This window comes from Streptomyces atriruber, assembly GCF_001418325.1.
Lineage (GTDB): Bacteria > Actinomycetota > Actinomycetes > Streptomycetales > Streptomycetaceae > Streptomyces > Streptomyces atriruber.
The window spans coordinates 618-57007 of the sequence record NZ_LIPN01000171.1; the positions used below are offsets into that span (position 1 = coordinate 618).

Annotated in this window: 52 protein-coding genes; 22 read left to right on the forward strand and 30 right to left on the reverse strand. The window is 72.0% G+C overall.

The annotated features are described in order from the left end of the window. Positions 1-39: 39 nt before the first annotated feature. From AOK03_RS19270 to AOK03_RS19310, 9 genes are all read right to left on the reverse strand, one after another. Positions 40-708 (reverse strand): ABC transporter ATP-binding protein, encoded by a 669-nt coding sequence (locus AOK03_RS19270; protein WP_055566543.1) that lies wholly within the window; start codon positions 706-708, stop codon positions 40-42. Beyond that, positions 701-1630 carry an ABC transporter ATP-binding protein gene (locus AOK03_RS19275; protein ID WP_063792526.1) on the reverse strand — a complete coding sequence of 310 codons (930 nt, stop codon included), beginning with the start codon at positions 1628-1630 and terminating at the stop codon, positions 701-703. The genes AOK03_RS19270 and AOK03_RS19275 overlap by 8 nt, the downstream gene beginning before the upstream one ends. Positions 1631-1674: 44 nt before the next feature. Next, complete coding sequence (locus tag AOK03_RS19280) at positions 1675-2541, reverse strand: ABC transporter permease (RefSeq protein ID WP_055566545.1); 867 nt, start codon at positions 2539-2541, stop codon at positions 1675-1677. Positions 2542-2569: 28 nt separating this feature from the next. Continuing rightward, the gene (locus tag AOK03_RS19285; RefSeq protein ID WP_055566546.1) at positions 2570-3535 is read right to left on the reverse strand and encodes an ABC transporter permease; all 966 of its coding nucleotides are present in this window, start codon (positions 3533-3535) and stop codon (positions 2570-2572) included. A 59-nt stretch (positions 3536-3594) separates the two neighbouring features. Further along, complete coding sequence (locus AOK03_RS19290; protein ID WP_055566547.1) at positions 3595-5184, reverse strand: ABC transporter substrate-binding protein; 1590 nt, start codon at positions 5182-5184, stop codon at positions 3595-3597. A 161-nt stretch (positions 5185-5345) separates the two neighbouring features. Further along, entirely contained in the window at positions 5346-6455 is a 1110-nt protein-coding gene (locus AOK03_RS19295) for an acyl-CoA dehydrogenase family protein (protein ID WP_055566548.1), read from the reverse strand. After that, a complete protein-coding gene (locus AOK03_RS19300; protein ID WP_055566549.1) occupies positions 6452-7639 on the reverse strand; it encodes an acyl-CoA dehydrogenase family protein in 1188 nt (395 codons plus the stop codon). The genes AOK03_RS19295 and AOK03_RS19300 overlap by 4 nt, the downstream gene beginning before the upstream one ends. Beyond that, a complete protein-coding gene (locus tag AOK03_RS19305) occupies positions 7636-8604 on the reverse strand; it encodes an NADPH:quinone oxidoreductase family protein (RefSeq protein WP_055566550.1) in 969 nt (322 codons plus the stop codon). Before AOK03_RS19305 ends, AOK03_RS19300 begins: the two co-directional genes overlap by 4 nt. A gap of 86 nt (positions 8605-8690) precedes the next feature. Next, positions 8691-9323, reverse strand: a complete 633-nt coding sequence (locus AOK03_RS19310; protein ID WP_244177666.1) for a helix-turn-helix domain-containing protein — start codon at positions 9321-9323, stop codon at positions 8691-8693. Between the two features lie 123 nt (positions 9324-9446). Between AOK03_RS19310 and AOK03_RS19315 the strand changes: the two genes are divergently transcribed. Beyond that, positions 9447-10469 (forward strand): NAD(P)/FAD-dependent oxidoreductase, encoded by a 1023-nt coding sequence (locus AOK03_RS19315; RefSeq protein WP_055566551.1) that lies wholly within the window; start codon positions 9447-9449, stop codon positions 10467-10469. On the opposite strand, the gene AOK03_RS19320 is transcribed toward AOK03_RS19315, so the two are convergent. Continuing rightward, a complete protein-coding gene (locus AOK03_RS19320) occupies positions 10466-11023 on the reverse strand; it encodes a GNAT family N-acetyltransferase (protein ID WP_055566552.1) in 558 nt (185 codons plus the stop codon). The genes AOK03_RS19315 and AOK03_RS19320 overlap by 4 nt on opposite strands. A 37-nt stretch (positions 11024-11060) precedes the next feature. Further along, the gene (locus AOK03_RS19325; RefSeq protein WP_055566592.1) at positions 11061-11969 is read right to left on the reverse strand and encodes a GlxA family transcriptional regulator; all 909 of its coding nucleotides are present in this window, start codon (positions 11967-11969) and stop codon (positions 11061-11063) included. 139 nt (positions 11970-12108) lie between these two features. On the opposite strand from AOK03_RS19325, the gene AOK03_RS19330 reads away from it, so the two are divergent. The 4 genes from AOK03_RS19330 (at position 12109) to AOK03_RS19345 (ending at position 17432) form a co-directional block, all read left to right on the forward strand. Next, on the forward strand, positions 12109-12702 hold the full coding sequence (locus AOK03_RS19330) for an MBL fold metallo-hydrolase (protein WP_055566553.1): 594 nt from the start codon (positions 12109-12111) through the stop codon (positions 12700-12702). 176 nt (positions 12703-12878) lie between these two features. After that, a complete protein-coding gene (locus AOK03_RS19335) occupies positions 12879-14345 on the forward strand; it encodes an aldehyde dehydrogenase family protein (RefSeq protein WP_055566554.1) in 1467 nt (488 codons plus the stop codon). Positions 14346-14394: 49 nt separating this feature from the next. Continuing rightward, positions 14395-15963, forward strand: a complete 1569-nt coding sequence (locus AOK03_RS19340; RefSeq protein ID WP_055566555.1) for a GMC family oxidoreductase — start codon at positions 14395-14397, stop codon at positions 15961-15963. Then, a complete protein-coding gene (locus AOK03_RS19345; RefSeq protein WP_244177667.1) occupies positions 15960-17432 on the forward strand; it encodes an APC family permease in 1473 nt (490 codons plus the stop codon). Before AOK03_RS19340 ends, AOK03_RS19345 begins: the two co-directional genes overlap by 4 nt. A gap of 24 nt (positions 17433-17456) precedes the next feature. Here AOK03_RS19345 and AOK03_RS19350 read toward each other — a convergent pair whose 3' ends face one another. Continuing rightward, entirely contained in the window at positions 17457-18221 is a 765-nt protein-coding gene (locus tag AOK03_RS19350; protein WP_244177668.1) for an NAD(P)-binding domain-containing protein, read from the reverse strand. Between the two features lie 110 nt (positions 18222-18331). Between AOK03_RS19350 and AOK03_RS19355 the strand changes: the two genes are divergently transcribed. Continuing rightward, complete coding sequence (locus AOK03_RS19355; protein WP_208609558.1) at positions 18332-19363, forward strand: SDR family oxidoreductase; 1032 nt, start codon at positions 18332-18334, stop codon at positions 19361-19363. Here AOK03_RS19355 and AOK03_RS19360 read toward each other — a convergent pair. The 8 genes from AOK03_RS19360 to AOK03_RS19395 all read right to left on the reverse strand — a co-directional run bounded on the left by AOK03_RS19360 (position 19290) and on the right by AOK03_RS19395 (position 27493). After that, positions 19290-20123, reverse strand: coding sequence for an enoyl-CoA hydratase/isomerase family protein (locus AOK03_RS19360; protein ID WP_055566556.1), 834 nt, complete (start codon positions 20121-20123; stop codon positions 19290-19292). The two genes, AOK03_RS19355 and AOK03_RS19360, sit on opposite strands and share 74 nt — an antisense overlap. A 76-nt stretch (positions 20124-20199) precedes the next feature. Beyond that, the gene (locus AOK03_RS19365) at positions 20200-20961 is read right to left on the reverse strand and encodes a PIG-L deacetylase family protein (RefSeq protein ID WP_055566557.1); all 762 of its coding nucleotides are present in this window, start codon (positions 20959-20961) and stop codon (positions 20200-20202) included. 81 nt (positions 20962-21042) lie between these two features. Beyond that, complete coding sequence (locus AOK03_RS19370; RefSeq protein ID WP_055566558.1) at positions 21043-22344, reverse strand: alpha/beta fold hydrolase; 1302 nt, start codon at positions 22342-22344, stop codon at positions 21043-21045. A 172-nt stretch (positions 22345-22516) separates the two neighbouring features. Continuing rightward, positions 22517-23014 carry an FBP domain-containing protein gene (locus AOK03_RS19375; protein WP_055566559.1) on the reverse strand — a complete coding sequence of 166 codons (498 nt, stop codon included), beginning with the start codon at positions 23012-23014 and terminating at the stop codon, positions 22517-22519. Between the two features lie 50 nt (positions 23015-23064). After that, positions 23065-24621: an MFS transporter gene (locus AOK03_RS19380; RefSeq protein ID WP_208609559.1), complete on the reverse strand. Its 1557-nt coding sequence runs from the start codon at positions 24619-24621 to the stop codon at positions 23065-23067. Positions 24622-25348: 727 nt separating this feature from the next. Further along, entirely contained in the window at positions 25349-25528 is a 180-nt protein-coding gene (locus AOK03_RS19385) for a hypothetical protein (protein WP_055566560.1), read from the reverse strand. 25 nt (positions 25529-25553) lie between these two features. Further along, entirely contained in the window at positions 25554-26945 is a 1392-nt protein-coding gene (locus AOK03_RS19390) for a CoA transferase (RefSeq protein WP_055566561.1), read from the reverse strand. Positions 26946-26989: 44 nt separating this feature from the next. Then, positions 26990-27493 carry a MarR family winged helix-turn-helix transcriptional regulator gene (locus AOK03_RS19395; RefSeq protein WP_055566562.1) on the reverse strand — a complete coding sequence of 168 codons (504 nt, stop codon included), beginning with the start codon at positions 27491-27493 and terminating at the stop codon, positions 26990-26992. Between the two features lie 30 nt (positions 27494-27523). Between AOK03_RS19395 and AOK03_RS19400 the strand changes: the two genes are divergently transcribed. The 4 genes from AOK03_RS19400 to AOK03_RS19410 all read left to right on the forward strand — a co-directional run bounded on the left by AOK03_RS19400 (position 27524) and on the right by AOK03_RS19410 (position 30342). Continuing rightward, on the forward strand, positions 27524-28579 hold the full coding sequence (locus tag AOK03_RS19400) for a bifunctional NAD(P)H-dependent oxidoreductase/GNAT family N-acetyltransferase (RefSeq protein ID WP_055566563.1): 1056 nt from the start codon (positions 27524-27526) through the stop codon (positions 28577-28579). Between the two features lie 409 nt (positions 28580-28988). Beyond that, positions 28989-29408, forward strand: a complete 420-nt coding sequence (locus tag AOK03_RS42655) for a hypothetical protein (protein WP_157869001.1) — start codon at positions 28989-28991, stop codon at positions 29406-29408. A gap of 72 nt (positions 29409-29480) precedes the next feature. Beyond that, positions 29481-29633, forward strand: a complete 153-nt coding sequence (locus AOK03_RS42660; protein WP_157869002.1) for a hypothetical protein — start codon at positions 29481-29483, stop codon at positions 29631-29633. A gap of 43 nt (positions 29634-29676) precedes the next feature. Then, positions 29677-30342, forward strand: a complete 666-nt coding sequence (locus AOK03_RS19410; protein WP_244177669.1) for a hypothetical protein — start codon at positions 29677-29679, stop codon at positions 30340-30342. 154 nt (positions 30343-30496) lie between these two features. Here AOK03_RS19410 and AOK03_RS19415 read toward each other — a convergent pair whose 3' ends face one another. The 5 genes from AOK03_RS19415 to AOK03_RS19435 all read right to left on the reverse strand — a co-directional run bounded on the left by AOK03_RS19415 (position 30497) and on the right by AOK03_RS19435 (position 36297). Next, a complete protein-coding gene (locus AOK03_RS19415; RefSeq protein WP_055566597.1) occupies positions 30497-31519 on the reverse strand; it encodes a LacI family DNA-binding transcriptional regulator in 1023 nt (340 codons plus the stop codon). A 56-nt stretch (positions 31520-31575) separates the two neighbouring features. Next, positions 31576-32673, reverse strand: a complete 1098-nt coding sequence (gene rhaS, locus AOK03_RS19420; protein ID WP_055566565.1) for a rhamnose ABC transporter substrate-binding protein — start codon at positions 32671-32673, stop codon at positions 31576-31578. 63 nt (positions 32674-32736) lie between these two features. Beyond that, positions 32737-33726 (reverse strand): ABC transporter permease, encoded by a 990-nt coding sequence (locus AOK03_RS19425; RefSeq protein ID WP_055566566.1) that lies wholly within the window; start codon positions 33724-33726, stop codon positions 32737-32739. Then, positions 33719-34804: an ABC transporter permease gene (locus AOK03_RS19430; protein ID WP_055566567.1), complete on the reverse strand. Its 1086-nt coding sequence runs from the start codon at positions 34802-34804 to the stop codon at positions 33719-33721. The genes AOK03_RS19425 and AOK03_RS19430 overlap by 8 nt, the downstream gene beginning before the upstream one ends. Further along, positions 34801-36297, reverse strand: coding sequence for a sugar ABC transporter ATP-binding protein (locus tag AOK03_RS19435; RefSeq protein ID WP_055566568.1), 1497 nt, complete (start codon positions 36295-36297; stop codon positions 34801-34803). Before AOK03_RS19435 ends, AOK03_RS19430 begins: the two co-directional genes overlap by 4 nt. Before the next feature lie 240 nt (positions 36298-36537). Between AOK03_RS19435 and AOK03_RS19440 the strand changes: the two genes are divergently transcribed. From AOK03_RS19440 to AOK03_RS19475, 8 genes are all read left to right on the forward strand, one after another. Further along, entirely contained in the window at positions 36538-39744 is a 3207-nt protein-coding gene (locus tag AOK03_RS19440; protein WP_055566569.1) for an alpha-L-rhamnosidase, read from the forward strand. Between the two features lie 33 nt (positions 39745-39777). After that, entirely contained in the window at positions 39778-41010 is a 1233-nt protein-coding gene (gene rhaI / locus AOK03_RS19445) for an L-rhamnose isomerase (RefSeq protein WP_055566570.1), read from the forward strand. 5 nt (positions 41011-41015) lie between these two features. Beyond that, the gene (locus AOK03_RS19450; protein WP_055566571.1) at positions 41016-43055 is read left to right on the forward strand and encodes a bifunctional rhamnulose-1-phosphate aldolase/short-chain dehydrogenase; all 2040 of its coding nucleotides are present in this window, start codon (positions 41016-41018) and stop codon (positions 43053-43055) included. Between the two features lie 81 nt (positions 43056-43136). Further along, complete coding sequence (locus AOK03_RS19455; RefSeq protein ID WP_055566572.1) at positions 43137-44600, forward strand: rhamnulokinase; 1464 nt, start codon at positions 43137-43139, stop codon at positions 44598-44600. 64 nt (positions 44601-44664) lie between these two features. Further along, positions 44665-45426: a (Fe-S)-binding protein gene (locus tag AOK03_RS19460; protein WP_055566573.1), complete on the forward strand. Its 762-nt coding sequence runs from the start codon at positions 44665-44667 to the stop codon at positions 45424-45426. Then, complete coding sequence (locus AOK03_RS19465; protein ID WP_055566574.1) at positions 45423-46931, forward strand: LutB/LldF family L-lactate oxidation iron-sulfur protein; 1509 nt, start codon at positions 45423-45425, stop codon at positions 46929-46931. The genes AOK03_RS19460 and AOK03_RS19465 overlap by 4 nt, the downstream gene beginning before the upstream one ends. Next, on the forward strand, positions 46928-47575 hold the full coding sequence (locus AOK03_RS19470) for a LutC/YkgG family protein (protein ID WP_055566575.1): 648 nt from the start codon (positions 46928-46930) through the stop codon (positions 47573-47575). Before AOK03_RS19465 ends, AOK03_RS19470 begins: the two co-directional genes overlap by 4 nt. Positions 47576-47597: 22 nt before the next feature. Beyond that, positions 47598-48761: an ABC transporter ATP-binding protein gene (locus AOK03_RS19475; protein WP_055566576.1), complete on the forward strand. Its 1164-nt coding sequence runs from the start codon at positions 47598-47600 to the stop codon at positions 48759-48761. A gap of 78 nt (positions 48762-48839) precedes the next feature. Here AOK03_RS19475 and AOK03_RS19480 read toward each other — a convergent pair whose 3' ends face one another. From AOK03_RS19480 to AOK03_RS19490, 3 genes are read right to left on the reverse strand one after another with little or no spacing between them, the layout of a single operon-like run. Next, positions 48840-49778, reverse strand: coding sequence for an ABC transporter substrate-binding protein (locus AOK03_RS19480; RefSeq protein ID WP_055566577.1), 939 nt, complete (start codon positions 49776-49778; stop codon positions 48840-48842). Then, positions 49775-50455, reverse strand: coding sequence for an ABC transporter permease (locus AOK03_RS19485; protein WP_055566578.1), 681 nt, complete (start codon positions 50453-50455; stop codon positions 49775-49777). The genes AOK03_RS19480 and AOK03_RS19485 overlap by 4 nt, the downstream gene beginning before the upstream one ends. Then, positions 50452-51141 carry an ABC transporter permease gene (locus tag AOK03_RS19490; RefSeq protein WP_055566579.1) on the reverse strand — a complete coding sequence of 230 codons (690 nt, stop codon included), beginning with the start codon at positions 51139-51141 and terminating at the stop codon, positions 50452-50454. Before AOK03_RS19490 ends, AOK03_RS19485 begins: the two co-directional genes overlap by 4 nt. A 164-nt stretch (positions 51142-51305) precedes the next feature. Between AOK03_RS19490 and AOK03_RS19495 the strand changes: the two genes are divergently transcribed. Next, entirely contained in the window at positions 51306-51683 is a 378-nt protein-coding gene (locus AOK03_RS19495) for an ArsR/SmtB family transcription factor (RefSeq protein ID WP_055566580.1), read from the forward strand. Continuing rightward, positions 51680-51988 carry a hypothetical protein gene (locus AOK03_RS19500; protein ID WP_055566581.1) on the forward strand — a complete coding sequence of 103 codons (309 nt, stop codon included), beginning with the start codon at positions 51680-51682 and terminating at the stop codon, positions 51986-51988. The genes AOK03_RS19495 and AOK03_RS19500 overlap by 4 nt, the downstream gene beginning before the upstream one ends. A gap of 236 nt (positions 51989-52224) precedes the next feature. Here the strand turns inward: AOK03_RS19500 and AOK03_RS19505 are convergent, their stop codons facing one another. Both AOK03_RS19505 and AOK03_RS19510 read right to left on the reverse strand, forming a co-directional pair. Beyond that, positions 52225-53124 (reverse strand): serine hydrolase, encoded by a 900-nt coding sequence (locus tag AOK03_RS19505; protein WP_055566582.1) that lies wholly within the window; start codon positions 53122-53124, stop codon positions 52225-52227. Beyond that, a complete protein-coding gene (locus AOK03_RS19510; RefSeq protein WP_055566583.1) occupies positions 53121-54059 on the reverse strand; it encodes a LysR family transcriptional regulator in 939 nt (312 codons plus the stop codon). The genes AOK03_RS19505 and AOK03_RS19510 overlap by 4 nt, the downstream gene beginning before the upstream one ends. Before the next feature lie 115 nt (positions 54060-54174). Between AOK03_RS19510 and AOK03_RS19515 the strand changes: the two genes are divergently transcribed. Continuing rightward, positions 54175-55647 (forward strand): peptidoglycan D,D-transpeptidase FtsI family protein, encoded by a 1473-nt coding sequence (locus AOK03_RS19515; RefSeq protein WP_055566584.1) that lies wholly within the window; start codon positions 54175-54177, stop codon positions 55645-55647. 128 nt (positions 55648-55775) lie between these two features. Next, positions 55776-56357: a hypothetical protein gene (locus AOK03_RS19520; RefSeq protein WP_157869003.1), complete on the forward strand. Its 582-nt coding sequence runs from the start codon at positions 55776-55778 to the stop codon at positions 56355-56357. Positions 56358-56390 lie beyond the last annotated feature (33 nt).

A 56390-nucleotide genomic window follows, 5' to 3' on the forward strand; every position in this document is an offset into this window, starting at 1 on the left:
CGGGGTCATGACACAGGCTCTGAGGCCTCCGCCGAGACCTCAGCGGGGAACCCGGCCCGCCAGCTCGTCCCAGTGCACCGTGCGGTCGCACCACCGCTCCAGGAGTACGCGGTCGTGGCCGACGGCGAGCAGTCCGGCGCCGCGCTCGGCCCGGTACTCCTCGACGACGTGGACGAGCGCCGCCGTCGTCGAGGCGTCGAGCATCGCCGTCATCTCGTCGCAGATCAGCCATCGCGGACGGAGCACCAGCGCACGGGCCAGACAGGCCCGTTGCAGCTGGCCGTCGCTGACCTCGTGCGGGCGGCGGCCCAGGAGGTCCTTGCCGAGGCCGACCCGGGCGGCCAGCTCCGGGACCGTGGCGGCCGCTTCGCTGCCGCGCCCGACGGCCCGCAGCGGTTCCGCGATCAGGGCGGTCAGGGGCAGGCGGGGGTCCGCGGAGAGCCGCGGCTGCTGGAAGACGACCCCGAAGGCGGTGCGCAGCTCGCGGGGCGCCCGGTGCCGCCAGCCGCGTGCGGTCTCGCCGTCGATGACGACCTGGCCCGCATCGGGCCGGTGCAGGAGCGCGGCGACCCGCGCCAGGGTGGACTTGCCGCAGCCGCTGGGCCCGAGCAGGCCCACGGACTCGCCGGGCGCGAGGGTGAGGCCGACGTCCCGGACGACGGGGGCGCGGCGGTCGTACCCGGCGGTGATGGAGCGCAGTTCAAGCACGGGGTGCCTCCAGCACGTCCGCGTGGGGGTGGTGGCAGGCCGTGCCGCCGGTGAGCGCGGGCAGCGCCTCGCAGGCCCCGTCGGCCCGGTCGCAGCGCGCCGCGAAGGCGCATCCCTCGGGGAGGGCGGACAGTTCGGGCGGCATGCCGGGGACCGGGATGAAGGCGCGCTCCGGCAGGGCGTTCAGGAGCCCGCGGGCATAGGGATGCCGGGGTCCGGGCGTACCGAAGAACTCGTCCGCGTCGGCGAGTTCGACGACACGGCTCGCGTACATCACGGCGACCCGGTCGGCGATGCGCTCGGCGGCGGCGAGGTCATGGGTGATCAGGAGCAGCGCGCGGTCGTCGCCGACGTGTCGGCGCAGCTCGTCGACGGTGCGGTCCACCAGGTCCCGGTCGAGGCCGGTCGTGGGCTCGTCGGCGAGGAGCAGCGGCGCGTCGCCGATCAGGGCGAGCGCGGTGGCGGCGCGCTGGGCGAGGCCGCCGGACAGCTCGTGCGGATAGCGGTCGAGGTGGCCGAGGGGGAACGCGGCGCGCTCGGCGGCCGCCTCGGCCGCGGCCCTGAGCTGAGGCTTCCGCACGCCCGAGAGCTCGCGCAGCGTCTCCTCCAGCTGGGAGCGGACGGTGCGGACCGGTGTCAGGTGGGCGGCGGGGCTCTGCGGTACGAGGCCGACGCGGCGGCCGCGCACGGTGCGGGCCAGCGTCCGCTCGTCGGCGGTCAGCAGGTCGACGCGGCCCGCGCCTCCGGCGTCGCCGATCAGCGCGGATCCGGCGGTCTCCGCGTTCTGCGGGAGCAGTCCGAGCAGCGCGGAGGCGAGCACGGACTTGCCGCAGCCGCTCTCGCCGACCAGGGCGAGGCACTCCCCCGCCGCGAGGTCGAAGGTGGCGTCGGTGACGGCGGACACGTGGCTGCCGCCGCGCATGCGGAACCGCACGGAGAGACCGCGGACGGAAAGGACGGGGACCGTCACAGCATGAGCTCCGATCGGCGCCGAGGGTTGATCCGTTCCCGCCAGGCGCCCGCGAGGCCCGCGATCGCCAGGGTGGGCACGATAATGAACAGGCCGGGGAACAGCGTGGGCCACCAGTCGCCCGCGAGGAGGGAGCCGCGCGCGCTCTGCACGAGCGTGCCGAGGCTGGCCTGGTGGGAGGGGAGTCCGAGGCCGAGGAAGGACAGCGCGGACTCGTGCCAGATGGCGTGCGGCACCATCAGGACGGCGGCGAGTCCGGCCTGCGGCAGGACACCGGGCAGCAGGTGCCGCACCGCGACGCGCAGCCGCGAGGCACCGCCGGAGACCGCCGCGTCGACGTAGGGCCGCGAGCGCAGCGACAGGACCTCGGCGCGCACGATGCGGGCGGTGGACAGCCAGTGCGTGAGCGCCACGGAGACGACGACCGGCCAGACGCCGGGCCGGAACATCGCGACGATGAAGATACCGAGCAGCAGGTGCGGCACGGAGGCGAAGACGTCCACGAGGCGCATCACGAGCCGGTCCACCCAGCCGCCCGACGCGGCGGCGAGCGCGCCCACCGCCGTGCCGATGACGGTGGCGACGACGGCCGCGACGACACCCACCAACAACGAGACCCGCAGCCCGTACACGCAGCGCAGCAGCAGGTCGCGGCCGACGTCGTCGGTGCCGAAGGGATGGGCGAGCGACGGCGGCCGCAGCTTCGCGGCCAGGTCGACGGCCTGCTCGTCGAGGTGGACGAGCGGCGGTACGAGGAGGACGGCGAGGACGACCGCGGCGACGAGCACCGCGGAGGTGCGCACCCGCCACGTGCGCGTGGAGCGGCGCACGCCGCCCCGGTCGCGCCACACGATGTCAGCCATCCCGGCCTTCTCAGCCCTGTCAGCCTTCTCAGCCATCGAATCCCACCCTCGGATCGGCGAGGCCGTACAGGAGATCGGCCACGAGGTTGCCCAGGAGGACCGCGACCGTGGCGAGCGCGGTCAGCGCGGCGAGCAGCGGGAAGTCCACGGACGTCGCGGCCTGCACGGTGGCCGCGGCGATGCCCGGCCAGCTGAAGACGGTCTCCACCAGAAGCGCTCCGGTGATGAGTTCGGGCACGCGCGAGCCGATGAGCGTGAGGACGGGCAGCATGCCGGAGCGCAGCGCGTGGCCGAGGAGGACGGTCCGCTCGGCGAGGCCACGCGCGCGTGCGCCGCGCACGGGGTCGTCGCCCAGGGCGTCGCCGACCCCCTGACGCACGTACAGCACGAACCAGGGCAGCTGGGAGACCGCGAGCACACCGGCGGGCAGCACCAGATGGCTCACGACCTGTCCGGCCGTCACGGTCGAGCTGGCCGTGTCGGTCAGTCCGCCGGAGGGCAGGACGCCGAGCTTCAGCGCGAAGAACCAGACGGCGAGGAGGCCGAGCCAGAACGGCGGCGCGGCTTCGAGGGTGTACGCGAGGGACGTGACGGCACGGTCGAGCCAGCCGCCGGGCCTGCGGGCGGCGAGCACGCCGAGCGCGGTGCCGAGGAGGATGGCGACGACGAACGCGGTCGCGGCGAGCAGCACGGACCAGCCGATGCGTTCGCCGATGGCGTCCGCGACGGGCTGCCTGAGTGTGCTGGAGTCCCCGAAGTCACCGGTGAGGGCCGAGGTCAGCCAGTCCCACCAGCGGGCGGTCAGCGGCCGGTCGACGCCGAGGTTGGCGCGCAGCTGGTCGAGGTTCTCCTGCGAGGCGGTGAGTCCGGCCGTGCCCGCGTACGCCTTGACGGGGTCGAAGGGCGACGCGGCGGCGATGGCGAAGACCCCGAAGGTGACGAGCAGCAGCACGGGGACGGCGAACAGCGCCCGCCGGGCCACGAGCCGGGCCATCGGCCCCCAGGGGAGGCGACGGCGCGTCGCCTCCCCCGGAGTCCTTGTTGTCGCAGAGGTCACTTCTTCGGCTGCCAGTCCTCGACGTTCCACCAGGGACCGGAGGCCAGACCGTGGTCGTGCGGCTCGACCTGCGTGCTCAGGTCGCCGAACTTCTTGTCGACGACGTAGAGGTGGTCGATGTGCGTGAGGAACGTGTAGCCCGGGTTCTTCACCAGCTCGCGCTGGATCGTGTCGTAGGCGGCCTGGCGCTCGGCGTGGTCGCCGCTCTTGCGGGCGTCCTCCAGGGCCTTGTCGACCTTGGCGTTGTCGTAGTGCGCCATGTTGTTGAAGCCGTCACCGGCCAGGGAGGACTTCAGGAGCGTGTACTGGTCGAAGTCCGGGTCGGCCGGGGAGCCGCCGCCTGCGAGGACCGCGTCCTTGGGCATACGGGGCTCGATGACCTCCCACGTGCCGGACTGCACCTCCACCTTGACGCCGATCTTCTTGGCGTCGGAGGCGTAGGCGAGGGCGTGGTCCTGGCGGAGCTTGTCGCCGGAGAGGTACCAGAGCGGGAACTTCGCCCGGACGCCGTCCTTCTCGCGGATGCCGTCCTTGCCCGGCTTCCATCCGGCGTCGTCGAGGATCTTCTTGGCCTTGTCGGCGTCGAACTTGCGCTCGGTGCCCTTGGTGAACCACGGGCTGTCGGTCGGGACGGGCCCGTAGGCCTCCTTGCCCTCGCCGTACAGGATCGAGTCGACCATGGCCTTGCGGTTCACGCCGATGTCGAGGGCGCGCCGGATGTCGGTGTCACCGGCGACCTTGTTGCCGGAGGGCAGGGTGACGACGCGGTAGTCGAAGGTCTTGGCTGCGTAGGTGTTCTTGCCGCTGTCGCTCTTGTACTTCTTGGCGAGGTTGGGCGGCAGGATCGCGCCGTCGAGCTCACCGGCGTCGAGCCGGGTGGCGCGGACGTCGTCGTCCTTGATGATCGCCATGGTGAAGTTCTTGACCTTCGGCGCGCCGCCCCAGTAGCCGGGGTTGGCCTTGAAGGTCAGCTTCTCGCCCTTGGACCACTTGACCAGCTCGTACGGTCCCGTGCCGATCGGCTTGGTGGTGAAGGCGCCGGTGTTCACGTCCTGCTTGCCCGCGACGTGCTCGGGCGCGATGGGCAGGACGGTGCGCTCGGCGAACGGCGCGTAGGGGTACTTGAGGTGGAAGACGACGGTGTCGTCCCCCTTCGCCTCGACGCTCTTGACGGCGTCCAGCTCGGTCTTGGACGCGTTGTTGGTCTTCTTGTCGAGGATCGTCTCGTACGTGAAGACGACGTCCTTGGCCGAGAAGGGCTTGCCGTCGCTGAACTTGACGCCCTTGCGCAGCTTGTACGTGTAGGTCCTGCCGTCGTCGGCGACCTCGGGCAGCTCGGCCGCGAGAGCGGGCTTGAGCTTCATGTCGGCGTCGTGCGTGAGCAGGCCGTCGAAGATCTTCGAGTTGCCGTCCTTGCCGTAGCCGAGGAGCGGGCTGAGGGTCTCGGGCTCGTACGCGATGCCGACGACCGCGGAGTCCTTGGCGCCGCCGTCGCCGTCACCCGGCGCCGAGCACGCGGAGGCGGCGACCGCCGTTGCGGCCGCCATCGCCACCGCGCCTGCGCCCCGTATCGATCGGGCCCTCATGCTCCACACCCCTACTGAAGATCAGATGTTATTGCGAACGGGTCGCAATTATGCCGTACGTAATGGTGGCGTAAAACACGCAGCCCACACCTGGTAGGTGTGGGCTGCAGGAAAATACCGGGGTGGGGTGTCCGGGGAGCGCCGGACGTAACCGGGGAGGGTCAGGGGGCCTGGAGGTCGACCAGCCCCGCCAGCGCCTCGCGGTGCCGGCCCGCCGTGCCGTAGGCGATCGAGTCCGCCTTGGCGCGCTTCAGATAGAGGTGGACGGGGTGCTCCCAGGTCATGCCGATGCCGCCGTGCAGCTGCAGCGCCTCCTCGGCGGCGTGCACCGTCACGGAGCCCGCGTAGGCCTGGGCGAGGGCGGCTGCCACGTCCGCGTCGGCGCTGTCCGTGGCGAGGGCGTCGGCGGCGTTGCGCGCCGCGGCACGGGTGTTCACGACCTCCAGCCACAGCTGCGCGAGCCGGTGCTTGAGCGCCTGGAAGGACCCCACGGGCCGGTTGAACTGGTGCCGCTCCTTGGTGTACCGGACGGTCTCCGTCAGGCACCACTCTGCGACACCGAGCTGCTCCGACGCCAGCAGCGCGGCACCGGCCCGCAGGCCTCGTCGGACCGCCGCGTCGGCGTCCCGCGTCAGTTCGCGTGCCGCGGCCGCGTCGAAGGTCACCGTGGCGAGCGGCCGGGTGAGGTCGAGGGAGGTCTGCGCCGTGACGGTGACGCCGTCCTGCGCCGTGTGGACCGCGAAGAGGCCGCCGTCGGCGGGGACGAGCAGCACATCGGCGCCGACCGCGTCCGCGATGCCGGTCAACTCGCCGTGCAGCGCCCCCGCTTCATGGCGTACGCCCTGGAAAGGAGCGCCGGGCGCCACCGCGAGACCCACCGCGAGCGCGCCCACCGTGCGCCCGGCGGCGAGCGCGGCGAGCAGCTCGGAGGCCTCGCCCGCTTCGCTCCCGACGCAGGCAAGCAGTGTCTCCGTGGCGACGACGGCGCTGGTGAGATACGGCACCGGCGCGACCACGCGGCCCAACTCCTCCAGGACGACGGCGGCTTCGCGGTGGGTGGCGCCCTGACCGCCCAGGTCCTCGGGCACGAGGAGCCCGGCGAGACCCATGCCTTCGGCGAGCGCCTTCCACAGCTCGCGGTCGTGCGGTCCGGCGGCCGCCGGGGATTCGGCGCGGGCCAGCACGGTGGCGGCATCGCACCGGTCGGCGAGCAGGCCCCGCACGGCCGAGCGCAGTGCCTCTTCCTCTTCGGAGTAGAGCAGGTCACTCATCGCGCGAGGTCCTTCCAGGCGACGTCCTTGTCGGTGCGCGGCTCGGCGGGCAGGCCCAGGACGCGCTCGGCGACGATGTTCAGCAGGACCTCGCTGGTCCCGCCCTCGATGCTGTTGCCCTTGGACCGCAGATAGCGGTAGCCCGCGTCACGGCCCGTGAAGTCGACCAGCTCGGGCCTGCGCATCGTCCAGTCGTCGTACAACAGCCCCTCCTCGCCGAGGAGTTCCACCTCCAGGCCGCTGATCTCCTGGTTGAGGCGGGCGAAGCCGAGCTTCATGCCGGAGCCCTCGGGGCCCGGCTGTCCCGCGACGAGCTGCTGGCGCAGCCGCTCCCCGGTGAGCCGGGCCACCTCCGCGTCGACCCAGAGCTTCAGCAGGCGCTGGTGGAGGTCGTGGGTGCGCAGGTCGGGGCGGTCGCGCCAGGCCGCGGCGACCGGGCCGATCATGCCGCCCTCGCGCGGGATGCGCATGCCGCCGATGGAGACGCGCTCGTTCATGAGCGTGGTCTGGGTGACCTTCCAGCCGTCGCCGACCTCGCCGAGGCGGTGCGCGTCGGGGATGCGCACATCGGTCAGGAACACCTCGTTGAACTCGGCCTCGCCGGTGATCTGGCGCAGTGGCCGCACCTCGACGCCGGGGTCGGTCATGTCGCACACGAAGTACGTGATGCCGCGGTGCTTGGGCAGGTCCGGATCGGTGCGGGCGATGAGGATGGCCCAGCGCGCGGTGTGGGCGCTGGACGTCCACACCTTCTGGCCGTTCACCACCCAGTCGCCGCTCTCCCCGTCGCGGACGGCGCGCGTGCCGAGCGCCGCGAGGTCGGAGCCCGCGCCCGGCTCACTGAAGAGCTGGCACCACACTTCCTCGCCGGTCCACAGCGGGCGCAGGAAGCGGCGCTTCTGCTCCTCGGTCCCGAAGCCGAGGACGGTGGGCGCCGCCATGCCGAGGCCGATGCCGATGCGGCGCGGGTCGTTGTCCGGCGCGCCCGCGGCCTCCAGTTCGGCGTCCACGACGGCCTGCAGGGAGCGCGGCGCGCCCAGGCCGCCGAGGCCCTCGGGGTAGTGCACCCAGGCGAGACCGGCGTCGAAGCGGGCCTCCAGGAAGGCCGCGCGGTCCACCGCGGCGGGCGGGTGCGCGGCGAGCAGCGCGCGGGTGCGGGTGCGCAGTTCGTCGGCGTCGGTCATGCGGCACCTCCGTGCGGCAGGACGACCACGCGGCCGGTCGTGACGCCGTCGGCGACACGCTGCACGGCGGAAGCGGCGTCCGCCATCGGCACCCGCTCGCTCACCAGCGGCTTGATGGCACCCTTGGCCGCCAGCCCGGCCAGCTCCTCGTGACAGCGCAGGATGGAGCGCGGGTCCTTGGTCTTGTACAGGCCCCAGTGCAGGCCCACGATCGAGTAGTTCTTCACGAGCGCGTGGTTGAGCGCGGGGGTGGGGATGGTGCCGCCGGCGAACCCGATGACGATGATCCGCCCCTCGAAGGCCACGCACTTCGCGGACTGGGCGTAGGCGTCGCCGCCCACCGGGTCGTAGATCACGTCGGCGCCACGACCGCCGGTCGCTTCCTTGACGGCGCCGATCACGTCGTCCGCATGCCGGTCGAGGACGAGGTCACAGCCGAGGTCGCGCGCGACCCGCACCTTGTCCTCGCCGCCGACGACACCGATGACCCTGGCGCCCGCCGCCTTGCCGAGCTGCACCGCGGCGCTGCCCACGCCACCGGCGGCCGCGTGCACCAGGAGCGTCTCGCCCGCCTGGAGGTGCGCGCGGCGGTGCAGGGCGAACCAGCCGGTCTGATAGCCGATGTGGAGCGCGGCGGCCTCCGCGTCGTCGAGCGCGTCGGGGGCGGGCAGCAGCCCGGCGGTGTCCGCGACGGCGTACTCGGCGAGACCTCCGTGCGGCAGCACTGAGTTGGCGATCACGCGCCGTCCGTCCTCCGTCTCGCCGCAGATCTCCACGCCCGGCGTGAACGGCAGCGGGGGCCTGACCTGGTACTGCCCGCGGCAGAGCAGCGCGTCCGGGAAGTTGATGTTCGCGGCGCGGACCTTCAGCAGCACCTGCCCCTCGTCGAGCGGAGGGCGTTCCACCTCGGCGAGGCGCATCACCTCGCCCGGCTCGCCGTTCTCGTGCACTTGCCATGCCTGCATGCGGGGCCTCCACGGGGCTGTCGTAGACCGTGCTCGTCCGCATACTAAGCGGTCGCTTGCCCCTAAGGGAACAGTCCCGGGAGCCGTCAGTCCGCGTGACCCTTGCGGGTGGGCCGCGCCCTTACGTGCATGCGCTCCCCCTGCGGCCCGAAGAGGCTGATGAACTCCGCGCCGCCCTCGCTCGTGGCCCCGAACCAGTGCGGAACCCGGGTGTCGAACTCCGCCGCCTCCCCCGGCCCGAGCACCACGTCGTGGTCCCCGAGGATCAGGCGCAGCCTGCCCGAGAGCACGTACAGCCACTCGTACCCCTCATGGGTCTGCGGGTCCGGGGCGGGTGAGGTGCGGGCGGGCTCGATCACCTTGTACGCCTGGAGGCCGCCGGGCTGGCGGGTGAGCGGCAGCATGGTGCGGCCGTGCCGCACGATGGGCTTGGCCCGCACGCGCGGATCGCCCACCGGCGGGGCGCCGACCAGCTCGTCCAGGGGGACCTGGTGGGCGCGGGCGATCGGCAGGAGTAGTTCGAGGCTGGGCTTGCGGTGACCGGACTCCAGGCGGGACAGCGTGCTGACCGAGATGCCCGTGGCCGCGGAGAGGCCCGCAAGGGTGGCGCCGCGCTCCTTGCGGATGCGGCGCAGCCGGGGTCCCACCTCGGTGAGGACCTGATCCATCGCCTCCGGCTCCGCGCTCTCGCCGCCGCTGCCGACCGTCTCTTCTCTCATACCCTCCATCATGCCAGTTGTTGCGGTATCAGCAAAGGCGCTTGTCGATACCGCATCTTCGGGAGCATGGTGCGAGTGGAGGTGATCCCCATGAACGGGAGCGCGAACGAGAGGCGGAACGCAATGGGCAACGGGATGGCGTACGACGCGGTGGTCGTCGGCGGAGGCACGGCGGGGCTGAGCGCGGCGCTCGTGCTCGGCCGTTCCCGCCGACGGGTCCTCGTGGTCGACGCGGGCGAGCCGCGCAACGCGCCCGCCGCGCACATGCAGGGCTACCTGTCGCGGGACGGCATGCCGCCCGCCGAGTTCCTCGCCGAGGGACGACGGGAGCTGGAGCGGTACGGCGTGCAGGTCGTGCGCGACCGCGCCTCGGCCGTGACGCCGGACGGCACCGGGGAGTTCGAGGTCGCGCTGGCGGCCGGCGGGGCGGTGCACGCGCGCCGGATCGTCATGGCGACGGGCCTCGTGGACGAGCTGCCCGCCGTGCCGGGGCTACCCGAGCGCTGGGGCCGTGACGTGCTGCACTGCCCTTACTGCCACGGCTGGGAGGTACGGGACGAGTCCTTCGGCGTCCTCGCCGGGGACCCCTTCAGCAGTCACCAGGCGCTGCTCGTCACCCAGTGGTCCAAGGACGTGACCCTGTTCCTGCACACCGTGCGGGACCTGCCGGACGCGGAGTGGGAGCGGCTCGCGGCCGCCGGGGTCCAGGTCGTGGAGGGCGAGGTCGCGGGTCTGGCGGTCGAGGACGACCGGCTGACGGGGGTGCGGCTCGCCGACGGCCGGGTCTTCCCCCGCTCGGTGCTGTTCGTCGCCGCGAAGCCGCTGCCCCGCGACGGTCTCCTGACCGGGCTCGGCGCCGAGTTCGGGGACACCCCCGTCGGGGCGTATCCGAAGGTGGACGAGACGGGCCGCACCAGCGTGCCGGGCGTCTGGGCCGTGGGCAACGCGGCGAGCCCCGTGGAGCAGGTGATCAACGCGGCGAGCGCGGGCTACCGGGCCGGTCTGACGATCAACGCCGATCTCGTCATGGCGGACGTCGAGGCGGAGGTGGCCCGGCGCCGGGCGGGGGTCTTCACTCCTCGGGCGGAGGCGGAGGTCTCACGCGTGTCGGCCGGTGCCCGCACCCACGAACTCGCCGCGGGCTAGGGGCTGTCAGAAGGCCCCTGGGGCCATCGGCCATCCGACTCCGTGTCCAGCAGGATCCACTGGTCGTCCGGCACGTCCGCCGGGGCCGGGGCAGGGGCCGGGCGGGACTCCTCGCGCCAGGCGGATCCCACGGCCGCCGTGGCGATCCGCCGCCAGAACCGGGCCGCGCCCGCATTGGCGGGCTGGAACGCGATCCCCCACGCGCCGGGCCGGGAGCGCAGCAGCTCAAGGGCGGCCGCCCGGCCGACGCCGCGTCTGCGCAGCGCCCGTACGACGAAGAAGGCGGAGATCGAGGTCGCGCCCTCGGGCATCGGGCGCGTGAGCACGAAACCGGCGGGCGCCGACCCGTACTGGATCAGCAGGGCCGACCGCTCCGGCTCGTCGAAGAACAGCGGCAGCCTGCTGAACCCGAAGGTCCCGTCGGCGGCCGGGAGGTGACCGAGGAACTCCGACATGTCGTGGCGGTACAGCTGGGCCAACCGCTCGATCACGGGCCGCAGTTCGGCATCGGCCGGCCGAAGGACGGTTCGTACGTGTTCTTCCGCGCAGGTCATCCGGGGATTCTCGCACCGTACGCGAACTGCGGCCCCGTCAGGGCGCGTTCGTGAAGGAGCGGCGGTACGAGCGGGGCGGCACCCCTCGGCGGCGCACGAACTGTTCGCGCAGGACTGCCGCGCTTCCGTAGCCGACACGGCGGGCGATCTCCTCGACCGGCAGGTCCGTGGTCTCCAGGAGTTCCTCCGCGCCGCTCAGCCGCAGGCTCCGCAGCCAGGCGTGCGGCGTGGTGCCGGTCGCGGCGGTGAAGCGGCGGGCGAAGGAGCGTTTGCTCATCACGGCGCGCCGGGCCAGCTCCGCGACGGGAAGCGGCTCGTGGAGGTTCTCGCGGGCCCAGGCGAGCACTTCGGACAGCCGGTCGTCGTGGCAGTCCTCGGGAACGGGGGCGGCCAGGTACTGCGCCTGCCCTCCGTCGCGGTGCGAGGGCAGCACCACGTCCCGGGCGACGGCGTTGGCCAGCGCGGCACCGTGCTCCCGCCGCAGCAGGTGCAGGCAGAGGTCGAAGCCCGCCGCGGCCCCCGCGCCCGTGATGACGCGCCCTTCGTCGATGTAGAGGGCGTCGGGTTCGACGGTGACGTCCGGATGGCGACGGGCGAGCAGGTCGGCGAAGCGCCAGTGCGTGGTGGCCCGCCGCCCGTCGAGCAGTCCGGCGGCGGCGAGCGCGAAGGCGCCGACGCAGTGGGCCGCGACGAGGGCGCCGCGCTCGTGCGCCGCCGACAGCGCGTCGAGCACCGCGGGGGCGGGCGGGGTACGGAAGTCGGCCCAGGGCAGGGCGATCACGAGGTCGGCGCGCGCCAGCCGGTCCAGGCCGTGCGTGATGGTGAGCGGCACGCCGACGTCGGTGGGGACCGGCCCCGGCCGGTCGGTGCACAGGGCGAGGTCGAAGCCGGGCACCGCCTCGCCGTGCGGGCCGAAGACCTCGGTGACGATGCCGACGGCGAGCATGCCGACCCCCGGCGGGGTGTAGGCGGCGACTGTCGTGAAGGGAGGCACGCGCGCAGTGTGGCACGGTTGGCAGCAATCCTGCGATCAGCGGCACTTGTGCCACTCGTGGGCCGACCCGCCGCCCGGAAGGATGACGGCCATGACGAACGCACCGCTCGGCCGCAGCGCCGCATACACGGTCCTGACCACCGGTTACGTCGGCTCCACCGGCCCCGGAGTCGCCGCCACCGTCTCCTACGTCACCGACGGCGACCGGCACGTGATCTTCGACCCGGGCATGGTGGCGAGCCGCGACCGCATCCTCGCCCCGCTCGCGGAGCTGGGGCTCGGCCCCGACGACATCACCGACGTGGTGCTCAGCCACCACCACCCGGACAACACCGTGAACGTGGGCCTGTTCGGGCAGGCCACCGTGCACGACCACAAGGTGGAGTACCTCGGCGACCAGTGGCGGAACCGGGATGCGGAGGGGTACGAACTCACCCCGTCGCTCCGGCTGATCCGCACCCCGGGCCACAGCACGGAGGACATCACCCTGCTCGCGGGCACGGACTCGGGCGTGGTCGCCTTCGCCGGTGACCTGTGGTGGCACGCGAACGGCCCGGCGGACGACCCGGTGGCCCCCGACCGCGCGGTGCTGCGCGACTCCCGGATCCGGGTGACGGAGGCCGCGGACCTGATCGTCCCCGGCCACGGCGCCCCGTTCGCGCCGGACGCGACCACGCCTCTCTGAGGGCCGCCCCGCGGGGCCGCCGCTCTCTAGCCCAACCAGGTCACATCTGCGCCCAACCCTCCCCCCGTCGGTGCGTCCCCACGACCGGTGCGCGCCGCTCGGACGATGTTGGTGCCGGTGTGCGCACCGGTGGCGGTTTCGGCACCGGACAGGGAGTCGGAGCGAGGGAGCCCACGATGCCGGAACTGTTCGTCGACGGGCAGTGGACAGGGGCCGTCGAAGGCGGACGACGGGACGTGGTCAATCCGTTCGACGCGTCCGTCGTGCGGCAGGTCGACGATGCCGGGGAGGCGGACGTCGACCTGGCCGTGCGGGCCGCCCGGCACGCCTTCGACCGCGGCGACTGGTCGGCGGCGCCCACCCGGGAGCGGGCCGACGTGCTGCTGCGGGTGTCGCGGTTCCTGCTGCGCGACCAGGAGGAGATCGCCCACGTCGAATCCCTCGACACGGGCAAGACGCTCGCCGAGGCGCGGATCGACGTCGAGGACGTCTCGAACGCGTTCCGCTACTTCGCGGAGATCGCCGACAAGGACGGCGGCCGCGTCGTGGACGTCGGCCCCGACGTACTCAGCCGGGTCACCTACCACCCCATCGGTGTCTGCGCTCTCATCGCGCCGTGGAACTACCCGCTGCTGCAGGCCTCCTGGAAGGTCGCCCCCGCCCTGGCCGCGGGCAACACCTTCGTGCTCAAGCCCAGTGAGGTCACGCCGCTCTCCACCCTCCACATGATCCGGCTCATCGCCGAGGCGGGCGCCCCCGCCGGGGTCGCGAACCTGGTGCTCGGCCCGGGCGGCACCGTGGGCGCCGCGATGTCCTCGCACCCCGACGTGGACCTGGTCTCCTTCACCGGCGGCCTGGCCACCGGGCGGCGGATCATGGAGGCGTGCGCGCCGGGCGTGAAGAACCTCGCCCTTGAGCTCGGCGGCAAGAACCCCAACGTGGTGTTCGCCGACTGCGACTTCGAGGCGGCGGTCGACCACACCCTGGAAGCATCGTTCCTGCACTCGGGGCAGGTCTGCTCGGCGGGTTCCCGGCTGCTCGTGGAGGACTCCCTGCACGACCGGTTCGTGGAGCGGCTCGCCGCGCGTGCCCGAACCGTCCGCCTGGGCAACGGCCTCGACCCGGCGACCGAGAGCGGTCCACTGAGCTCGGCGGAGCACCGGGCGAAGGTCGAGGGCTATCTGGAGGTGGCCCGGCAGGAGGGCGCCCGCCTCGTGTGCGGCGGCGGCCGGCCGGACGACCCCGAGCTGTCGCGCGGCTTCTTCCTGCTGCCCACGATCTACGCCGACTGCGACCGCTCCATGCGGATCGTGCAGGAGGAGGTCTTCGGTCCGGTCGTCACGGTGGAGCGCTTCCGCTCCGAGGACGAGGCCGTGGAACTGGCCAACGACACGCGCTACGGCCTGGCGGGCGGCGTCTGGACGAACGACGCGAGCCGCGCCCAGCGGGTAGCCGCCCGGCTGCGGCACGGCACCGTCTGGATCAACGACTTCCACCCCTATGTGCCGCAGGCGGAGTGGGGCGGCTTCGGCCTCTCCGGTTTCGGCCGGGAGCTCGGGCCGACCGGCCTGCGCGAGTACCAGGAGGCCAAGCACATCTACCAGAACCTCAGACCGGGACCCTCCGGCTGGTTCAAGGGCTGAACGGACAGAGCTCGGCAGGGCGAGGCAGGGCGCGACGGAAGGCGGCGGCATGGCCGACGAGACGACGACTTACGACTACCTGATCATCGGCGGCGGTACGGCGGGGTCCGTACTGGCCGCCCGGCTGAGCGAGGACCCGGCCTGCCGGGTCTGTGTGGTGGAGGGCGGGCCCAGCGACGTCGGCGACGACCGGATCCTGAAGCTCCGCAACTGGATCAATCTGCTCGGCTCCGAGTTCGACTACGGCTACACCACCGAGGAACAGCCGCGCGGCAACTCCCACATCCTGCACTCCAGGGCCCGGGTGCTCGGCGGCTGCTCCTCGCACAACACCCTGATCAGCTTCCTGCCGTTCCCGCAGGACCTCGACGAGTGGGTGGCGAGCGGCTGCGAGGGCTGGGGTCCCGAGACGATCCTGCCGTACCGGTCACGGCTGCAGAACACGATCGTTCCCGTCGGCGCCGCCGACCGCAACGCCATCGCGAAGGACTTCGTCACGGCGGCCACCACCCGCCTCGGCGTCCCGGTCGTCGAGGACTTCAACGCCCGCCCCTTCACCGACGGCGCCGGCTTCTTCTCCCTCGCCTACGACCCGGCGACCAACAACCGCTCCTCCGCGTCGGTCGCGTATCTGCACCCCGTCATGGACCGCCCGAACCTGACGCTCCGTCTGGAGACCTGGGCGTACCGGCTGCTCCCCGACGACGAGGGCCGCTTCACGCGCGTGCAGGTCCGCAACCCCGACGGCTCGGTGTCGACGCTGGAGGCCGAGGCGGAGGTCCTGCTGTGCGCCGGGGCCATCGACACGCCCCGGCTGCTGATGCTCTCCGGGATCGGGCCGGCCGACCAGCTGCGCGACCTGGGCATCGAGGTCCGCGCCGATCTGCCGGGGATCGGGGAGAACCTCCTCGACCACCCCGAGTCGGTGATGGTGTGGGAGACGAGCGGGCCGCTGCCGCCGAACTCGGCCATGGACTCCGACGCCGGGCTCTTCCTGCGCCGCGACGCGGCGGGCGGCCCGCGCCCCGACCTGATGTTCCACTTCTACCAAGTGCCGTTCACCGTCAACACGGAACGCCTCGGCTATCCCGTCCCCGAGCACGGCGTCTGCATGACCCCGAACGTGCCGCGGGCCCGCTCCATCGGCCGCATGTGGCTGCGCAGCGCCGACCCGTCCGTCAAACCGGCCCTGGACTTCCGTTACTTCACCGATCCGGAGGGGCACGACGAGCGCACCATCGTCGACGGCCTGCGCATCGCCCGTGAGGTCGCCGCCACCGCCCCGCTCAGCGACTGGCTGCTGCGCGAGGTCGCCCCGGGCCCTGACGTGCAGTCCGACGCGGATCTGTCGGAGTACGGACGACGCGCGGCCCATACCGTCTACCACCCGGCGGGGACCTGCCGGATGGGCGCCGAGGACGATCCGATGGCCGTGGTCGATCCGCAGCTGCGGCTGCGCGGGCACGACGGACTGCGGATCGTGGACGCGTCCGTCTTCCCGACCATGCCGACCATCAACCCGATGGTGACGGTGTTGCTCGCCGCCGAACGCGCGGCGGACCTCATCATGGCCCGGCCGGCCCCCGGGGCCGCCGTTGCGGAAGGGGCACACCAGTGACCGCAGGCACGCCGGACAGCACCGCGGACGCGGTCCCCGGGGAAGAGAATTCGGAGTTCCGCAAGGAGATGGGACCGTGGGCGAACTTCGCCCTCGGGTTCACCTATCTCTCGCCGGTGGTGAGCACGTACACCCTCTTCGGCACGGCCCTCGCCGACGGCGGCCCGCCGATGATCTGGGCGTTCGTCATGGCGGGGTGCGGGCAGTTCCTCGTCGCGCTGGTCTTCGGCGAGGTCGTCGCGCAGTACCCGGTCGCGGGCGGCGTCTACCCGTGGGCGCGGCGTCTGTGGGGCAAGCGCTGGGCGTGGATGACCGGCTGGGTCTACATGTGGGCGCTGCTCGTCACCATCACCAGCGTCGCGTACGGCGCGGGACCCTACATCGCGATCCTGCTCGGCTTCCGCCCCACCGTGCACACCACCGTGCTGTGCACGATCGCGCTGATCGTGATCTCCGTGCTCATCAACTACGCGGGCACGAAGGCGCTTTCGTGGGCGGCGCTGATCGGTTTCAGCGCGGAGCTGCTCGGCGCGCTGGTCGTCGGCATCATCCTGCTGACCACACACCGCTTCCACGGCCTCGGCGTCCTCTTCGACGACTACGGCGCGTCCGGTGACGGCTCCTATCTGCCCGTCTTCCTCGGCGCCGCGATCATCGGCTTCTACCAGTACTACGGTTTCGAGGCCTGCGGGGACGTCGCCGAAGAGGTCAAGCACCCCGGCAAGGTCATCCCCAAGGCGATGCGCCGCACCATCTACGTGGGCGGGGCCGCGGCGACGTTCACCTGTCTGACGCTGCTCCTCGCGGTCGTCGACTACCGGGCCGTGATCTCCGGGAAGGACACCGACCCGGTGGTCAGGGTCCTCTTCGACGCCCTGGGCGAGGCGGGCGCCCGGACGGTGATGGCCGTCGTACTCATCTCCTTCCTGTCCTGCACGATCAGTCTGCAGGCCGCGGCCGGGCGGCTGATCTACTCCTACGCCCGCGACGAGATGATCATCGGCCACCGGCTGCTGCGGCAGTTCTCGTCGGCGCGCGCCGTCCCTCCGTACGCGCTGCTCGTCTCGGCGGTCCTGCCCGCGCTGATCGCCGTCGGTTCGCTCATCTCGGAGGACGCCCTCACGAAGATCGTGTCCTTCGCGATCCTCGGCATCTACGCCTCCTTCCAGATGGTCGTCCTGGCGGCGCTGCGGGCCCGACTCAAGGGGTGGAAGCCGAGCGGCGAGTACCGGCTCGGCCGCTGGGGGCTGCTGGTCAACGTCGGGGCGCTCGCGTACGGGATCTTCGCCATCGTCAACATCGCCTGGCCCCGCACTCCCGAAGTCCCCTGGTACGACAACTGGATCGTGCTGCTGAGCGGCGGCACCGTGGTGGGCGCGGGCCTGGTGTACATGTTCACGACGCACCACTACGGACGCGGCGACGCGCCCTCGGGGAACGCGGTGCCCGACGAGGCGGACACCGCGTGACTCCGCGGGCCGGCGGGCCCGCGGCTAGGTGAGGTCGGCGAGGAGCGTGTCGAGCGACTTGGTGAGGGACTCGGCGTTGGCCGTGTCGAACCACGTGGTGCGGATGCGTTCGTTGCTCCCGCCGGGTGTCTCGTGGTCGCCCGCGAGCTGCGCGGGCGACCGCGTGTCGTCGTCAAGGGCACGCCCGACGGCCTGGAAGAGGCTGCGGACGTAACGGTCCGCGGCCTCGGCCGGAATGCCCTGCCGGGCGGCCCAGGCGGTGAGTGTCGCCAGGTACGCGTAGTGGGCGCTCAGCGTGCCCGTCAACGTGGAGAAGACGCCGAAGGCCGCTTCGTCCGCGACGGGGAGCGCGCCGCCGAGTCCGTCGAAGAAGGCGTCGACGACCGGGTGGGACGGGAACGTCACGGTGACGCAGCGGCGCTCGCGCACGGCGGGCAGCGGGATGGCACGCACCACGGGAGCGGTGGTGCCGAGCAGTTCGCGCAGCTCGTCGATGCCGACACCGGCCATGACGCTGAGCACGACCTTGTCGCCGCCGACCCGGAGTCCGTCGAGGGCCTCGGCACGGTCCTGGGGGCGAACGGCCAGGATCACCAGCTCCGAGCGGTCGGCGACGTCCTGGTTGTCCGCGCACACCCGCACGTTCGGATACCGCTCGGACAGCTCGGCGGCCGTCCGGGCTCCACGTGGCGAGAGGTGGATCTCCGGTGCCTCCTGGGCTCCGTCGCACAAGCCGTCCACCATGGCCCGGCCGATCTCGCCCACGCCTATGATCCCGATGCGGTTCACCACTGTTGGCCCCTGTCCTGTCGGCAGCTGTGCCCGAAGCATCTCGTGCCGTCCCGCGCCGCTGTGCACGGGCCTGGAGGTTTGGTCCCGCACGGGGTATCGATGCGCGCATGACGAACCACGACACGGAGGACGGGGCACTGCCCGGGTTGCCGTCGCCTCCCCCGCTGGGCGCGACGGCACTGCCCCCGGGCACGTACGACGGCACGGCCGTCCTCGTCACGGGTGGCGGGACGGGACTCGGCAAGGCCGTCGCCGCCGAGTTCGCGCGGCTCGGCGCCGACCTGGTGATCGCGAGCCGCAAGGAGGACCGTCTGGGGGCGGCCCGGGACGAACTGGCCGCGCTGGGCGGGCGCGTGACCGCGGCGGTCTGCGACATCCGGGACGCCGAGCGCGTCGCCGAGGTCTTCGACGCGGCGCAGGAGGCGTACGGGCTGCCGGGGGTCCTGGTGAACAACGCGGCCGCCAACTTCCCCGTGCCGGCCGAGGACATGTCACCCAACGCCTGGCGTTCGGTCGTGGACATCACGCTCACCGGCACGTTCCTGATGACGCGCGAGTTCGGCCGCCGTCACCTCGCCGCGGGCACCCCCGGCTCGGTCATCGACATCGGGGCCTCGTACGCCTGGACCGGCGGCCCCGGCTTCGCGCACAGCGCGGCGGCCAAGGCCGGGGTGAAGAGCCTGGTGGAGACCCTCGCGGTGGAGTGGGGGCCGTACGGGATCCAGGTCAACGGCCTGGTGCCGGGGCTGATGCCGCACGACGACATGACCGACGACATCCGCGCCAATCTGGACCCGGCGCCGGACAACGACTCCCGCCAGCCCGCCCTCCGCGTCGGCCTGCCCCGCGAACTGGGCTGGGCCGCCACGTTCCTCGCCTCCCCCTACGCCCGCTTCATCACGGGCCACACCCTGGTGGTCGACGGCGCGAACTGGCAGCGCCGGGGGCTGGTCAGCCCGCACGTGGTGACGGTGCGGGAACAGATGGGGAGAGCGGCGTTCGACGGCCGCGCCCCCTCCGACCGGCGCCCCGGCTCTGACAGGCGCTCCCCCTCGGACCGGCGCCCTACTTCCCCCCGAACGCCGCCGTCCGGCCCGCCGCCTTCGCCCCGTACCCCTCCCGGGAGTCCTCCGAGGTGAGCGTGATCGCCGCGTTCATGGCGACGCGGTCCAGCGCCCCCGCCATCCCCGAGTCCGCGTACGCGTCGATGCCGCGCTTGATGCCCTGCACCGCGAGCGGCGCGTTCGCGGCGATCTCGGCCGCCAGCGCCCGGGACGCCTTGCCCAACTCCTCGACCGGGACCACCTGCTGGAGGAGCCGCAGGCGCTCGGCCGTGACCGCGTCGATCCGGCGGCCGGTGAGTGCGAGCAGCTTCGCCCAGCCCGCGCCTGCCTCGCGCGCGATGCGCAGGTCGCCGCCCGCGTCCACGGCGAGGCCGAGCTGCGCCTCGGGAAGGGCGAAGACCGCGTCGTCCGCGGCGATCCGCACGTCCGCCATGAGCGCCAGCTCGAAGCCGAAGCCCAGGCAGTACCCCTGGACGGCCGCGACGACCGGCTGCGGGAGCCGTGCGAAGGCGCTGAAGCGCTCGTGGGCCCAGCGCAGCCCCTCGTAGTAGCCCCTGGTGCGCTCGGCGCCGGAGCGGCCCGTGATCGCGCCGCCCGGCGCCGTGATGTCGATGCCCGCGCAGAACGCCCGGCCCTCGGCACGCAGGAGCACCGCCCTGATGGAGTCGTCGAAGCGGATCCGGTCGGCGAACAGGCCCAGTTGGCGGGTGGCCTCCCAGCTCCACGCGTTGAGCTTGCGCGGGCGGCAGAGGGTGAGGATGCCGAGACCGTCCTCGACGTCGAGGCGCAGCCGCTCCTCGCCCTCCGGGATGTCCGTGCCGATGGTGTCGATCATCCGCGCCCCGCTCCTCCCGACCGCCCGGCCCACTCTCCTGATGGTTCGTCAGGTCAAGCAGCCTAGAGGCGCGGGCTCACCGGCTGAAGACCTCGAACGGCACCGCGGGCTTCCCGCCGAAACGCGACGCCATCGACTGCATGTTGCCCGTCAGGAACGTACGGCAGTACTTCTCGGGGTCCTCGTCCGTCAACGCCTCGATGTACGTGCGGTGTTCGAGGAGCGAGGCGACCGCGCGCTCCAGGCCCGCCGTCGCGTCCGCGGCGTGGGTGGGCGTCGACGAACCGGCGACGGCGACCCACCGCACGCCGTTCCAGGGCTCCAGGCCCTGCTCCTCGATCAGCTCCGGGAAGATCCAGCGGTTGCCCGCGTCCGCCGCGGCGTCCAGCGTGGCACGGCCGACGGCCACGTGGTCGGGGGTGTTCCAGGCGACGCCGCCCCAGGTGTCGCGGTGGTTGAGCGTGATGACCAGCTCGGGGCGGTGCCTGCGGATCGCGGCGGCGATGTCGCGGCGCAGTGCCGTGCCGTACTCGACGACGCCGTCCTTGTGGTCGAGGAACTCCACGGCCTCGACGCCGACGACGGCCGCGCTCGCGCGCTGCTCCCGCTCGCGCAGCGGCCCGCAGGTGGCGGGGTCGATCGTGTCGATGCCTGCCTCGCCGCGGGTGGCCAGGACGTACGTGACCTCGCGGCCGCCGTCCGTCCAGCCCGCTATGGCCGCCGCGCACCCGTACTCCAGGTCGTCCGGGTGAGCGACGACGGCCAGTGCGCGCCGCCAGTCCTCGGGCATGGGGGTGAGCTGGTCGGCGGGGGCGGTTGAACTCTGCGGCTCAGTCATGATTCTCAGCCTAGCGCCGGGGTCCGACAATGGGTCGGCCCCCGGCGGGCCGCCGCGGCGGGCCGCGGGACCGTGCGGCTCTCAGGCCTCGCCGCGTGCCAGCGCGAGCAGCCGGTCGAGCACCCGCGGTCCGCTCACGCGCAGCCCGTCGTGCTCGAACTCGTCCGTGACCCAGGTGCGCAGGCCGCGAATCGTGCGGGCGGTGCGCAGGGCGTGCTCCGTGTCGACGTACATGTCGTCGTGGTAGACCGCCGCGGCCACCGGCACCTCGTTCGCGGCGAGGCGCTCGGTGTCGTACAGGCGCGGCCAGTCGGTGCGCTCGGCGAGGAGGTCGGCGGTGTCGCGCAGGGGGCGCAGCGCGGGATCGCTGTCGAACATCCAGCGCTGCACGGCCTCACCGGTGAACAGCAGCGGCGCGTCGCCCGCCAGGGTCTTCTCCGCGTCGAACTGCGGGAACTCGGCACGCATCCGCTCGGCCGACCAGGCGGTGGGCCGCCCGCCCTGGCCGTAGATCGCCTCGTGCAGGACGGCGAAGAGCGGGTTGCCCGCGTACGAGAGGGCGGCCTGCACATTCTCCTGGAAGGCGTCGGAGAGCGCGAACCCTGCCGGTGTCCGCACGAAGGCGTCCTCCAGGAGGTAGTGCAGGCGGTGGCTGCCGTCGCCGGTCCCGAGCAGCATTCCGAGGGACTGGAAGGCCGGGGCGGTCAGCTTGTAGCCGCCGTTCAGGACGGGCTCGTGCTCGGCGAGGTGGGCGGCGATGCGGCGGGCCCGCTCGACGTCCTGCGGATAGCGGGCGTAGTGCGCGGCGGTCTTGCGCTCCATGCGCGGGTAGGCCGCGCGGTACACGTCGTCGGCGTGGCCGTCGAGCGTGGGCAGGCCGCCGGTGATCAGCGCGGTGGCGAGTCCCTCGGGCGCTGCCGACAGGTAGTGCGTGGCGCAGAAGCCGCCGAAGCTCTGGCCGAGGACGGTCCAGGGGGCGCCGCCCGTCACCTCGGGACGGATCGCCTCGCAGTCGCGGACGATGGAGTCGGCGCGGAAGTGGGCCAGGTAGTCGGCCTGTTCGCGGGCGCCGCCGCGCAGCGGGAGCGTCTGGCGGTTGGCGGGCGTGGAGTTGCCCGTGCCGCGCTGGTCCAGGAGGAGGACGCGGAAGTCCTGGAGGGCGCGGTCGAGCCAGGACTCCGAGCCGTTGAAGCGGGTCGCCCCGAAGCCCGGGCCGCCCTGCAGATAGACCAGCCAGGGCCGGTCCGCGCCCCCTCGGGACGCCGAGACCGCCTCCCGCGCGAAGACCTCGATCCGCTCCCCCGCCGGGTCGTCGTGGTCGAGCGGCACGCTGAAGCGGCGGTCGGCGAGGACGACTCCGGGCTGGCGGTACGAGAGGGTCACAGCGGCTCCTGGCGAGGTGGCGGACGGGTGTCTTCGTGGGCCCAGTCCAGCACATCCGCCGTTGCGCGGGGCTTGCGGGGCGGCCGAGCGCAAAGGAGTGGACAGGGGCTCGACGGCCGTCGAGCCCCTGTCGGCCTCAGCGGAAGACCTGCTCTCAGTGGAAGGCCCGCCCTCAGTGGACGACCCGCTCCACGAACGCGTCGAGGTTGTCGCGCAGGCGCTCGATCTGCTGCTCGACGGTGAGGGATTCCTCCATGCGCCCGCCCGGTGCCGCCTTCTTCCTGCCCCGCACGTACAACGAGCAGTCCAGGTCGGAGCAGATGTAGAGGCCCACCGAGTTGCCTTCGCGGCCGGCCCGGCCCGCCTTGGGGGCGGTCATGAGGGAGACGCCGCTGCCGGGATGCGTGGTCAGGCACAGCGAGCACAGGCTGCGGCGCAGGAAGCCGCGGTTGCCGGAGGCGGAGCGCAGGGACAGGCCGACGAGCTCATCGGCGCGTTCGACGACGAGGTACTTGCGATCGGGCGCCGACAGATCGAACCAGCCCAGGAAGTCCAGGTCGTCCCAGTGGTCGAGGTCCGCCAGGCTCTTGGGCATGGGGAGGCGTTTGGCCTCGCCCTTCGAGCAGTTGACGAACGAGGTACGGATGTCGTGCTCGGTCAGGGGTTTCATGGTGGTTCCTTCGAGGAGTGGGGCGGACGGTGGTGGGGCACGGCCCCGGCTCAGTGGGCCGGTGCGTCGTTTCCGGCGTGCTCCGGCGTCTTGGGCCGTACGGTGAGGCCCGCCACCAGGGCGGCGAGCAGCAGGACGCCCGCCGAGCACCGGTAGGCGACGGAGAAGCCGTGCACCATCCCTGCGTCGAGGGCCGCGCCGCCGTGAGCAGGATCGTGCGTGTGCGAGTGGACGTAACGGCTGGTGGCGCCGGTGGCGATGGTGTTGAGCAGTACGGTGCCCAGCGAAGCGCCCATCTGTTGAACGGTGTTGAGGGCAGCCGAGGCCACACCGGCGTCCTGCGCGGGCACGCCGGCGGTGGCCGTCGCGTAGACCGGCATGAAGGTCAGGCCCATGCCCAGTCCGAGGAGCAGGAGGGCGGGCAGCACGTGCGGGACGTACTGCGCATGCACGGTCAGGCGGCTGAGCAGCACCATGCCGACGGCGGCAAGGACCATGCCGGACGACATCAAGGTGCGCGGCGCCGTGCGTGGCAGCAGGCGGGCCGCGATCTGGGTCGCGCCGATGACGATCCCGGCCGAGATCGGCACGAAGGCCAGGCCCGTCCGCACCGGCGGATAGCCGAGTACGACCTGCAGGTAGTACGTGAGGAACAGGAAGACGCCGAACATGCCGACGGTGGCCAGGCCCATCGTCGCGAGCGATCCGGCCCGGACGCGGTCCTTGACGATGCGCAGCGGCAGCAGCGGGCTCGCCGCGCGGTCCTGCCACCACACGAAGGCGGCGAGCAGGATCACGCCGGCCACGAGCGGCGTGCGCACCGACGGGCTGGTCCAGCCGCGAGGTCCGGCCTCGCTGAAGCCGTACACGAGGGCGACGAGCCCGCCGCAGCCCAGCAGCACGCCCGGCACGTCCAGGTGCCCGCCCCGGCGGCCGGAGCGGTCGCGCAGGAAGGCCGGTGCGCCCAGCAGGGCGGCCAGCGCGATGGGCACGTTGACGTACAAGGACCAGCGCCAGTTCAGGTACTCGGTCAACAGACCGCCCACGATCAGCCCGACCGCGCTGCCGCCGCCGGCCAGCGCTCCGTAGACCCCGAACGCCCTGGCCCGCTCCTTGGGGTCGGTGAACGTCGTCGTCAGCAGCGACAGAGCCGAGGGCGCCAGGACCGCCGCGAACGCACCCTGCAGGGCCCGTGCCGCGAACAGCATCCCGGGACCGGCCGCCGCGCCGCCCAGCGCGGAGGCCGCGGCGAACCCGGCCAGGCCGATGACAAAGGTGCGCTTGCGGCCCACGAGATCGGCGATCCGGCCGCCGAGCAGCAGCAGCCCGCCGAAGGCCAGCGTGTAGGCGGTGATCACCCACTGCCGGTCGGCGTCCGACATGCCGAGGGCGTGCTGGGCGGAGGGCAGCGCGATGTTCACGATGGTGCCGTCAAGGATCACCATCAGCTGGGCGAGGGCGATGACGGCCAGCGCCCACCAGCGCTTCGGATCCGGTGCCGGAGTCGGAGTCGGAGTCGGGGCGGGAACCTCGCGGTCCGGGGAACGGTCGGTGGCCGTGGAAGGGGCGGACGGGAGGGATTCCCCTCCGGGACGTTTCTTGCTCATGGCGATCACGCACGTTTCGTGTCGAAGTGCTGTCGAGACAGCCGGCCGGGGACGGTCGCAGGGATGACGACGGGCCGGTGTACGCAGCACGGGGACACGGCGGCGCTCTTGCCGGTCGTGCGGCGGAGAGCGCCGAGATCACGGTGACCAGCAAGAGAAGGGCCCGTCTTCGGGCGCGCGCCCCCGCGACCCGCACGGCGACGAACCGCGCGGGTCAGGACATCTCGTGACGCGGCATCTCAGGGAGATGCCGTGGACAAGAAGCAAGAAGGGGGAAGAGTTACCGCGCGCCGCAGAGGAGGGAGGGCACACGGCCGGAGGCAACTATGGTCGCAACGCATTCGGCACGGTCCATGTCTCTCGCCTCCTTCCGGGCAGGGCACGCAGTGCGTGTCGACGCCGAGCGCGCCGAGTGGGGCGGCAGAGGACCTGCCGCACGAAATCCTGGACAGGCTACCCCATCGATGCCACCGAGCGATCAGAATTTCCGACCGCCCACGCATCCCTGGCCGCAGGCCAAGAGATGACGCCATCCTGCAGGAGCGGTGCGGGTGTCGCTCGTAGTCGCGGGCCGGTCGGCGGTGGTGCCGAACGCCCAGACAGAAGCTGTGAACGAACCTGCTCGCTGACGGCTGCTGTGGCGGCAGAGCGGTTCCGCTCGTTCGGGCGTGACGCGGGTGATCAGATCGATGCGCCGCTCGTGCTCGGGCCCGCGGGCGCCGAACAGCTACCAGCCGGTCACGAACACAGGGCCGACGACGGTGACGGCGAGGGCTCCGGCGAAGACCAGGGCCAGGACGAGGCCGACGTTCCACAGCCGCAGCCCGCGGCGCTCCCGGCGTGTCAGGTCGGAATCGCACCCCGCAGGATCACCCGCGGCTCCGGCCGGGCGCAGCCCTTCAGCCACATCTCGCCGTTCCCCATGGTTTTCGTCAGGCGCCGCCCCAGGCCGCGGCGTCCGAGCCCCACGGACCCGGCGGGCGTGTCCAGTTCACCGGGCCTCCCTCATATGACACCGGCGGCAGCGCGTGCCGTAGGCGGCCCATGGGACTGTCGGCCTCGGCCAGCCACCGCGCGGGGTCGAAGCCGTCATCCTCGCCCTGAGCGGAGGCCAGGTCGTGGACGAGCCAGTGCGCGGTCCGCGCCAGCGCCAGGCGCACCAGCCGGGTTCCGCCCGTGCGGTGCTGCTCGGTGAGCGCGCGCAGCACCCCGGCCGCAAGCAGGTAGCCGGTGCCGTGGTCGAGCGCCTGGGCGGGCAACGAGCCGGGCGACTCCGGAGAGCCCTCCAGCTCGGCGATGCCGGTGGCCGCCTGGACCAGGCTGTCGAAGCCACGCCGCTCGTGCCACGGCCCGTAACGGCCCCACGCGGACAACTGGGCGATCACGAGACCCGGACGGCGCCCGGCGAGCGCCTCGGGCGTCAGTCCCAACCTCTCCAGCGCTCCCGGCCGGTAACCGGTGACCACCACGTCCGCCTGGCCGAGCAGCTCCTCGAAGACCCGGCGGCCGGTGGCGTCATCCAGGTCCAGGGTGGCCGAGCGCTTCCCCATACCCGTGTCGTTGTGGGCCTCCTGACTTTCCGGCAGCTGTGGGGCGTCAATCCGCAGCACGTCCGCGCCGAGCAGCGCCAGCGTCCGGGTGGCGACGGGTCCGGCGAGCACCCGGGTCAGATCCAGGACGCGCAGCCCCGCACACGGCAGCGCGGCGTCACCCAGCGCCCGGTCAGGCGCATCATCGAGGCACGCCGTCGTCAGCAGCGGCTGCCCGGCGACCAGGACCCCCTGCTCGCTCGTGGCCCACTCCTCGGGGCCGCGTGCCGCGACGGCCAAACCGCCCGCCGCGTACACGCTCTGCTCCACCTCCAGCGCGCTGCGCCCCGCGATGACCCCGGCCACCGCGTCCACCGCCACCTCGTCGGCGTCCCCCGGCACCCCGAGTGCGGCGAGCAACCGGGTCCGATGGTGCGGGTAATTGGCGTGCGTGCGCACCCATCCATCGGCCGCCCGCCAGAACCGGGACAGCGGCGCGAAAGTCGACCACGCCCGCCCGTCGAGCCGCACGAGCCGGTCGCTGAGGAACGCCGTCGCGACCGCCTCGTCATCGACCCGCACCCGGGGCACGGGCCGCTCCGTGCGTACGGAAGCGAGCTCGGCGGCCGCGAGCGAGCACACCGCGACGGTGGCCCGCGCCAGCTCCATGACAGGCAGCCGCGCCGGCAGCCCTCCGGACGGGCCGCCGAAGGACACTCGGTCGAGCAGGGAGGAATCGGCACCCAATGCCGTCCAAGCCTGCGCCGTACCTGCGCCGAACACTCCTGCATCCATGTGCCCGAAGGTCCTGCCTGGGCAGGGGGCCTCCGCGCCGCCGGTCACGCAGGCCCCGCACTCGCCTCGCCACCTGCAGCGCTGATCTGGTCGGCGATGCGGCGGAGTGCGACGAGGTCGTGGGCGTTCAGGTGATCGATGAAGTGGCGGCGCACTGATGCAAGGTGCGCCGGGGCGGCACCTTGGAGGGTGGCCAGGCCCTCATCGGTGAGGATCAGCAGACAGCCGCGGCCGTCGTCGGGATCCGGGGCACGCCGGATGAGTCCCCGGGTCTCCATGCGTGTTGCGTGCCGGGACAGGCGGCTGCGCGACCACTGCATCTTCGCGGCCTGCTCACGCAGCGTTCTGGTCGCGTCCGCGTGCTCGGACAGGGTGCTGAGCACCTCGTAGTCGGCCTCGGACAAGCCGAGTTCGGCCAGGTCCTGGCCGATGTGCGCCTGGACTTCGGTCGTCATCCGACGGTAGGCCCGCCAGGCGCGTTCCTCGTCGGCTGTCAGCCAGGAAACGCTGGCCTCCCGCTCCGCGGCGCTCGACTTTTTCGTTGACATGTAACCAATCTACTCTCTACCTTCGTTTCCATGTCAATGAAATCTTTGCGGGTCCTCGTTCTCATCTGCAGCACCCGTCCCAACGCGCTCGGTCCGGCCGTTGGTGCATGGCTCACCAGCACCTTGACGCCGTCCGCACGGGCACTCGGTGTCGAGCTGGCGCCCGTTGCACTCGGGGACCTGCAGTTGCCGTTCCTCGACGAGGAGGAGCATCCAGCGCGTGGCGTTTACCAGCACGAGCACACGCGGCAATGGAGCGAGGCGGTCGCAGCGGCCGACGGCTTCATCGTGGTGACACCGGAGTACAACTACGGGATGCCCGCGACGCTGAAGAACGCGCTTGACTATCTGGGCGGCGAATGGGCTTGGAAGCCTGTGGGGTTCGTCAGCTACGGCAACACCTCGGCCGGCACCCGCGCGGTCCAGCACGCCAAGCAGACAACCAGCACGTTGCGCCTGGTCTCACTGGGCTCGACCGTGGCTCTGCGGATCGCCGACGCTCAGCAGCAGGGGGGTTTCCGGCCTGCTGACCACCACGCCCGGGCAGCTGTGGACATGCTGGAGGAACTGGCACGCGTAGGGCACGCACTGGCTCCGCTCCGTGCACACGACCAGGCGACTCCGGGCCCCCTGCCCGGCTCCTACGTGAAACGCCTGCACCTGGATGACGGGCCGCATGTCACAGTGCTCCAGCGCTGTTGCTGGGTCGATGAGGCGATCGCCAACAACACCCTGGAGCTCCCGGCACTGCACGAGACGCCCGCCCAAGTGCGGCAGTGGCTGGCCGACTGGCACGCCACGGGGCTATGGCATGCCGGACGGCTTCTCGGAATGGTCCGCACGGTCCGCCACGGAAGTGCACTGCGCATCGGGCGCCTTGCCGTGACCCCCGACCTCCGAGGGCGTGGACTGGGGCGGTGGCTCTTGCGCATCGCGGAGACCCGAAGCCAGGGGTGTGACCACATACTGCTGACCACAGGCGCCGACAGCAGCCGCAACCTGGCCTTTTACCGGAAACAGGGCTATGCCCCCCTCCCTGCGACGAACAACGGGGAGATCAGCCTCCGCAAGGACCTCGCCTCCTGAAGGGCCGGCACTCGCCCTGTCGCCAGTCGACGCGATCAACCGCAAGCGCGGCGGCCGATCCGGCGCGATGGGGAGGATCTTTGAACACTCGAACCGCGCAGTCGACTCCGGGGCAAAGAGCACGAGCGCGCCAACACGGTGCTCCATGCCCTGCTCCAGATGGGCCCCGGACCGCACAAGTGCCGTGACATCGCGGTTCGTACGACCATGGACGCCCAGAGAGCCCAACGCGCCCTGCGACACGTGTTCGACGTGCAACTCTGCGACCGGCCGCGCCCCGGATACCGGGAGATCCGCCCCACCTCAGCCGACCTCACCGGTGCGACAGGCCTCGTGTGCCCCGCCACCACTCCCCTGCTCGACGCCGCCATCCTCCTGGAGCAACTGCACAGCCGCACCCCGGCAAGTGGTGTTGCTGCACACACACTCACCCGCCACCGGCGAGCGCCAGTGCATCGCTGCCGCAGGAGCCAACAACCCCGCACTCCGCCGTGACCTGGCCCTCGCCCCCGGTGCCGCCGACCGCCTCCGACGGGCACCCCTCCACTCCGATGCACCCGGCCTGGCCATCCTCGCCGGCCTCGTCGGCCACCAGGCCCCGCTGCGCGCGGACCTGCACCAGATCCGCGCCGCGCAAGCAGCAATAACTCCGTCACCACTGCCCGGCTGGACCCTGGTCTCGGTCCCGCTCAACCAGCTCCCCGGCGCCCACACCGCCTCGGACGCCGAGCCACGCGTCGCCGCCGCCATCAGCGTCCTGACTACGGAGGCCGCGCCTGTGAGCACCGCGCCGAGCTCACCGGGTCAACGGCCGTATCTCTGTGGGTGACAGCCTGCGCGGGGAAGGTCCTCATCGGGTACGCAGTGCAGGTTGGCGGTGTAGTAGTCCTCAGGAGGGTCCATGTACTGCACGCCACTGAAGCCAAGGGCGGACGTCGCCGCCCTCCTCCGCACCGCCGAGCTGGAGCTCACCGAGCGGGCCGTGCTCGACCAAGGGGGATCACCGCGGCCGTTTCCCGAACGGGAACCGCTGCGCCTGGTGTGGCCCAGGTGAAATGTGGCCCAGGCGAAAGAAGCGGCAACAGTACTCTGCCCGCATGGACGGTACAGGTGAGGTGAAGGGTCTTCCCGACTGGCGGGTGCTCGTCGTCGGGGGTGCCTCGGGGATGGGGAAGACCCGTGTCGGACGGGCGTTGGCACGACGGTACGAGGTCCCCGTCGTGGAGGTCGACGACATCGTGGAGGCCCTCCTCGCGGTGACGCTGCCCGAGCACCTGCCGGAGGTCCACTTCTGGCGCACCCACCCGGAGGCCGCCCGCCACACGCCCGAGTCGGTGGTCGAGCGACAGATCGCGATCGCCGAGACGCTGGAGCCGGCGGTCGAGGCGGTGGTGGCCAACCATGTGGGCACCGACACCCCGGTGATCCTGGAAGGCGACTACATCCTGCCCAGGCCGACGACGCCCGAAGGCCCGGTCCGTGCCGTCTTCCTCCACGAGGACGACGAGGGGCAGGTGGCGGCCAACTACCTGCACCGGGAGCCGGAGGCCGGACCGCAGCGCCATCGCGCACGCGTCAGCGTGCTGTACGGCCGGTGGCTCGCCGCGCAAGCGCGGGCGGCCGGCGTGCCGGTCATCCGTCCGCGCCCCTGGGAGGACCTGGCCGACCGCGTCGCCCAGGCGCTGGGGGACGCCTCCACTGACACCGGGGCGCCTGCCCGAACCTCCGCTACCCAGAGCCTTCAAAGGAGCCCGGCGGCGTGATCGCTCTGAAGGCGGCGGTAGCGCCTTCACTCCAGGCCCACCTGCTGCCGGGCCACCACGCACGCTCCAGGCGTGTTCCGGCCCGCGCCTGCCCCCATACGGCCAAGCCGCGAAACCACAGAGCATGGCCACGAAAACAGCACCAACCGCCCGGTCAGCGCGGGGGCAGGCTGGAGCGGCGCACCACCAGTTCGGGCACGAGCACCACGCGCCGGTGCTCGTGCGCCCCGGCGGACCGCTCCTCCGTCTCCTCCAGGAGGAGCTCCGCCGCCATCGCGCCCATGGTGACGGCGGGCTGGCGCACCGAGGTGAGGGGCACGACGGCGGCGGCCGCGAACTCGATGTCGTCGTAACCGACGATCGCGATGTCCTCGGGGACCCGCACCCCCGCCGCGTACATCGCCTGCAGCACGCCGAGTGCGAGCAGGTCGTTGGCGCAGAAGACGGCGGTGGGCCGCTCGGCGAGGCCGAGGACGCGGGCCCCCGCGTCGCGTCCCGCGGCCACGTCGAGGCGTTCGGTGGGCAGCTCCCGCAGCGCCGACGCGCCCAGGCCCGCCTCAGCCAGCGCCTGGCGGGCGCCCTCCCGGCGGTCCCTGACCTGGTTGAGCTCGGGCGGGCCGCTGACGTACGCGATGCTGCGGTGTCCCGCGTCCACGAGGTGGCGGGCGGCGAGCGCCCCGCCCATCACGTCGTCCACGGAGACGGAGCACTCGGTGGCGCCCTCGGCGACCCGGTCGACGAGGACGAACGGGATGCCGTGCCTGCGGAAGGTCTCGATGTTGCGGCCGGTCGCGTCCGCGGGCGTCAGCAGGACGCCCTGAACCCGCTGCTCGGCGAAGAGGGCGAGGTATTCGGCCTCTTCGGAGGGGCTCTGTCCGCTGTTGCACACCATGACGCGGAGCCCGGCCTCGCGCGCGGCCCGTTCGGCGCCTCGCGCGACGTCCACGAAGAAGGGGTTTCCCATGTCGAGGACGAGCAGCGCCATGATGCGGCTGCGTCCCGCACGCAGCTGCCGGGCCGATTCGCTGCGTACGTAGCCGAGCCGGTCGATGACCGAGAGCACCCGGTGGCGGGTCTCTTCGGAGACCATGTCCGGGCGGTTGATGACGTTCGACACGGTGCCCACCGAAACCCCGGCGTGCTTCGCCACGTCCTTGATGCCGACCATGCGTTCCAGGTGCTCCATCCTGCTGTGCGGCCGCTCCCGGCCGTACCGACCAGCGTACTGAGACTTCAGAACCGGTACTGGCCGATGTTCTTCTTGTCGAACACCGTGGGTTCACCGAGGTCCACGACGCCGTCGTCCCCGATCGTGAAGGTGCCGAGGTCGCCCGCCTCGAACTTCTCGCCCTTCCTGCCGGTGATCTGCCCGGAGGACAGCGCGACGGCGGTGTGCGCGGCGAGCGCGCCGAGCTTGGCGGGGTCCCAGAGCTCGAATCCCTCGACCGTGCCGTTCTTCACGTACTGGCGCATATCGTTGGGTGTGCCGAGACCGGTCAGCGTCACCTTGCCCTTGTACTTGGAGCCCGACAGGTACTGGGCGGCCGCCTTGATGCCCACGGTGGTCGGCGAGATGATCCCGGCGAGCCCCGGGTGCTCCTGGAGCAGGCCCTGCGTCTGCTGGAAGGACTGCTGCGCGTCGTCGTTCCCGTAGGCGGTCTTCACCAGCTTCATGTTCTTGTACTTGGGCTTCTTCAGCTCGTCCTTCATGTACCCGATCCAGGTGTTCTGGTTCGCCGCCGTCTGCGCGGCGGACAGGATCGCGATGTCGCCCTTGTAGCCGAGCTGTTCGCCGAGCAGCTGCACCTGGCTGCGGCCGAGGGCCTCCGCGCTCGCCTGGGAGACGAAGACGTGGCGGCAGGCGGGCTTGGTGTCCGAGTCGTACGTCACGACCTTGACGCCGTTCTTCATGGCCTGCTTGAGCGCGGTGCACAGGGCGCCCGGGTCCTGCGCGGAGACGGCCATGGCGTCGACCTGCTGCTGGGTGAGGGTGTTGACGTAACCGACCTGCCCGCTGGTGTCCGTGGCGCTGTTGGGGCCGGTCTCCTTGTACGTCGATCCGAGCTCGTTCAGCGCCTTCTCGCCGCCCTTGTCGGCGACCGTGAAGTACGGGTTGTTGACCTGCTTGGGCAGGAAGGCGACGGTGAGCCCCTGCTTGGTCGCGGCGTTCGGGTCGGCCTTCGCACCCGAGGTCCGCGCGCCGTCTTCCTCCTTGGCCGAGTCCTTGGTGGTGCCTCCGCAGGCGCCGGCGGTGAGGGCGAGCGCGGCGGCGGCGAGGGCGGCGCAGACACGGCGTGCGGCAGGGGTGCGGAGCGCGGGGGACGAGGACATGGTGGATCCCTTTCGGAAGGGGTGTTCAGGGGCTTGGGGCGGGGCGTGCGGTGGCGCGACGTGTCAGGGTGCGGGGGCCGCGGACCGGCGGCCCGCGCGCGCGGTGGTCACCTGCCGTGCCACGCGCGGCGCGAGCACCGACACGACCAGGAGCACGCCCGTGACGACGATCTGGGACTGCGCGGAGACGTTGAGCAGGCTCATGGCGTTCTGCAGCGCACCGAGCAGGAAGACTCCGGCGACGGCGCCGCCGAGGGTGCCCTTGCCGCCGTCGAAGTCGATGCCGCCGAGCAGTACGGCCGCGACGACGGAGAGTTCGAGCCCGGTGGCGTTGTCGTAGCGGGCACTCGCGTAGTGCAGGGCCCAGAAGACCCCGGTGAGGGAGGCCATCAGGCCGGTGGCGACGAACAGCCACAGCTTGTGCCGCTTCACGCGCACCCCGGCGAACCGCGCGGCCTCTTCGTTGGCGCCGATCGCGAAGAGCGAACGCCCGAAGGGGGTGGCGTGCAGGGCGACGACGGCGAGGGCGAGCAGTGCGAGGAAGGGCAGGAACGCGTACGGGACGAAGGTGCCGTCGATGCGCCCCGCGGCGAAGTCGAGGTACTGGGTGGGGAAGTCGGTGACGGCGTCCGACCCGAGGATGATCTGGGCGATGCCCCGGTAGGCGGCCATGGTGCCGATGGTCACGGCGAGGGAGGGCAGTCCGAGCCTGGTCACCAGGAGGCCGTTGACCAGCCCGCAGACGACGCCGAGCAGCAGGCAGAGCGGGATGATCGTCTCGATGGCCATGCCCGCGTTCCACAGGGCCCCCATCACCGCTCCGGAGAGCCCGGCCGTGGAGGCCACGGACAGATCGATCTCTCCGGAGACCACGAGCAGCGTCATGGGCAGGGCGATCAGGGCGATCGGCAGGGTGTTGCCGATGAGGAACGACAGGTTGAGGGCGTTGCCGAAGCCGTCGACGAAGCCGAAGGAGAGCAGCAGCAGGACCACGAGGAGGGTGCCGACGACCCTGTCCCAGCGGACGGCACGCGTGAGCGGGAAGTCAGTCAAGGCGGCCACTCCTTCTGTTCGATCCGGCCCTCTTCTTCAGGGCCCGGGCGACGCGCAGGGCGACGACCCGGTCGACGGCGATGGCGAGGACGAGCAGCACGCCGTTGATGGCGAGCACCCATACGGAACTCACGCCGAGAGCGGGCAGCACGCTGTTGATCGAGGTGAGCAGGAGCGCTCCGAGTGCCGCTCCGTAGACGCTGCCGGAGCCGCCGGTGAAGGCCACGCCGCCGACGACGACGGCGCTGACGACGGTGAGTTCGTAGCCGTTGCCGGTCGCCGAGTCCACGTTGCCGAAGCGGGCGAGGTACAGGGCGCCGGCGAGTCCGGCGAGGGCGCCGCACACGGTGTAGGCGATCAGGATCCGCCTGCGCACCGGGATGCCGGCCAGCCGCGCGGCCTCCGGGTTGGAGCCGAGCGCGTACAGCTCGCGGCCGCCTCCGTAGTGCCGCAGGTAGTACGCCACGGCGACGAGGACGAGGAAGGCGATGAGGGCGAGCCAGGGCACCGCGGAGATCCCTCCGGAGCCGAAGTCGACGTATCCGCCGGGCAGGTCGGACGCGGTGATCTGCCGTGCGCCGACCCAGATCGAGTCGATTCCGCGGATGACGTACAGCGTGCCGAGGGTCACGACGAGCGCGGGCACCTGGCCGAGGCCGACCAGGGCGCCGTTCAGGAGCCCGCAGCCGATGCCGAGGGCGACGGCGAGGACGATCGCGGTGCCCGTCGTGCCGCCGCCCTGGAGGTGGTTTCCGGCGGCGAACGCGCTGATGCCGAGGGTGGATCCGACGGACAGGTCGACGTTGCGGGTGATGACGACGAGGGCCTGGCCGGTGGCGACGAGCACGAGGATGGTCGCGTTCAGGAGCAGGTCCCTGATGCCCTGCTCGGACAGGAACTCGCTGTTGCCCGCCTGGGTGAGCGCGATCATCACCAGGAAGACGAGGAGGATGGCGAGTTCGCGCATCTTGAAGACGCGGTCGACGAGGCGGGTGGCCCCGGCCCTCCGCGGGTCGACGGCGGGTGCGGTGCTCTGTGCGGTCACGGTCGTGCCGGCTTTCTGCGGTGTCCCGGTCATTCCGGCCTCCCGGTGGCCGCCGCCATCACGGATTCCTCCGTCGCGGTGGCGCGCGGGATCTCGGCGGTGAGGCGTCCCTCGTGCATGACGAGGACCCGGTCGGCCATGCCGAGGATCTCGGGCAGGTCGGAGGAGATCATCAGCACCGCGACACCGTCCGCGGCGAGTTCGGAGAGCAGCCGGTGCACCTCGGCCTTGGTGCCGACGTCTATGCCGCGCGTGGGCTCGTCGACGATCAGGACGCGGGGGCCGGTGGCCAGCCACTTGGCGAGAACCACCTTCTGCTGGTTGCCTCCGGAGAGCGTGCCGACGGCGTCGGCGATCCGCGCGTACTTCACCTGCAGCCTGAGCGCCCAGTCCAGGGCGCGACTGCGCTCGGCCCCGCGGTCCATGAGCCCGGCGCGGACGGTGGTGCGCAGTCCGGTCAGGCCGATGTTGCGCTCGATGGACATGTCCATCACCAGGCCCTGGGCGCGCCGGTCCTCGGGGACGAGCGCGAGCCCGGCCGCCATCGCGGCGCTGGGCGCGCCGTTGGGCAGGGCCCTGCCCTGGACCTCGACGGTTCCGGCGTCCCACCGGTCGATGCCGAACACGGCTCTGGCCACCTCGCTGCGGCCTGCTCCGACGAGGCCCGCGAGCCCGACGATCTCCCCGCGCCGGACGTCGAACGACACGTCGGTGAAGACGCCTTCGCGCGTCAGCCGCCGCACGCTCAGCGCCACGTCACCGGCCTGCGTGTGCTGCTTCGGGTAGAGCTCGTCGAGGTCGCGGCCCACCATGCGGCGCACCAGGTCGTCCTCCGTGAGGCCGTCCAGGGGCTCGCTCGCGATCAGCGCGCCGTCGCGCAAGGTCGTGACGCGCTGGCAGAGGGCGAAGATCTCCTCCAGGCGGTGCGAGATGAAGAGCACCGCGGCGCCCTGTTCGCGCAGGGTGCGTACGACTCCGAAGAGGCGGGTCACCTCACTGCCGGTGAGCGCGGCGGTCGGCTCGTCCATGATGAGCACGCGGGCGTCGAAGGACAGTGCCTTGGCGATCTCGACGATCTGCTGGTCGGCGATGGACAGTCCGCGTGCGGGCTGCTCGGGGTCCAGGTCGACGGCGAGGCGCGCGAAGAGCGATCGGGCCGCCGCGTGCACGGCCTTGTGGTCGACGCGGCCCAGGGAGCGGCGTGCGCGGCGTCCCATGAAGATGTTCTCGGCGACCGTCAGGTCGGGGAAGAGCGTCGGCTCCTGGTAGATGACGGCGACCCCGGCGTCGCGGGCGGCGGCGGGGCCCTGGAAGACGACGGGTTCGCCGTCGAGCGAGAGGCTCCCGGTGTCGGGCCGGTGCACGCCGGCGAGGGTCTTGATGAGGGTGGACTTCCCGGCGCCGTTCTCGCCTGCGAGGGCGTGCGCCTCTCCGGCGTGGAGCTCTAGGGAGACGTCCCGGAGGGCGCGTACGGCGCCGAAGGACTTGCTCAGGCCGTGCGCGGCCAGGACGGGGGGCTCTCTCATGGGGCAGCACCGATCGGTGATGAGGGATCGCGGGCGTGAAAGGTTTCAACCAAGTGGCAGGGAAGCTAGACCCGCACCAACTGCACCGTCAATGGGGAGGACTTGAGAAACCTGTAGGGACGTTGATTTTCCTAGGTACGCACGCGAGATCCCGGCACTAACCCTTGACAGGCGGAATCCACGTCCCTAACTTCGCCGTCCGTGAAACGATTCATCCCCGAGTCGTGACGGAGCTCCGTTGTGATCAGCAGAAGACGACTGCTCGGCACCACCGGCACCATCGCCCTGGGCACGGCCGTCGCGGGAACGGTCCCCGCCGCCGCGGCCCCGCCCGGCGGCGAGAGCGCCGCCGGGTCCCTCCGCGTCACCCGGCCCACCGTCGAGTACGCGCGACAGCCGCTGGGCATCGACACACCGCGCCCCAGGCTGAGTTGGCCGCTGGCGTCCGACACGCCCGGCAGCGCCCAGAGCGCCTACCGGATCCGGGTCGCCACCGCCCCGGACCGCCTCGACGACCCCGACGTGTGGGACAGCGGCAAGGTGGACTCCCCCGCCTCGGTGCTCGTCCCGTACGGCGGGCCCGAACTCAAGGCGCGCACCCGCTACTTCTGGTCGGTCCGCGTCTGGGACGCAGCGGGGCGGCCGTCCTCCTGGAGCGCCCCGTCCTGGTGGGAGACCGGTCTCACCTCGGCGTCCGACTGGACGGCGCGCTGGATCGGCGCACCCGCCTCCCTCGTCGACGCCCCCGCGCTGGACGACGCCTCCTGGATCTGGTTCCCCGAAGGAGACCCCGCGAGCAGCGCCCCGGCCGCCACCCGCTGGTTCCGCGGACGCCTCGACGTCCCCGGAGGCGTCACCCGGGCCCGCCTGACCCTCACCGCCGACGACGGGTTCACCGCGTACGTGAACGGCACACGCGTGGCGCACACGGAGGCCGACAGCGCCGCCGACAACTGGCGCCGCCCCGTGGTCGTGGACGTGACCGAGCACCTGCGCCCCGGCGCCGCGGCCGTCGCCGTCTCCGCGACGAACGCCGTGGCAGGGCCCGCCGGACTGCTCGGCCTCCTGGAACTGACCACCGCCGACGGCGTGCGCACCGTCGTCACCGACGCCGCGTGGAAGACCGCCGACAAGGAGCCCTCGGGCGACTGGCGGTCGCCCGGGTACGACGACGGCTCTTGGGCCGCCGCCAAGGTCCTCGCCGCGTGGGGCGCGGGCCCGTGGGGCAAGGTCATCCCGGCCCACTCCCCCGCCGCACAGTTGCGCCGCGTGTTCCGCCTGCCCGGCCGCAAGGTCGCGCGGGCCCGCCTGTACGCGACCGCGCTCGGCCTCTACGAAGCGCACCTCAACGGCCGACGCGTGGGCGAGGACCGCCTCACGCCCGGCTGGACGGACTACCGCAAGCGAGTCCAGTACCAGACGCACGACGTGACGGAACTGGTCGTCTCCGGAGCCAACGCCCTCGGTGTGACGCTCGCGGCCGGCTGGTACGCGGGGAACATCGGCTGGTTCGGCCCGCACCAGTACGGCGAGCGCCCGGCGTTCCTCGCCCAGTTGGAGGTCACGTACACCGACGGGTCGACGGAGCGCGTGCTGTCCGGCCCCGGGTGGCGTGCCACCCTCGGGCCGGTGACCGGCGCGGACCTGATGTCCGGCGAAGAGTACGACGCACGCAAGGAGACCGCGGGCTGGACGCGCGCCGGATTCGACGACTCCGGCTGGGTCGCCGCCGACACCGTGGAGAAGGTGTCCGCCGCGCTCGTCGCCGCCGTCGACGCCCCCACGCGCGTGGACAGGGAAATTCCCGCGCGCAAGGTGACCGAGCCGAAACCGGGGGTCTTCGTCTACGACCTCGGCCAGAACATGGTCGGCGTCGCCCGGCTCACCGTCTCCGGGGGCAAGGCGGGCACGACTGTCCGGCTGCGGCACGCGGAGGTGCTCAATCCCGACGGCACGATCTACACCACCAACCTCCGCACGGCGCGTGCCACCGACACGTACACCCTCAAGGGCGGTGGCAAGGAGACGTACGAACCGCGTTTCACCTTCCACGGATTCCGCTACGTGGAGGTCACCGGCCACCCCGGCAAACCGCCGCTGGACGCGGTCGTCGGGCGGGTGCTCCACACGTCGGCGCCGTTCACCATGGACTTCAGAACGAACGTCCCGATGCTCGACCAGCTGCACAGCAACATCACCTGGGGCCAGCGCGGCAACTTCGTGTCCGTGCCCACGGACACGCCCGCGCGCGACGAGCGGCTCGGCTGGACCGGCGACATCAACGTCTTCGCGCCGACCGCCGCCTACACCATGGAGTCCGCGCGCTTCCTCACCAAATGGCTCGACGACCTGCGCGACGGGCAGTCCGACGACGGCGCCTTCACGGACGTCGCGCCGTTCATCGGTCCGGTCGGCAAGGGCGTCGCGGGCTGGGGCGACGCGGGAGTCACCGTCCCCTGGGCGCTGTACGAGGCCTACGGAGACACCCGCGTCCTTGAGCACGCCTGGGAGTCGATGCTGAAGTGGCTCGACTACCTGGAGAAGCACAGCAACGGCTATCTGCGTCCTGCCGAGGGCTACGGAGACTGGCTGAACGTCCAGGACGAGACCCCCAAGGACGTCATCGGCACGGCGTACTTCGCGCACAGCGCGGACCTCGTCGCGCGGACCGCCGAGGCGCTCGGCAAGGATCCGGCTCCGTACACGGCGCTGTTCCGGAGCGTGCGGGACGCCTTCCGCGCGGCGTACGTCTCGGGCGGCGGCCGTGTGAAGGGCGACACGCAGACCGCCTACGTCCTGGCCCTGTCCATGGACCTGCTGGCCGCCGCCGACCGGGGGCCTGCCGCGGACCGCCTGGTCGAGCTCGTCAAGTCCAAGCAGTGGCACCTGTCCACCGGCTTCCTCGGCACACCGCGCCTGCTGCACGTACTCACCGAGACCGGTCACACCGACGTCGCCTACCGGCTGCTCGTGCAGCGGTCCTTCCCCAGCTGGGGCTACCAGATCGACCGCGGCGCCACCACGATGTGGGAGCGCTGGGACTCCATCAGGCCCGACGGCAGCTTCCAGGACGCGGGCATGAACTCCTTCAACCACTATGCGTACGGCTCCGTGGGCGCATGGATGTACGCGAACATCGCGGGCATCGCCCCGGCCGAGCCGGGCTTCCGCAGGGTCCTCGTCCGGCCCCGCCCGGGCGGCGGCGTCACGGAGGCCGAGGGCCGCTTCGACTCGGTCCGCGGCCCCGTCACCACCCGCTGGACGACGGGCTCCGACGGCTTCCGCCTCACGCTCACGCTGCCCGCCCACACCACGGCCGAGGTGTGGATCCCCGCCGACGGGGCCGCGCAAGTGACCCACGGGCGGGCGAAGTTCCTGCGGATGGAGGACGGCTGCGCCGTCTACTCCGCGGCCTCCGGCACGCACCACTTCTCCACCGACCACTGACCCACTCGAACCACCTTTCGGAAGGGCTGCGCGATGACCGCCGGATCCAGCAAGGACGCCGTGAAAGCGGCACTCACCACCCAGGCCCTGGAGACACCGTCCTGGGCGTACGGAAACTCCGGCACGCGCTTCAAGGTCTTCGCGCAGCCAGGTGTCCCCCGCACACCGCAGGAGAAGCTGGACGACGCCGCCCGCGTGCACGCCCACACGGGCGTGGCGCCGACCGTCGCCCTGCACATCCCCTGGGACCGCGTCGACGACTACGGCGCGCTCGCGGACCACGCCGAGCAGCGCGGGCTGCGCCTCGGCACCATCAACGCCAACGTCTTCCAGGACGACGACTACCGGCTCGGCTCCGTCACCAACCCCGACCCCGCCGTCCGGCGCAAGGCGGTCGCGCACCTCCTGGAGTGCGTCGACATCATGGACGCCACCGGCTCCAAGGACCTCAAGCTCTGGTTCTCGGACGGCACCAACTACCCCGGCCAGGACGATCTGCGCGACCGGCAGGACCGCCTGTCCGAGGCGCTGCGCACGGTCTACGACCGGCTCGGCGACGGCCAGCGGATGCTCCTCGAGTACAAGCTGTTCGAGCCCGCCTTCTACGCCACCGACGTGCCCGACTGGGGCACCGCGTACGCGCACTGCCTCAAGCTGGGCCCCAAGGCGCAGGTCGTCGTGGACACCGGCCATCACGCGCCGGGCACCAACATCGAGTTCATCGTGGCGACGCTGCTGCGCGAGGGCAGGCTCGGCGGGTTCGACTTCAACTCGCGCTTCTACGCGGACGACGACCTGATGGTCGGCGCGGCAGACCCCTTCCAACTCTTCCGGATCATGTACGAGGTGGTGCGCGGCGGCGGCCTCGCCGCGGGCACGCCAGACACGCCGGGCACACCGGGCACGCCAGGCACGTCTGACGCCCCCGGCGCGCCCGGAGTCGCCTTCATGCTCGACCAGTGCCACAACATCGAGGCGAAGATCCCCGCGATCATCCGCTCCGTCATGAACGTTCAGGAGGCCACCGCGAAGGCACTGCTCGTGGACGCGGAAGCCCTGGCCGACGCCCAGCGCCGGGGCGATGTCCTCGCGGCGAACGGGGCGCTGATGGACGCGTACAACACCGACGTGCGGCCCCTACTGGCGGAAGTCAGGGAGGAGTCGGGGCTGGCCCCTGATCCGCTGGGGGCCTATGAGCGGTCAGGCTGGCAGGAGCAGATCGTCGAGGACCGGGTCGGCGGCGTGCAGGCCGGATGGGGGGCATGAGCGGCATGGAGCAGCACACGAGCGTCAGCGAACTGCTGGACCGCGCCCACGCGTTGGGCGCCGACCCGCGCAACACGAACTATGCGGGAGGGAACGCCTCGGCGAAGGGCACCGCACCCGACCCGGTGACGGGCGATCCCGTCGACCTCATGTGGGTCAAGGGGTCCGGCGGCGACCTGGGCACGCTGCGCGAGTCGGGCCTCGCGGTGCTGCGCCTGGACCGGCTCCGCGCCTTGACGGGGGTGTACGCGGGAGTGGAGCACGAGGACGGGATGGTCGCGGCGTTCGACTACTGCCTGCACGGCAAGGGCGGTGCGGCGCCGTCCATCGACACGGCGATGCACGGCCTGGTCGATGCCGCTCACGTCGACCATCTGCACCCGGACAGCGGCATCGCGCTGGCCTGCGCGGCCGACGGCGAGAAGCTGACCGCCGAGTGCTTCGGCGACACCGTGGCATGGGTGCCGTGGCGCCGCCCGGGGTTCCAACTCGGCCTGGACATCGCGGCGGTGCGCCGGGCACGTCCGGAGGCGATCGGCTGCGTCCTGGGCGGGCACGGCATCACGGCGTGGGGAGAGACGTCGGAGGAGTGCGCGCGCAACTCCCTGCACATGATCCGGCGAGCGGAGCGGTTCCTCGCCGAGCGCGGCAAGGAGGAACCCTTCGGCCCGGACCTGCCCGGGTTCGGACCGCTGCCGTCCGTCGAGCGTCATGCGCGGGCGGCCGCACTGGCGCCCGTGATCCGGGGCCTCGCCTCCCAGGACCATCCCCAGGTCGGCCACTTCACTGACTCGGCGCCGGTCCTGGACTTCCTCTCCCGCACCGAGCACCCACGGCTCGCCGCGCTCGGCACCTCCTGCCCCGACCATTTTCTGCGGACGAAGGTCAGGCCGATGGTCCTCGACCTCCCGCCGACGGCTCCGCTGGAGGAGACGATAGGCCGCCTGCGGGAACTGCACGCCGAGTACCGCACGGAGTACGAGGCGTATTACGCCCGGCACGCGGAGCCCGGCACGCCCGCGATGCGCGGCGCCGACCCGGCGATCTTCCTGGTGCCCGGCGTCGGCATGTTCAGCTTCGGCAGGGACAAGCAGACCGCGCGCGTGACGGGCGAGTTCTACGTCAACGCGATCAACGTCATGCGGGGCGCCGAGGCCGTCTCCTCGTACGCCCCGATCGAGGAGTCCGAGAAGTTCCGCATCGAATACTGGGAGCTGGAGGAGGCGAAGCTGCGCCGGATGCCTGCGCCGAAGCCGCTGGCGACCCGGGTGGCCCTTGTGACGGGCGCGGGCAGCGGCATCGGCAGGGCCATAGCGCGCCGTCTCTCCGCCGAGGGCGCCTGTGTGGTCGTCGCCGATCTGAACGCGCAGGGCGCGGCCGCCGTGGCCGAGGAGTTGGGCGGGCGCGACAAGGCGGTCGCCGTCACCGTGGACGTGACGAGTGAGGAGCAGATCGCCGCGGCGTTCGAAGCGGCGTCCCTCGCCTTCGGTGGTGTGGATCTGGTGGTCAACAACGCGGGGATCTCCCTGTCCAAGCCCCTACTGGAGACCACCGCCCACGACTGGGACGTCCAGCACGCCGTGATGGCGCGTGGCTCCTTCCTCGTCTCCCGCGAGGCGGCCCGCATGATGCGGGATCAGGGCTTGGGCGGCGACATCGTGTACATCGCCTCCAAGAACGCGGTGTTCGCGGGCCCGAACAACATCGCCTACTCCGCAGCCAAGGCGGACCAGGCCCATCAAGTGCGCTTGCTGGCAGCCGAGTTGGGCGAGGACGGCATTCGCGTCAATGGGGTAAACCCCGATGGTGTGGTGCGCGGGTCGGGCATCTTCGCCGGAGGCTGGGGCGCGCGGCGTGCGGCGGTGTACGGGGTGCCGGAGGAGAAGCTCGGCGCGTTCTACGCCCAGCGGACCCTCCTCAAGCGGGAGGTCCTCCCGGAGCACGTGGCGAACGCGGTGTTCGCCCTGACGGGCGGGGACCTCGCGCAGACGACGGGGCTGCACATACCGGTGGACGCGGGGGTGGCGGCGGCGTTCCTGCGCTGACCCCGCCTCCGCTGCTCCCCTCTCCTCCCCCTCTTCTGCTACGCCGTCCCTCGGGCTACGCCCCCGACCTCGAGAGCCCTCATGCCCCACACCTCGTCCCCCCGCTTCGCCGCGGTAGACCTGGGCGCGTCCAGCGGGCGCGTCATGGTCGGCCGGGTCGGTCCCGACAGCCTCGACATGGAGGAGGTCCACCGCTTCCCCAACACCCCCGTGCGCACTGGCCCCACGCTGCACTGGGACATCCTCGCGCTGTACGCGGGCGTGCTCGAAGGGCTGCGCGCCGCCGGGCAGGTGGCGTCCGTCGGCATCGACAGCTGGGCGGTCGACTACGGCCTCCTGGATGCCGACGGCGCCCTCCTCGGCAACCCCGTGCACTACCGGGACCGCCGCACGGAGGGCATCGCCGAACAGGTGTGGTCGCGCGTCCCGGCGCCCGAGCTCTATGGCGCGACGGGCCTGCAGTACGCACCGTTCAACACCCTGTTCCAGTTGGTCGCCGCCCGGGGGACCCCGCAGTTCGCCGCGGCGAGGCATGCGGTCCTCGTCCCGGATCTGATCGCCTACTGGCTCACCGGTGATCTCGGGACCGAGCTGACCAACGCGTCCACGACACAGCTCCTCGACCCCCGCACCGGGAAGTGGGCGCACGAGGTCGCGGGGCGCGTCGGGGTCGACCTCGACCTGTTCCCGGCGCTGCGGCGGCCGGGTGATCCGGCGGGGCTGCTGCTGCCGCACGTCCTGGAGGAGACGGGGCTGCGGGGGCCGGTACCGGTCACGGCGGTCGCCTCGCACGACACCGCGTCCGCCGTCGCGGCCGTTCCCGCGGCAGCCGACGCCGACTTCGCATACCTGTGCACCGGCACCTGGTCCCTCGCCGGACTCGAACTGGACGCCCCCGTCCTGACGGAGGAGAGCAGGAAGGCCAACTTCACCAATGAGCTGGGAATCGACGGCACCGTCCGGTACCTGCGCAACATCATGGGTCTGTGGCTACTGCAGGAGTGTCTGCGCGCCTGGCGCCGTCCCGACCCGGTCGGCCTGCTCGCCGCGGCCGCCGACGCCGAACCGCTGCGCTCCGTCGTGGACGCGGGCGCGCCCGAGTTCCTGGCGCCGGGCCGGATGCCGGACCGGATAGCCGAGGCCTGCCGCGCCTTGGGCCAGCCCGCGCCGAGCACTCCCGCCGAGACGACGCGCTGCGTCCTGGACTCCCTGGCGCTCGCGCACCGCCGGGCCGTCGAGGACGCCCAGCGGCTGGCCGGACGGTCGGTCGACGCCGTGCACCTGGTCGGCGGCGGCGCCCGCAACGCACTGCTGTGCCAACTGACCGCGGACGCCTGCGGGCTGCCGCTCCTGGCGGGCCCGGCGGAGGCCTCCGCCCTCGGCAACATCCTGGTGCAGGCCCGCGCCCACGGCCTCCTGGCCGACCGCGCCGAGGCACGTGCCCTGGTGGCCCGCACCCAGGCGCCGACGCGGTACGAGCCCCGTGGCGGCTCCGCCCGCTGGCGGGCCGCCGAGGAGCGCCTCATAGGACGTGACCGCCGATGATTCCCCCGCGGTCCGTGCCCGCGTACGCTGCATCCATCCGATGACCGAGTAGGAGGAACCCGCGATGCGTGTCGCCCTGTTTCTGACGTGTGTCAACGACACGCTGTATCCGGAGACGGGTCGGGCAGTGGTGAAACTACTGACCAGGCTGGGAGTTGACGTCGACTTCCCGATGGCGCAGACCTGTTGCGGGCAGGCCCACTACAACACCGGTTACCGCCATCAGGCCGAGCCCTTGGCCCGCCATTTCTCCGATGTCTTCGGGTCGGACGCGTACGACGCGGTCGTGACGCCGTCGGGGTCGTGCGGGGCGATGGTGCGGGAGCTGTACCCACGGCTGGGCGAGCGGGCCCGTGCCGAGGGCCGCGGCGACGGCCTCGCGCGCACGGTGGCCCCTGTGGTGCCGAAGACGTACGAACTCACGGAGTTCCTGGTGGACGTCCTCGGTGTCACCGATGTGGGCGCGTACTACCCGCACAAGGTGACGTACCACCCGACCTGCCACGGTCTGCGTGCTCTGGGGCTCGCCGACCGGCCCACCCGGCTCCTCCGGGCGGTCAAGGGGCTGGAGCTCGTCGAGTTGCCCGGGGCCGAGGAGTGCTGCGGTTTCGGCGGCACCTTCGCCGTGAAGAACTCCGATGTCTCTGCCGCGATGGGCGCCGACAAGGTGCGCCACGCCGAGTCGACCGGGGCCGAGGTGCTGTGCGCGGCGGACAACTCCTGCCTGATGCACATCGGCGGCACGATGACGCGGTTGCGCACGGCGGTGCGTCCCGTCCACATCGCGGAGATCCTGGCCAGTACGGAAGAGGAGCCCCTTTCATGAGCGGCGGGACCTTCGTCGGCATGCCCGCTTTCCCCGCGGCCGCGCGGGAAGCGGTCGGCGACACGACCCTGCGGGCCAACCTGCGGCACGCCACCCACACCATCCGCGACAAGCGTGCGCGTGCCGTCGCCGAGCTGTCCGACTGGGACCGGCTGCGCGAGGCGGGCAAGCGCATCAAGGACCACACGCTGCGCCACCTCGACCGCTACCTCGTGCAGTTGGAGGAGTCCGTCCAGCGGGCAGGTGGCACCGTGCACTGGGCGGCCGACGCCGACGAGGCGAACCGCATCGTCGCGGAGCTGGTGAAGGCCACCGGCGAGACGGAGGTCGTCAAGGTCAAGTCGATGGCCACCCAGGAGATCGGCCTCAACGAAGCCCTTGAGGCGGAGGGCATCCGCGCCTACGAGACCGACCTCGCCGAGCTCATCGTGCAGCTCGGCCGGGACCGCCCCTCGCACATCCTGGTGCCCGCCATCCACCGCAACCGCGGCGAGATCCGTGACATCTTCCGCGAGGAGATGGCCGGTTGGGGCCGCCCGGCACCGGACGGGCTGACCGACACTCCGGCCGAGCTCGCCGAGGCGGCGCGGCTGCACCTGCGGGAGAAGTTCCTGCGCGCCAAGGTCGGCATCTCCGGGGCGAACTTCATGGTCGCCGAGACCGGCACGATGGTCGTCGTGGAGTCGGAGGGCAACGGCCGGATGTGCCTCACCCTGCCCGAGACGCTGATCTCCGTCGTCGGCATCGAGAAGATCGTTCCCGGCTGGCGCGACCTGGAGGTGTTCCTGCAGACGCTCCCCCGCTCCTCGACGGCCGAGCGCATGAATCCCTACACGTCGATGTGGACCGGCACGACCGACTCCGAGACGGCTGACGGCCCGAGCACCTTCCACCTCGTCCTGCTCGACAACGGCCGCACCGACACACTCGCCGACGAGGTGGGCCGCCAGGCCCTGCGCTGCATCCGCTGCTCGGCGTGCCTCAACGTCTGCCCGGTGTACGAGCGGGCGGGCGGGCATGCGTACGGCTCGGTGTATCCGGGGCCGATCGGCGCGATCCTCAGCCCCCAGCTCCGCGGCACCGGCAGCGAGATCGACGCCTCCCTGCCGTACGCGTCCTCGCTCTGCGGGGCCTGCTACGAGGTGTGCCCGGTCGCCATCGACATTCCCGAGGTCCTGGTGCACCTGCGGGAGCGGGTCGTGCAGGGCGGCGAGGCGACACGGGGCGGCAACAGGGTGACGCTGAAGCCCGCGAAGGGGCATGCGGCGGAGCGGGCGGCGATGCGCGCGGCGGGCCTGGCGTTCGCCCGTCCGGGTGCGCTCCGCGCGGGCCAGCGCCTGGCGTCGCGGACCCGGCGGCTCCATCCGCGCACGCTCCCCGGGCCGGGCCGGGCGTGGAGCGCGACCCGGGATCTGCCGAAGGTGCCCGCGGAGCCGTTCCGCGACTGGTGGCAGCGCACCCAGGGCGGCAGCGGCGGCGGTACGACGGAGGGGAGCGACCAGTGAGCGGCAGGGACCGGATCCTGGGCCGGGTGCGGCGGGCACTCGCCGACGTGCCGGCCGACGACCCCGCGTACGAGGCGGCGGTGGACCGCGGATACGCGCGCGAGCACGGCGGGCGCTCCATGGCGGAGACCGTCGAGCTGCTCGCGGAGAACCTCGCGGACTACCGCGCGATCGTGCACCGCTGCACGGCGGCGGAGGTACCGGATCTGCTGATGCGCCTGTACGCGCGGCGCGGCTCCGAGACCGTGCTGGTGCCGCCGGGGCTGCCCCCGCACTGGCTGGCGGCCACCGACCCCGTGCGGATCCAGGACCGCGCGGCGAGCACCCCGGACGAGCTGGACCGGGTCGACAGCGTCATCACGGGCTGCGCCCTCGCCATCGCCGAGACCGGCACGATCGTGCTGGACGGCTCCCCGGACCAGGGCCGCCGTCGCATCACCCTGGTGCCGGACCACCACATCTGTGTCGTACGGGTGCCCGACCAGGTGGTCGCCTCGGTGCCGTTGGCCCTCGAACGGCTCGCTCCGGCCCGGCCGCTGACCTGGATCTCGGGACCGTCCGCGACCAGCGACATCGAGCTGGACCGGGTCGAGGGGGTGCACGGCCCGCGCACCCTGGAGGTGGTGCTGATGAGCGGTGAGTGACGGGCGCGGCTAGCGTGAGGACATGATCCGGTTCGAGCAGGTGACCAAGCGCTACCCGGACGGCACCACGGCCGTGGACGACCTCTCCTTCGAGGTCGCCGAGGGCGAACTGGTCACGCTCGTCGGCCCCTCCGGCTGCGGCAAGACCACCACGATGATGATGGTGAACCGGCTCATCGAGCCCACGTCGGGGCGCATCTTCGTGAACGGGGAGAACATCGCCGACGTCGACCCGGTGCGCCTGCGCCGCCGCATCGGCTATGTCATCCAGCAGGTCGGCCTCTTCCCGCACCGCACGATCCTCGACAACACGGCGACCGTCCCGGCCCTGGTCGGCTGGAAGAAGGCGAAGGCGCGGGCGCGGGCCGCGGAGCTGCTCGAGCTGGTGGGCCTGGACCCGAAGACGTACGGCTCCCGCTACCCCGAACAGCTCTCGGGCGGTCAGCGCCAGCGCGTGGGCGTGGCGAGGGCGCTGGCAGCGGACCCGCCGGTGCTCCTGATGGACGAGCCGTTCGGCGCCGTCGACCCGGTGGTGCGCGAGCAGTTGCAGGACGAGTTCCTGCGGATGCAGGCCGCCGTCCGCAAGACGGTGCTCCTGGTCACGCACGACATCGAGGAGGCGGTCCGGCTCGGTGACCGCATCGCGGTGTACGGCCAGGGGCGCATCGAGCAGTTCGACACTCCGGGGGCGGTGCTCGGGGCGCCGGAGACGCCGTACGTCGCCGAGTTCGTGGGCGCCGACCGCGGGCTCAAGCGGCTCTCCGTGACCGAGATCCAGACCGACGACCTGGAGGAACCGCCGATCGCCCGGCTCGACGAGCCCGCCACGCAGGCCGCGGCCCGGCTGCGCGAGGAGGAGGCGCGGTGGGCCGTCGTCCTGGACACGGACGGCGATCTGCACGGCTGGGTGGGCCTCGACGAGCTGTCGCTGGCCGGGACCGGCGGCACGGTCGGCGACCTGGCGCACCGCATGAACTCCTGGGTGCCGGTCGGCGCCCCGCTCAAGCAGGCCTTCGGCGTGATGCTCCAGCACGACGCGGGCTGGGTCGCGGTGCTTGACGGGGCGCGCTTCCTCGGCGTCCTGACCCCGGCGAAGCTGCACGAGGCGCTGCGCCGCTCGGTGGACGCGGACGCGCAGGGCGTGGCGAGGGACCAGGTGGAGTTCGACTCGGTGGCCGACGCGTAGACGCTGCGCTGGTCGGGCGGTTTTTCGGCTGCGGGACTGGGGGCTGGTCGCGCAGTTCCCCGCGCCCCTAGCGGGGCGCTAGAGCAAGCCCTTCTTCTCCAGATACGTTCGCGCCACGTCCTGCGGCAGCCGTCGCCAGCTGTCGACCTGTTCGTTCATCGATGCCAGGTCCGCCGTCGTGAGCACGGGACCAAGGCGCCCCAGGGCGGCAGCGACGCCCTCGCTGCCCGCCCGGGAGCGGTTGACCACGGGCACGAGGTAGTCGGCGTTCTGCAGCTTCTTGTCGTCCTTGAGCAGCACCAGGCCGAAGTCGTCGAGGGTCGCGTCCGTCGACGTGGTGAGCACCATCTGGTCCTGGCCGCCCTGTACGGCCTTCTTGGCCTGGGTCGTGCCGACGCCCTTGGGGTCGACTCCGGTGATGTCGATGCCGTACACCTTCTTCAGCCCCGGGGCGCAGTAGGGGCGCTGTACGCATTCGTCGCCCGCGGCGAGCCGCACCTTCAGGCCCGATCGGCCGAGGTCGCTGAGGGTCTTGAGCTTGTGCCGCTCGGCGTACGAGGCGGCGACGGCGAAGGCGTTCTGGTCGACGGCCCTGCCGGGGTCGAGGACGGTGAGGCCGCGCGGGGCGGCGAGGCGGCGCAGGGCCTTCATGGTCGCGTCGAGGTCGGGCGAGCCGACGGGCTTCGCGTCGGCACCGTTCTTCTTGGCGTTGAGCCAGTCCGCGAAGGTCGCCGCGTACTCGGGGACGACGTCGATCTGGCCGGACTCCAGGGCGGGTTCGTACAGCTCGCGGTTGGCGACGGACAGGATGCGCGTGCTGTACCCCGCCTTGTTCAGGAGCAGCGTGTACATCTGGGCGAGCAGGTCCGACTCCGTGAAACCCGCGGAGCCCACGACCAGGCTCTTGCTGTCGCCCGGGGGCGCGGTGACCTCGCCCTGGGTCTCCAGCGAAGGGCCGGTCGCGCAGCCGCTCACAAGGGCGAGGACGGCGGCCGCGAGCCCGGTGCGCCGCCTCATCCGGCACTCCCCCGCCCCCGCGCCCACCCGGGCGCGAGCCGTTCGGCCACCTCGAAGACGCCCTCGACGAGCAGCGCGAAGACGGCGACGAGGACGGCACCGGCCACCACCTGCGGGGTGCTCGCCAGATTGAAGCCCGCCGTGATGATCCGGCCGAGCCCGCCGCCGCCCGCGAGCGCGGCGATGGTGGCGGTGGCGACGAGCTGTACGGCGGCGATGCGGACGCCGCTGAGCACCAGCGGCAGCGCGAGCGGCAGCTCGACCCGCCACAGCATCTGGCGGCCGGTCATCCCCATGCCGCGCGCGGCCTGCACGATGCTGCGGTCGACGCCGCGCATGCCCACGTACGCGTTGGTGAGCAGCGGCGGTACGGCGAACAGCACGAGCGCGACGACGGTCGGGCCCTCGCCCCACGTGCCGAGGGGCGTGAGGAGCAGCAGCACGAGGACCGCGAAGGTCGGCACGGCGCGTCCGACGTTGGAGATGTTCACGGCGAGCGTGCCGCCCCTGCCGAGGTGACCGAGGACCAGCGCGATCGGCAGCGCGATGAGGCAGCTGAGCAGCAGACAGACGACGGTGAGGACGAGGTGCTGGGTGAGCCGGTGCCAGATGCCGTCGTCACCGGCCCAGTGCGCCGAGTCGGTGAGCCATGCCCAGGCGTCGCCGAGTGTCTTCATGGGCGGACCGCCCTCGCCGCTCGTTCCCAGGGGGTGAGGACGCGTTGCACGCCGAGCAGCAGCAGATCCGCCGCGACGGCGATGACGACGCACAGCACGGAGGCGGTGAGCACCTGCGCCTTGAAGTAGGTGTTCATGCCGGTGTAGATGAGGTTGCCGAGTCCGCCGAAGCCGACGATCGCGCCGATGGTGACGAGGGAGACTGCGGAGACCGTGGCGATGCGCAGCCCGGCCATGGCCGCGGGCAGCGCGAGCGGCAGTTCGACGGTGAGCAGGAGCCGGATCGGCCCGTAGCCCATGCCGCGGGCGGCCTGTCGGGTGTCCTCGGGAACGGCCCGCAGCCCGGCCAGGATGTTCCGCACGAGCAGGGTGAGGGAGTAGAGGACGAGGCCCGCGACGACGAGCGAGGCGGAGAGTCCGTAGACCGGGAGCAGCAGCGAGAACATCGCGAGTGAGGGGATGGTGTACAGGATGGTCGTGAGCGCGAGGACCGGTCCCGCGGCCCATCCCCAGCGGCGGGCGAGCACGGCGAGCGGCACCGCGACGACGAGCGCGATCAGGACCGAGAGCGACGTCAGCTGCAGGTGCTGGACGACCGCGTCGAGCAGGATCTGGCGGCGGGTGCTCAGGTACTCGCCGCAGATCCACTCGTTGCGCGCGAGGCAGTCGTCGGGAGGCGCGGTCACCCGTTCATTCAAGGCGGGACGGCGGGCAGACGGCGCGTTCTGGTGACCCGTACGGGTCCGACCCCGAGATGTCCCCCATCTGCCCCTGATATGTGTCAGGAATCTTTGACACGTACTCGACGCACGTGTCAGCGTTTCTTGACAGGCACCAAGGAGAAACCCCGATGACCGAGGAACCGGTTCCGGAGCCGACGGGCGACGAGCTCCTGAAGGCGCTCACCGCCCTGGGCAATCCGCACCGCATGCGGATCGTCGCGGCGCTCACCGAGCGCCGCAACTACGTCAGCGCGCTGGCCCGCGAGATCGGCATGGGCCGACCGCTGCTGCACATGCATCTGAAACTGCTCGAGGGGGCCGGGCTGGTCATCGGTTCGCTCGAAGTGAGCGAGGACGGAAAGAACGTGAAGTACTTCGAAGTGGCGCCGTTCTTCTACGAGTTGACGCCACAGCTCGTCCATCGGGCGGTTCGGAGCCTCACGGACACCCGGGAGAAATCCGTGGAGAGCGCGAAAGCGGAGACCGCGAAAGAGGAAGCGAAGTGAACGGACAACTGGTGACGCTCGCCGACGGCGACGTGAGCGACTGGGTCGGGGCGGTCGGCGCGGCCGGGTTCTTCCTGCTGCTGACCGTCATCGTCTGGCAGGTCGCGGCCACCTGGCGCGCCAGGATGCTGGCGGCCCGCGAGGAGCAGTACAAGACGCTCGCGGCGAGATACGCGCAACTGCTGGAGGACAACGTCGAGCTGCACCGGCGCTCCCTGGAGGAGCTGCAGCAGACCCGCGAGGAGCTGGCGAAGACCCGGCACTCGGTCGGCGCGATGGAGAAGATGATGCGTGAGATCGAATAGGCCGGGCCCGCCCGATGCGGTGCGGCCGGGAGCTGCAACTCCCGGCCGCACCCAGAGCAAACACTCGTGCGCACGGTCCTGGTACCGGCGCCGGCCCTGGATCTGGGCCGGTGGTTCTGGTGGCCGGGCGCGCTGTTCGACGCGCCGGGCCGCGGAATGCGGCGCGTCAGGTGTCGCGCGAGGCACGGGATGCGGCGCGCGAACCGGCGTGATCCGTGGGGCGGGAGGGCACGGCGTCAGCCGCCTTCCCGCAACGCCCGCGCCGGCTGCGCCCGCAGCGCGTCGACGGCGATGCGGGCGGCGGTGCCGATCACGGCGTCGGCCGCGGGCAGGATGGCCGCGGTACCGGCGGCGCGGGTGAAGACGGCCACGGCGTAGCGCCCGCCGTCGGGATATTCGACGACGCCCACCTCGTTGCGCAGGGTGGGCAGGCTGCCGGTCTTGCCCGCGACGTGGACGTCGTCGAAGGGGAAGCCCGACGCCATCCGGTGCGGCCAGACCTGCAGGCCCAGGAGGCGGCGGATCGCGGCACCGTGTTCGGGGGCGCAGGCCTCGTCGCGCCAGACGGCGGTGAGCAGCCGGGTCATGTCGCGCGGGGTGCTGCGGTTGCTGCGGGCGGGGTCGAGCGCCCGCAGCCGTGCGATGACGTGGGGGTCGGTCAGCGCCTGCGCGCCGCCGGGGCCCGCGTCCTCCTTCATCGTGGCGAGGAGTTCGCTGAAGGTGTGCCGCGCGTGCGTGCGGTCAAGGCCGAGCGCGGCGGTGGTGGCGTTGACGGCGTCCAGGCCGACGCGTGCGAGGAGGAGGTCGGCGGCGGTGTTGTCGCTGACGGCCATCATCAGGAAGGCGATGTCGCGCAGGGACATGCGGACCGGGTCGAGCATCGCGGAGAGGCCGGTGGGCCCCGGCGTGCGCAGTCCCGCGGGGCACTCGACCTGTTCGGTGAGGTCCAACTCCCCGTCCGCGGCCTGCTGGTGGAGCGTCACGAGCAGGCAGAGCTTGTGCACGCTGGCGGTGACGACCGGCTGGTCGGCGCCGGCGTCGAGCTCCGCCCCGGAGTCGATGTCGACCGCGTGCAGGCGGCCTGTGACACCGGCTTCGGCGAAGGCTCCGCGCAGGAGGCCGAGAGTGTTGCTCACAGGTAGTACTCCGCTGCCGGGCGCAGATGGACGGGGCGCGAGGGCAGATCGGTGGTCACCGCGGCAGTTTTCCACATCGCGTGGGTGGTGGCCTCCGCGAAGGCGGTGACGGCGGCGTCGCTGCGCCCCTGTGGCCAGGCCACCGAATGACGCAGGGCCAGCGGCGCGCCCGCCAGCGGGCGCCAGACGATCTCCGGGTCGTCGGCGGCCGCGTCGGCGGAGCGGGCAGCGCGCGGCCGGAAGGCCACGGAGTTGGCCGAGCGGATGAGGCCCCGGATGAAGCTGCTGCCCTGGCCGTGCCGGATGGCGGCGGGGGTGTAGCCGTTGCGGGCACAGGTGGTGAGCAGGTCGTCGTGCAGGGCGGGGGCGTTGGCGCGCGGGAAGAGGATCAGGTCGTGGTCGCCGAGGGCGTCCAGCGGAACCTCGTCGAAGGCGGCGGCGGGCGCGTCGCGCGGCAGCAGCACGCCCAGCTCGCGCCGCAGGACCGGGCCGAGGCCGAGGCCCGTGACGTCGCAGGGGTGGTGGATGAGCCCGACGTCGAGGTCGTGCGAGGCGAACCGGGCGAGCTGCTCCGAGGTGGACAGTTCGTGCAGTTCCAGCTCCACGTCCGGGTGGCGCCGCTGGAAGTCGGCCAGGATCTCGGCGACGGTCTCGCCCGCGATGTCGGGCGGCAGCGCGGCGCGCAGCAGTCCGGCGTCGCCGTCCCGGATGCGGCGGCTGGTGGCCATCAGGGCCTCGGCGCGGGCCAGCAGCTCGCGGGCCTCGTCGAGGAGGAGCATGCCTCCCTTGGTGATCGTCACCTGGCGGCTGTTGCGCTCGAAGAGCCGGACCCCGAGCTCGCGCTCCAGTCGCTGGATGCGCTGCGACAGCGGTGGCTGGGCCGTGCCGAGGCGGGCGGCGGCACGGCCGAAATGTGACTCTTCTGCAACAGCCACAAAGCACCGGAGATGCAGTATCAGGTCCACGAACAGGGACGATATCGCAGATTAATCAGTACGCACTCCATATCCATCTTGGACACATGGGCCGCGGAACTGCTCTCCTCAGGCCATGAACAGGACATTGCGGCACATAGCCGTCTTCTGCGGGGTCCTCGTGCTGTCCTTGCTGGTGCGGGCCACGTGGGTGCAGTTCGCCCGGGGCGACAGCCTCGCCGAACACGCGAAGAACCGGCGGGTGCAGATCGACACGTTCAGCAGTCCGCGCGGCGACATCGTCGTCGGCGGCAAGGCGATCACGGGGTCCGTGGCGACGCCGGGTTCGGACCTCAAGTACAAGCGCACCTTCAAGGAAGGCGCGATGTACGCGCCGGTCACCGGGTACTTCTCCCAGGCCCAGGGCGCGACGTTCCTCGAAGGCGTCGAGAACGACGTGCTGAGCGGCAAGGACAGCAGACTGCTCGGCAGCACCCTGGACGCCCTGACCGGGGAGAAGCCGCGGCCCGGCGACGTCGTCACCACCATCGATCCCAAGGCACAGAAGGCCGCCTACAAAGGGCTGACGGATCTCGACGCCAAGGGCGCGGTGGTCGCCATCGATCCGCGCACCGGCAAGATCCTCGCGATGGCGAGCACCCCCTCGTACGATCCCTCCGTCTTCGCCGGCATCTCCGGGAAGGACGGCAAGGCGTTCAAGGAGCTCGACGAGCGCAAGGACAAGCCGCTGAACAACCGGGCGACGCGCGAGACCTACCCGCCCGGCTCGACGTTCAAGATCCTCACCGCGGCCGCCGCCCTGGAGCACGGCACCGTCACCGACATCGACGCCCCGTCCGGCGCCCGGGCCCCCTACCGGCTGCCGCTCAGCAGCACGGAGATCGGCAATGTCGTCCCGAACTCCCAGTGCGACAAGGTCTCGATGAAGACCGCCATGCAGTGGTCGTGCAACAACGTCTTCCTGGACGCGGCGCTCAGGACCGGCAAGGACAAGATGCGGGAGACCGCGGAGAAGTTCGGGTTCAACCAGGAGCAGTTCACGCCCGTGCGTTCGGCGGCGAGCGCCTACCCCGAGCGGCTGGACAAGCCGCAGACCGCGCTGACCGGCATGGGCCAGGGCAGCGTGACCAGCACGCCCCTGCAGATGGCCATGACCGTCGCCGGGCTCGCCAACGACGGCAAGGTGATGAAGCCCTACATGGTGGACGAGCTGCGCGGCCCCGACCTGGGGCTGATCGAGAAGGCCGAGCCCGAGGTGCTCGACCGGGCCGTCTCCGTGGACACCGCGAAGAAGGTGCAGGCCATGATGGAGCACACGGTGACCGACGGCACGGCGGACAAGGTCCACATGGAGGGCGTCACCGTGGGCGGCAAGCCGGGCACCGCGCAGCACGGCGCGGACGTCCGCGACGAGCGGCCGTACGCATGGTTCGTCTCGTACGCCAAGCAGCCGGACGGCACTTCACCGGTGGCGGTCGCGGTGCTCGTCGACCCGGAGGACATGGACATCTCCCGCTCCGAGATCGCGGGCGGCCGCCTGGGGGCGCCGATCGCGAAGGCGGTCATGGAGGCGGTGCTCAAGCGCTAGCGCGGGCGGGCAGGGCCGACCGAGGGGCCAACTCCCCTTCCGATGGCCGGTGTTAACGAATGCTGCGGGGCCGAGGTACGCCCTCCCCGGGTGACAGCCGCGAGCTGACGCACCATGATGGGTGCGTCATGAAGACTTCGGGACCGGTGCTTCGCTCCCGGCCGCGCGGCCGGCACATCACTGCCGCGCGGCCGGGAGCGTCGGCATGGCCGACGGCGGCGATGCGGCCGGGACCGGCGGCGCGTCAGACGTCCCGGCCCGTCGTCCTCTCGCTGGCGAGCACTCTCTTCGCCGTCGCCACGTACCACTTCTTGTTCGGTCCCACGCTCGGCCCGGCGCCTTCGTGGGACACCAGGACGGTCGCGGCGGCGGTCCTGTTCCACGCCGCGCTCTCGCTCCGCCTCGCCCTGCCGCAGGACGGCGGCCGCACCCGGTGGACCTTCGTCCGAGGCGACCGGAGCCACGCACCGGCTCCCGCCTCCCGGCCGCCGAACCCGCTCGGCGGCTCCCTGACGCGGATGCTGCGCCTGCTCTGGGCCTTCCTGGCCCGGCTGCTGCGGCCGTGCCGCGCGCCGCTCTCCCTCGCCCCACCCGGCCCGGCTCCGGCACACCGCCGCGGGCGTCCGGCCCACGCGCCTTCGCTCCCCCTCCTCCTCGCGAACACGGTGGTACGGCGGGGTCCCCCGGCCCGCCCGCCGCTCACCGCCTGACCCGGCCCGCAGCGCGTCCACCGCGCCGGCCGA

Coding starts and splice junctions, on each gene's coding strand:
- AOK03_RS19375 (WP_055566559.1), bottom strand. CDS start 23,014: ATGAAACCCCTGACCGAGCACGACATCCGTACCTCGTTCGTCAACTGC.
- AOK03_RS19480 (WP_055566577.1), bottom strand. CDS start 49,778: ATGAGGCGGCGCACCGGGCTCGCGGCCGCCGTCCTCGCCCTTGTGAGC.
- AOK03_RS19515 (WP_055566584.1), top strand. CDS start 54,175: ATGAACAGGACATTGCGGCACATAGCCGTCTTCTGCGGGGTCCTCGTG.
- AOK03_RS42660 (WP_157869002.1), top strand. CDS start 29,481: ATGTACTGCACGCCACTGAAGCCAAGGGCGGACGTCGCCGCCCTCCTC.
- rhaS (WP_055566565.1), bottom strand. CDS start 32,673: ATGTCCTCGTCCCCCGCGCTCCGCACCCCTGCCGCACGCCGTGTCTGC.
- AOK03_RS19330 (WP_055566553.1), top strand. CDS start 12,109: ATGACGAACGCACCGCTCGGCCGCAGCGCCGCATACACGGTCCTGACC.
- AOK03_RS19340 (WP_055566555.1), top strand. CDS start 14,395: ATGGCCGACGAGACGACGACTTACGACTACCTGATCATCGGCGGCGGT.
- AOK03_RS19430 (WP_055566567.1), bottom strand. CDS start 34,804: ATGACCGGGACACCGCAGAAAGCCGGCACGACCGTGACCGCACAGAGC.
- AOK03_RS19395 (WP_055566562.1), bottom strand. CDS start 27,493: ATGTCAACGAAAAAGTCGAGCGCCGCGGAGCGGGAGGCCAGCGTTTCC.
- AOK03_RS19305 (WP_055566550.1), bottom strand. CDS start 8,604: ATGCAGGCATGGCAAGTGCACGAGAACGGCGAGCCGGGCGAGGTGATG.
- AOK03_RS19400 (WP_055566563.1), top strand. CDS start 27,524: ATGTCAATGAAATCTTTGCGGGTCCTCGTTCTCATCTGCAGCACCCGT.
- AOK03_RS19355 (WP_208609558.1), top strand. CDS start 18,332: ATGACGAACCACGACACGGAGGACGGGGCACTGCCCGGGTTGCCGTCG.
- AOK03_RS19295 (WP_055566548.1), bottom strand. CDS start 6,455: ATGAGTGACCTGCTCTACTCCGAAGAGGAAGAGGCACTGCGCTCGGCC.
- AOK03_RS19320 (WP_055566552.1), bottom strand. CDS start 11,023: ATGACCTGCGCGGAAGAACACGTACGAACCGTCCTTCGGCCGGCCGAT.
- AOK03_RS19410 (WP_244177669.1), top strand. CDS start 29,677: ATGGACGGTACAGGTGAGGTGAAGGGTCTTCCCGACTGGCGGGTGCTC.
- AOK03_RS19465 (WP_055566574.1), top strand. CDS start 45,423: ATGAGCGGCGGGACCTTCGTCGGCATGCCCGCTTTCCCCGCGGCCGCG.
- AOK03_RS19390 (WP_055566561.1), bottom strand. CDS start 26,945: ATGGATGCAGGAGTGTTCGGCGCAGGTACGGCGCAGGCTTGGACGGCA.
- AOK03_RS19335 (WP_055566554.1), top strand. CDS start 12,879: ATGCCGGAACTGTTCGTCGACGGGCAGTGGACAGGGGCCGTCGAAGGC.
- AOK03_RS19495 (WP_055566580.1), top strand. CDS start 51,306: ATGACCGAGGAACCGGTTCCGGAGCCGACGGGCGACGAGCTCCTGAAG.
- AOK03_RS19455 (WP_055566572.1), top strand. CDS start 43,137: ATGCCCCACACCTCGTCCCCCCGCTTCGCCGCGGTAGACCTGGGCGCG.
- AOK03_RS19285 (WP_055566546.1), bottom strand. CDS start 3,535: ATGGCCCGGCTCGTGGCCCGGCGGGCGCTGTTCGCCGTCCCCGTGCTG.
- AOK03_RS19325 (WP_055566592.1), bottom strand. CDS start 11,969: ATGCTCGCCGTCGGCATCGTCACCGAGGTCTTCGGCCCGCACGGCGAG.
- AOK03_RS19380 (WP_208609559.1), bottom strand. CDS start 24,621: ATGAGCAAGAAACGTCCCGGAGGGGAATCCCTCCCGTCCGCCCCTTCC.
- AOK03_RS19435 (WP_055566568.1), bottom strand. CDS start 36,297: ATGAGAGAGCCCCCCGTCCTGGCCGCGCACGGCCTGAGCAAGTCCTTC.
- AOK03_RS19360 (WP_055566556.1), bottom strand. CDS start 20,123: ATGATCGACACCATCGGCACGGACATCCCGGAGGGCGAGGAGCGGCTG.
- AOK03_RS19365 (WP_055566557.1), bottom strand. CDS start 20,961: ATGACTGAGCCGCAGAGTTCAACCGCCCCCGCCGACCAGCTCACCCCC.
- AOK03_RS19315 (WP_055566551.1), top strand. CDS start 9,447: ATGGGCAACGGGATGGCGTACGACGCGGTGGTCGTCGGCGGAGGCACG.
- AOK03_RS19450 (WP_055566571.1), top strand. CDS start 41,016: ATGGAGCAGCACACGAGCGTCAGCGAACTGCTGGACCGCGCCCACGCG.
- AOK03_RS19290 (WP_055566547.1), bottom strand. CDS start 5,184: ATGAGGGCCCGATCGATACGGGGCGCAGGCGCGGTGGCGATGGCGGCC.
- rhaI (WP_055566570.1), top strand. CDS start 39,778: ATGACCGCCGGATCCAGCAAGGACGCCGTGAAAGCGGCACTCACCACC.
- AOK03_RS19310 (WP_244177666.1), bottom strand. CDS start 9,323: ATGAGAGAAGAGACGGTCGGCAGCGGCGGCGAGAGCGCGGAGCCGGAG.
- AOK03_RS19300 (WP_055566549.1), bottom strand. CDS start 7,639: ATGACCGACGCCGACGAACTGCGCACCCGCACCCGCGCGCTGCTCGCC.
- AOK03_RS19280 (WP_055566545.1), bottom strand. CDS start 2,541: ATGGCTGACATCGTGTGGCGCGACCGGGGCGGCGTGCGCCGCTCCACG.
- AOK03_RS19460 (WP_055566573.1), top strand. CDS start 44,665: ATGCGTGTCGCCCTGTTTCTGACGTGTGTCAACGACACGCTGTATCCG.
- AOK03_RS19475 (WP_055566576.1), top strand. CDS start 47,598: ATGATCCGGTTCGAGCAGGTGACCAAGCGCTACCCGGACGGCACCACG.
- AOK03_RS19520 (WP_157869003.1), top strand. CDS start 55,776: ATGAAGACTTCGGGACCGGTGCTTCGCTCCCGGCCGCGCGGCCGGCAC.
- AOK03_RS19485 (WP_055566578.1), bottom strand. CDS start 50,455: ATGAAGACACTCGGCGACGCCTGGGCATGGCTCACCGACTCGGCGCAC.
- AOK03_RS19275 (WP_063792526.1), bottom strand. CDS start 1,630: ATGCGCGGCGGCAGCCACGTGTCCGCCGTCACCGACGCCACCTTCGAC.